Origin of the sequence: Paracoccus sanguinis, from assembly GCF_900106665.1 — a bacterium.
Lineage (GTDB): Bacteria > Pseudomonadota > Alphaproteobacteria > Rhodobacterales > Rhodobacteraceae > Paracoccus > Paracoccus panacisoli.
On record NZ_FNNA01000005.1, the window covers coordinates 1 to 54,485 of the forward strand.

A 54,485-nucleotide genomic window follows, 5' to 3' on the forward strand; every position below is an offset into this window, starting at 1 on the left:
GATTTCTTCCAGAACCCCGAAGAGCCGGTCCAGCCAGTCAACCCGGCCTTCCCTCCCGACCCAGCGTCTCGCCGTCTCGGTGAAGCGGTGTTTAGGGTCAGCGCTCGAAGGCCGCAAGCAGAATTTTCGACCTGCCGGAAAAATTCCTGCAAGCCACTGTTCTGTATGCTCTTTTTCCGGGCGCCTTTCGGGCCCGCCGCGAGAATCGCACGGCCAGGTGACAGGCCGGTGACAGAATCGCCGCGCCGATTCCCCGACTCGGCCCGACTCGCGGGCAAAGAAAAAGGGCGCGGCCAGCGGCCGCGCCCCCAATCGTCTCGCGGAAAGACCGCGACTCAGCGCTTCGAGAACTGGAAGGACCGGCGCGCCTTGGCCTTGCCGTACTTCTTCCGCTCGACCACGCGGCTGTCGCGGGTCAGGAAGCCCGCGGCCTTGAGCGGCGCGCGCAGCCCCGGCTCGTGCAGCTGCAGCGCCTTCGAGATGCCGTGCTTGACCGCACCGGCCTGGCCCGACAGCCCGCCGCCCGCAACGGTGGCATAGACGTCGTACTGGCCGGCGACGCCGGCGATGTCGAACGGCTGGCGCAGGATCATCTGCAGCACCGGACGGGCGAAGTACTCGCTCATGTCCTTGCCGTTCACGGTGACCTTGCCCGAACCCGGCTTGACCCAGACGCGGGCGACCGCGTCCTTGCGCTTGCCGGTGGCGTAGGCGCGGCCCTGCGCGTCGCGCTGCGGCTCACGCGGGGCGGCGGACAGGCTCTGCGCCTCGGCAGAGGACGACCCCAGTACGCCGCCGGCGTTCGCGGTCACGGCGTCCTTGAGCTGGTCGAGGGATTTGATGTCTTCGGCCATGATCAGGCGCTCCGGGTGTTCTTGGTGTTCATCGACTTGACGTCCAGCACTTCGGGCTGCTGGGCCTCGTGCGGGTGCTGGTCGCCGGCATAGACGCGCAGGTTGGTCATCTGCTGCTTGCCCAGCTTGTTGCGGCTGATCATGCGCTCGACGGCCTTGATCACCACGCGCTCGGGGTGGGCGCCGTCCAGAACCTGCCGCGCGGTGCGGAACTTGATCCCGCCCGGGTGGCCGGTGTGCCAGTAGTAGCGCTTGTCGTCGCGCTTGTTGCCGGTCATCTGCACCTTGTCGGCGTTGATGACGATGACGTTGTCGCCCACGTCCATGTGCGGGGTGAAGGTCGGCTTGTGCTTGCCGCGCAGGCGGCTCGCCACGATCGTCGCCAGGCGGCCTAGAACGACGCCCTCGGCGTCGATCAGGATCCACTTCTTCTCGATGTCCGCCGGTTTCGCGGTGTAGGTCTTCATCTCGGTCTTCCCTTTCGGGGCGGTGTGAAATCGGATGGGGGTGTATCGCGGAACCGTGCTCACGGGTCAAGCGCCGCGGCCGCCATTTTCCCTGGTCCTGCCAATGGCTTGCAAGATGGGTATCTTGATACCGCCGCGAAACCCGCCGTTCTGTCACGCTTTCGGCGGAATCGAGTAGGTCAGCGAGGCCCGCGCGACCGGCGCCTCGTCCCCATCGGACCGGATCAGCACGTCGCCCACCGCCAGCACCCGGCCCAGCTTCAGCATCCGGCACTCGGCGACCAGATCGCGCCCCGCCGCCGGCTTGCGCAGAAAGTCGATGCTGGCGCCGGTGGTGACCGCCAACGGCACCCGCCCGACCTGCGCCAGCACCGCGGCATACATCGCCAGGTCCGCCAGCTCGAACATCGTGGGCCCCGAGACGGTGCCGCCCGGCCGCAGATGCCGATCGGCCACCGCGAGGCGCACCCGCGCCCCGTCCGCCCTCGCCTGCTCGATCCGGTAACCCGCAACCTGCGGAAAGATCTCGGCGAGGTACGCCTCGACCTCGGTTGCGCTCAGTGCCGTCATGCTTGCCCCCCATCGTTGCCGGTCTAGACTGTGCCCGCCATCCACGGGAGGAAACAATGGCTGATCCGCACGCCCCCACGCCCATCCGCCGCGAGGATCACGGCGCGGTCGCCCGCCTCGTGCTGTCCAGCCCGCAGAACTACAACGCCCTCTCGCGCGAGATGATCGCGGCGCTGCGCGACGCGCTCGCCACCATTGCGGCGGACGAGGCGGTGCGGGTGGTGGTCATCGCCGCCGAGGGCAAGGCCTTCTCGGCCGGCCACGACCTGCGGCAGATGCAGGCCGCCCGCGGCGAGGCCGACGGCGGCCGCGGCGCCTACGAATCGCTCTTTGCCGACTGCGCGGCGCTGATGCAGGCGATCCCCGCCCTGCCGCAGCCGGTCATCGCCGAGGTGCAGGGCATCGCCACCGCCGCCGGCTGCCAGCTCGTCGCCTCGTGCGACATGGCGGTGGCGGCCGAGGGGACGCGCTTCGGCGTCAACGGCGTCAACATCGGGCTGTTCTGCTCGACCCCCATGGTCGCGGTCACCCGCGCCATCCCGGCCAAGGCGGCCTTCGAGCTGCTGACCACCGGCGCCTTCATCGACGCCGCCCGGGCCGCCGAGCTGGGGCTGGTCAACCGTGTCGTCCCCGCCGAACGCCTCACCGCCGAGACGATGGCCCTGGCCGGGACCGTCGCCGCCAAGCTGCCCGCAGCGATCCGCATGGGCAAGCGCGCCTTCCAGGCGCAGCGCGGCCTGTCGCTCGCCGACGCCTACACCCACGCCGGCGAGGTCATGTGCGAGAACATGATGCTGCCCGACACCGACGAGGGGCTGACCGCCTTCCTCGAGAAGCGCCCGCCCGCCTGGGCCGATCAGCCGATCAGCGCCAGCGCCGGGAAGGTCTCGAGCAGCCAGTAGCTGATCACGCCCAGCCAGCCGGTCAGCAGCAGCACGCCGACCGCGATCAGCAGCACGCCCGAGACGCGCTCGATCATCCCCATGTGCCGCTTGAGACGGTTCATGACCCCCATCGAGCGCTCGATGAACAACGCCGACAGCAGGAACGGGATGCCGAGCCCCAGCGCATAGACGCCCAGAAGCCCCGTCCCCCGCGGTGGATCGGTGGCGGCCAGCGTCAGGATCATGCTGAGCTGCGGCCCGATGCAGGGCGTCCAGCCGAAGGCGAAGGCGAGGCCCAGCAGATAGGCCCCCATCGCCGTGCCGCCCCGCTCTCCGGTATCCACCCGCGCCTCGCGGTCGAGGATCGGGATGCGGAAGACGTGCAGGAAATGCAGGCCCAGCAGTATGACGAAGGCACCCGAGGCCTTCACCAGCAGCGGCTGGTACTGCAGGAACGCCCGGCCGAAGGCCGAGGCGGCATAGCCCATCAGCAGGAACACCGTGCTGAGCCCAAGGACGAAGAACAGCGCCGGCAGCACGGCGCTGCGCTGGCGCTCGCGCAGGGCCGACACCTTCACCCCGGTCATGTAGGCGAGATACGGCGGCACGATCGGCAGCACGCAGGGCGACAGGAAGGACAGCACCCCGGCCGCCAGCGCCACGAGCGCGGCGGGCAGAAAGGCGGCGTCGACGACTTCGATCCCGAACATGGGCGGCACCTTGCAGAATGGGCAGGGGCCGGGAAAGACCCCGGCCCCCGTTCAGTCGGTCACGGCTGCGTCAGCCGAGCGACCACCAGCCGCGGCGCTTGGGCCGCTCGGCCTCGGGTTCGTCGTTGGCGGCGGCCGGCGCGGCCTCGGCCTGCGGTTCGTCGGCGGGTTGATTCTCCGCGGCGCCCGCATCGTCGGCAGCCTCGGCCTCAGCCGCGGCGTCGGTCACGACCGCATCGGCCGGTTCCGCGTCGGCGGCAGGTGCCGCTTCCGTGGCCTCGGTCTCGGTCACGACCGCCTCGCCCGCGTCCGATTCGGGCAGCACGGCCTCGGGCAGCGCCCCGGCAGAGCCCGCCGCCGCCTCGTCGGCGTCCAGCGCATCGCCCGCGGCGGCCTCGTCGGCACGCGGCGCGCTCGCCTCGGTCGCGGGCGCATCGTCGCCCAGCCCGTCGGCGTTGGCGGGAACACCCCCGGCCTCGTCCAGATCGGCGACGCCTGCGGGCACGTCGCGGCTCTCGTCCACGATCTCGCCCGCCTTGGTCGCCGCGGCGACCGGCGGCGCGACCGGCGCGGCGCTGTCGTCCTCGGCCTCCGACTTGCGGCGGCGCGAGCGGCTGCGGCGGCGCGGCTTGGCCCCGGCGTCACCCTCGGCAGCCTCGCCCTCGGGAGCGTCGCCCTCGACGGCCGCCACCGGGCGCGCCTCGGCGTCGACCGTCTCGGCCCCGGCGTCCGCCTGCGCGGCGTTGTCGTCGTCGCCTTCGCCCGAGCCATTGGCGTCGGCCCCGGTCTCGTCGTCCCCGCGCCCGCCGCGACGGCGGCGGCGGCGGCGGCGACGGCCGCGGCCCTCGCTCTCGTCCTCGGACGCCTCGGCCGGCGCCGGCCGGGCGGCCGCGGTCGATTCGGCCTCGTCGGCTTCGGCCTCGGCCACGTCCAGCACCGCCTCGGCGGCATCCTCGGCCTCGTCGATCCGTGCCATCAGGTTGGCATCGACCGACAGCGCCGAGGTCACCGGCTCGGGCACCGCCCGCGTCGCCGTCTTGAACTTCTCGAGCGTGAAGTCGGGCGAGATCAGCGCCGGGTCGGCCTCGACCCGCACCGACAGGCCGAAGCGCGACTCGATCATCGCGATGTGCTCGCGCTTCTGGTTCATCAGGAAGTTGGCGACCGCCACCGGCGCCTTGACCAGCACCTCGCGCGAGCGCTTGCGCGTGCCCTCTTCCTCGATCGCCCGCAGGATCGTCAGCGCCATCGAATCGTCCGAGCGGATCAGCCCGGTGCCGTGGCAATGCGCGCAGGGCTGGGTGGTGCTTTCCAGCATCCCCGGCCGCAGCCGCTGGCGGCTCATCTCCATCAGGCCGAAGCCCGAGATGCGGCCGACCTGGATCCGCGCCCGGTCGTTCTTCAGCGCATCCTTGAAGCGCTTCTCGACGGCGGCATTGTTCTTGCGCTCGTCCATGTCGATGAAGTCGATGACGATCAGACCGGCGAGGTCACGCAGCCGCAGCTGGCGGGCGATCTCGTCCGCCGCCTCGCAGTTGGTCTTGTAGGCGGTCTCCTCGATCGAGCCTTCCTTCGTGGCCCGGCCCGAGTTCACGTCGATGGCGACCAGCGCCTCGGTGATGCCGATGACGATATAGCCGCCCGACTTGAGCTGGACGACCGGGTTGAACATCCCCGACAGGTAGCCCTCGACCTGATAGCGCGCGAACAGCGGCATCGGGTCGGTGTAGTGCTTCACCGCCCGCACCTGGTCGGGCATGATCATCGCCATGAAGTCGCGGGCGGTGCGATAGCCGCGCTCGCCCTCGACCCAGACCTCGTCGATCTCCTTGCTGTAGAGATCGCGGATGGTGCGCTTGATCAGGTCACCCTCTTCGTAGATCGGCGCCGGGGCCATCGACTTGAAGGTGAGCTCGCGGATCTGCTCCCACAGCCGCATGAGGTATTCGTAGTCGCGCTTGATCTCGGTGCGGGTGCGCTGACTGCCCGCGGTGCGGATGATCAGCCCGGCGCCCTGCGGGACCTCGAGGTCGCCCGCGATTTCCTTGAGCTTCTTGCGGTCGGCGACGTTGGTGATCTTGCGGCTGATCCCGCCGCCGCGGGCGGTGTTGGGCATCAGGACGCAGTAGCGGCCGGCGAGCGACAGATAGGTGGTCAGCGCCGCGCCCTTGTTGCCGCGCTCTTCCTTGACGACCTGGACCAGCATGATCTGCCGGACCTTGATCACTTCCTGGATCTTGTAGCGCCGCGCGCGGGGCTTGCGGGTCGGGCGGATTTCCTCGGCCACGTCCTCTTCGGCGACCGATTCGATCTCGTCGTCGTGGTGGTCGTCGTCGCCCTCGCCCGAGTCGCGGGCCTCGGAGGCGCGGGCCTCGGGGGCGCCGGTTTCGGGGCTGGCCTCGACCGCATCGGCGTCGCCGCCCTGACCTTCGACGGTGGGGTCCACCACATCGCCGCCGGCAGCCGAGAAGCCCTGCTCGATGGCGGCGTCCTCGGCGTCGGTCTCGATGACCTCCATTCCGGCGATCTCGGCGGTGGTGACGGCGTCGCCCGCGGGGGCGCGCTCGGCGCGCTCTCCGCCGTTGTCGCGGCTGCGGCGCGAGCGGCCCGAGCCGCGGCGCTCGCGCGAGGATTCCTCGGCCTCGGCGGCCTCGGCGGCGGCGCGATCCTCTTCGATCAGGGCCCGGCGGTCGGCGGCGGGGATCTGGTAATAGTCCGGGTGAATCTCGGCGAAGGCGAGGAAACCGTGGCGGTTTCCGCCGTAATCCACGAACGCCGCCTGCAGCGAGGGTTCGACCCGCGTGACCTTTGCCAGGTAGATGTTGCCAGCCAGCTGGCGCTTGTTCAGGGTCTCGAAATCAAAGTCATCGACCCGCGTTCCATCGGCCACGACCACCCGAGTTTCCTCGGCGTGGGTGGCGTCGATCAGCATCTTCTTTGCCATGTATCTTGCTTTCGCGCAGCCCTCCGGGTCCTGCCGTGCAGGGGATGAGAGAGGGGGTGCGTGTTGATGCGGACGCGGGGCGCGCAAGCGGGGATGGGGACATGGCCGGTCCGGCCGACAGGGCCGCCGGGCCGTGATGGCCCCGCAACCCCTTGAAAACCCTGCCCGTCGCGCGATCCATCGCGTCTGTTACCTCTTGCCCGGAACGACCCCGAGGGGCCCGCGCCGGGCGGCGAATGTTCTGATCCGCGGACGGATGCCCGGCCGGATCGGCTTTCTCTGCGCGACCTGCCCCGAGCCCGAAGGCCCGGACGCGAGTGGCCGCGCTGCGAAACTGGCGGACGGCGGACCGCGGAATGGCAGTCGCGGATCGTCCTGCCTGCAACATAGGCGCGGGGCGACGGGATTGACAATGGATAACCGTCGGCATTCCCCGCCGCCGCCCCTCAAGCCCCTGCGATGCGGGCCGAAACCCGATGCACGACCCATGCAGCGTTCGCGCATCGTTCATGCAACGTTCGTGCACAGTTCATGCGAACGATCATGCGGCTGACAGACCCGCACGCCCCGCGGCGGCCTTACAGGTAGTCGCCGCGGCTCAGCCCGTATTTCGCCATCTTCTCGTTCAGCGTCCGGCGCGGCAGGCACAGCTCGTCCATCACCGCCGAGATGGCCCCCTTATGGCGGCGCATGGTGTTGTCGAGCAGCATCTTCTCGAAGCTCTCGACATATTCCTTGAGCGGCTTGCCCTCGGTCGTCGTCGCGTCGGCGGTCTGGCTGTCGTAGCCGTCGGCCATCAAGAGCGAGGCGATCGAGCCCGAGCCGCGGCGGTTCTGCAGCACCGCGCGCTCGGCCACGTTGATGAGCTGGCGGACGTTGCCCGGCCAGGGCGCCTGCAGAAGCTGGGCGGCCTCTTGCGCGGTCACCTGCGGCGGCTCGCAGCCGTATTCGTCGGCGAACTGCTCGGTCATGCGGGTGAAGAGCGACAGGATGTCCTCGCCGCGCTGGCGCAGCGGCGGCAGCGTGATCTTGAGCGCCGAGAGCCGGTAGAACAGGTCGGGGCGCAGGCTGTCCTCGGCCCGCCGCCCCTCGCCGCGGGCGTTCGAGATGGCGATGATCCGGGTCTCGGCCGGCTGGCCCTGGTCGGCGATGAAGGCGAGCAGCCGGGCCTGCAACGGTTCAGAGAGCGCGTCGATGTCCTCGAGGCACAGGGTCCCGCCGCGGGCTTCCTCGACCGCGGGCAGCCCGTCCTCGACCGGGCCGAAGAGCCGGGTGGCGAGCAGGTCGTCGCTGTAGGCCGCGCACGAGATCGGCACGAACTTCTTCGACGCCCGCGGCCCGACGGCGTGCAGCGCGTGGGCGACCAGCGTCTTGCCGGTGCCGGTCTCGCCGTCGATCAGCACGTGGCCGTCGGCCTGCCCGAGGTCGAGGATGTCCTCGCGCAGCCGCTCCATCGCCGGGCTGGCGCCGACGAGCTTCGACATGACCTGCTGGCCCTCGGACAGGTCGCGGCGCAGCGCCCGGTTGTCCAAGGTGATCCGCCGCGCCAGCGTGGCCTTTTTCGCCAGCTCGGTCATGCGGTCGGGGTTGAAGGGCTTTTCCATGAAGTCCATCGCCCCGAGGCGCATCGCCTCGACCGCCATCGGCACGTCGCCGTGGCCGGTGATCATGATGACCGGCAGGCCCGAATCCTGCCCCATCAGGCGCTTGAGGAAGGCCATCCCGTCCATCCCCGGCATGCGGATGTCCGAGATCACCACCCCCGGCCAGTCCGGGCCGATGGCCTTGAGCGCGTCCTCGGCGCTGGGGAAGGTCTCGGTGCGGAAGCCCGAGAGGCTCAGCCACTGGCTGATCGATTCGCGCATGTCGGGCTCGTCGTCGACGATCGCCACGGTCATGGTCTGGGCCATAGGTTGCGTCCCTTTCGTCATTCCGCCGCCAGCGGCCGGGCGCTGCGCGCGCCGGGTTCGTAGAGCGGGAGTTCCACATCGAACACCGCACCGCCGCTGTCGCGGTTGTGCGCGGTCATCCGACCGCCGAAGTCGGCCACGATGCCCGATGAAATCGCAAGACCAAGCCCCGTGCCCTCGCCCGGCTGCTTGGTCGTCCAGAAGGGTTCAAACAGCTTTTCGAGGTCCGCGACACCCGGCCCGTTGTCGCGCACCGACAAATGCGCGTGAGACAGCCGGTCCACCACCAGCTCGATCGAGGGGTCGCGGACCCGCTTGGTCGCGTCCATCGCGTTGCGGATCAGGTTGATGATGACCTGTTCCAGCCGGATGCGGTCGCAGAGCACCATCACCGGCTCGCGCGGCAGCGAGCGTTGCAGGCGGACCCGGCGGTGGCGCAGCTGCGGCTCCATCATCGTGAGCGCGCCGGAAAGCGCCACGCGCAGGTCCACGGGCTCGAACGCCTCGCCGCCCTTGCGGGCATAGGACTTGAGCTGCCGGGTGATGGTCCCCATCCGCTCGAGCAGGTCGTCGATGCGCTGGAACGAGGTCAGCGCCTCGTCGCCGCGGTCACGCTCGATCAGCAGGCGGGCGCCGGCGAGATAGGTCTTCATCGCCGCCAGCGGCTGGTTCAGCTCGTGGCTGACGCCGGCCGACATCTCGCCCAGCGCGGCCAGCTTGGAGGCCTGCTGCACGGTCTGCTCGGCCACCCGCAGCTCGTTCTGGACCCGCTCGCGCTCGGCGATCTCACGCGTGAGGCGGCTGTTCAGCGCCCTCAGTTCCGCCGATTCGCGACGGTAGCGGGCCGACTGCACCCGGGCCCGGCGCGAGAGCACGTAGAACCCGGCGGCGAGCAGGATGGCGAAGCCCATGATCTCGAGCGCGAGGAAGGCGTTCACCCGCTCGCGGATCGAATCGAAGGTGGTGAAGAGCGTCATCCGCCAGCCGCGGAAGGGTATCCGCGTCTCGGACTGCATCACCGCCTTGCCGCGGACATAGGCATCCGCCGGGCGGGTGGACCAGTCCGCGGTGACTTGGAAGGCGCGTTCGATGGCCGAGGGGGCCGAGCGGACGGCGAGCGCGTCCTTGAGCGTCAGCCCGCGCCAGCGCGGCTCGGTCGACAGGATGATCCGGCCCTCGCTGTCGGTGACGGCCACGGCGTCCGAGATCCCCGACCACGACCGCTCGAGCCGCGTGAGGTCGGCGCCGACGACGATCACCCCCAGCGTCTTGCCCTCGTGGACGATGGCGCGGGAATAGGTGAAGTCATAGCCGCCGGTCTCGGATTCGGACACGGTGAACACGGTGTCGTTGGTCCTGAGCGCATCGACGTAGAAGGGCGCGAGCACGTAGTTCGTGCCCAGCACCCGGCGGTCGGTGGCCCCCACCGTGCGGCCCGAGTTGTCGAGCAGCCGGATCGAGGCGGCGCCGATCTCTTTCTGCGCGCCGATCAGCCGGGCCGAGATGGTCGAATAGTCCTTGCCGTTGAGCGAGTTGATCAGCGCCGGGTCGCGGGCCAGCAGCAGCGGCACGACCGAGGTGCGCTGCAGTTCCGAGAGCAGGTTGCCGGTATAGAGCGCCGAGCGCAGTTCGGACCGGACGCGGGTGTTTTCCGAGAATCGGTCGGTGAGCCAGAGGTTCGTCCACCAGATCGCGCCGATGGCGGCGATCAGCAGGGTGACGATGCCGATCCGGTTGACGATGCGGAATCGCCCCGGCGTGCGCAACCGCATGGCGGCGCCGTCGGTGTCCTCGGTCAGGGGCGCCGCGTCGGTCATGGGCGGAAATCTAGGCGCAGGCGGGGCCTCGCTCAAGCGGGGTGCGTGCGAAGGGAGCCGGGGCGCCCCGCGCTCAGGCGGCGGCGGTCGCGTCCATCAGCCCGCGGAACAGCCGCGCGCCGTCGGCGCCGCCATGCGCGGCCTCGGCCGCGCGCTCGGGGTGGGGCATCATGCCGAGCACCCGGCGGTTCTCGGACAGCACGCCGGCGATGTCGGCGACCGAGCCGTTGATCGGCGTCGCATAGGTCAGCGCGATCCGCCCCTCGCCCTTGAGGCGGGCGAGGCCCTCGGGGTCGATCTGATAGTTGCCGTCGTGGTGGGCGACCGGCAGGCTCAGCCGCTCGCCGGCCGAGAAGGCGCCGAGGAACGGGTTGTCGCGGCTGGCGACCCGCAGCGTGGCGTCCTTGCAGACGAAGGTGAGGCCGGCGTTGCGCATCAGCGCGCCGGGCAGCAGGCCGAGCTCGGTCAGCACCTGGAAGCCGTTGCAGATCCCCAGCACCATGCCGCCGCGCCCGGCGTGGGCGCGGATCGCCGCCGCGATGGGCGAGCGCGCGGCGATCGCCCCGCAGCGCAGGTAGTCGCCGAACGAGAACCCGCCCGGCACCGCCACGAGGTCGGTGCCTGCCGGCAACGCGTCGTCCTTGTGCCAGACGCGGGCGACGTCGGCCCCGGCCGCGGCCAGGGCCACCGCAAGGTCGCGGTCGCAGTTCGACCCGGGAAAGGTGATGACGGCGGCTTTCATCGCGGCGGACTCCGAAACCATGCGGGTTGGGGTGGAGATAGCGCCGGGCGACCGGGTTGGGAAGGGCGGAACCGTGCCGCCGGGGGCGGGTTCGGCTTGAGGAGACATCTGACTGAAGGAGGAGCCGCCATGCACCTGAGCCGACGCCAGACCCTCGCCGCCTGCGCCGCGGCCGCCGCCCTGCCCGGGGCGCTGTGGTCCCGCCCCGCCCGCGCCGCCGCGGCGATGCCCGCCGCCGCAAACCTGACGCCACCGGCGTTCCTGACCCCGATCGAGCACGCGAGCCTGATCCTGACGCTCGGCGGGCGGCGCATCGCCGTCGATCCGGTGGGCGATGCGGCCCGCTATGGCGCGGTCGAGGCGATCCTCGTCACCCACGAGCACCCCGACCACCTCGACCCCGAGACGCTGACGGCGCTCGCCGGCGACAGCGTGCCGCTGATCGTCAACCCCGCCGTCCACGCCAAGCTGCCCGAGGCGCTCAAGGCCCGCGCCACGGCGATGGAGAACGGCGCCCAGGGCGACGTGCTGGGCCTGCCGCTGACCGCGGTGCCGGCCTACAACACCACCCCCGACCGGCTGCAGTATCACCCCAAGGGGCGCGACAACGGCTATGTGATCGACGCGCCCGAGGGGCGGATCTACGTCGCCGGCGACACCGAGGACACGCCCGAGTTCCGGGCCCAGACGGGCATCTCGCTGGCGCTGGTGCCGATGAACCTGCCCTACACCATGACGGCGGCGCAGGCGGCCTCGGGCGTGGCCGAGATGAACCCGCGCCGGGTCATCCCCTATCACCACCGCGGCACCAACCCGGCCGAGTTCGGGGCGCGGCTGGCGGCGATGGGCTCGCCCGTGCAGGTGCTGCTGCTCGACTGGTACCCGGAGGTCGCGGACCCCACCGGCAAGGCGCCCGGCTAGGCCCCGAACGGTCAGGGCCGAAAACGACAACGGCCGGGCGCAGGGCCCGGCCGTCTTTCGCCTCGGCGCGCTGGATCAGCCCGCCAGCGCCTTGTTCAGATACTCGTCCACCTTCTCGAGGTAGCCCATCGTGGTCAGCCATTTCTGGTCCGGCCCGACCAGCATGGCGAGGTCCTTGGTCATGTGGCCGTCCTCGACCGCCTGCACGGTGACGCGCTCGAGCGTCTCGGCAAAGCGCTTGAGCTGGTCGTTGCCGTCCAGCTTCGCGCGGTGCTTGAGGCCGCCGGTCCAGGCGAAGATCGACGCGATCGAGTTGGTCGAAGTCTCCTTGCCCGCCTGGTGCTGGCGGTAGTGGCGCGTCACGGTGCCGTGCGCGGCCTCGGATTCCACGGTCTTCCCGTCCGGCGTCATCAGCACCGAGGTCATCAGGCCGAGCGAGCCGAAGCCCTGCGCCACGGTGTCCGACTGCACGTCGCCGTCGTAGTTCTTGCACGCCCAGACATAGCCGCCCGACCACTTGAGCGCCGAGGCCACCATGTCGTCGATCAGCCGGTGCTCATAGGTGATGCCGGCGGCCTTAAACTTGTCGGCGAACTCGGCGTCGAACACCTCCTGGAACAGGTCCTTGAAGCGGCCGTCATAGGCCTTGAGGATGGTGTTCTTGGTCGAGAGATAGACCGGATAGCCGCGGTTCAGGCCGTAGTTCATCGACGCCCGCGCGAAGTCGCGGATCGAATCGTCGAGGTTGTACATCGCCATGGCGACGCCCGAGGACGGGGCCTGGAAGACCTCGTGCTCGATCGTCTCGCCGTCCTCGCCGACGAACCTGATCGTCAGCGTGCCCTTGCCGGGGAAGCGGAAGTCGGTGGCCTTGTACTGGTCGCCGAAGGCGTGGCGGCCGACGATGATCGGCTGGGTCCAGCCCGGCACCAGCCGCGGCACGTTCTTGCAGATGATCGGCTCGCGGAAGATCACGCCGCCGAGGATGTTGCGGATCGTGCCGTTCGGCGACTTCCACATCTTCTTGAGGCCGAACTCTTCGACGCGGGCCTCGTCGGGGGTGATGGTCGCGCATTTGACGCCGACGCCGTACTGCTTGATCGCGTTGGCCGCATCGACCGTGATCTGGTCCTCGGTCCGGTCGCGCTCTTCGATCCCGAGGTCGTAGTATTTCAGGTCGATGTCGAGATAGGGCAGGATCAGCTTCTGCTTGATGAAGTCCCAGATGATCCGGGTCATCTCGTCGCCGTCGAGTTCGACGACGGGGTTGTCTACCTTGATCTTGGTCATGGGGCGCCCCTCGGGTCTGCGGAATCGGATGGGTTCGTCGCGCGCGTCATAGCGCAGGACGCGGCCGAGGGAAAGGGTTGTATGCCGTGGTATACAACTCTCGCCGACGGGTTCGTGAGCGGCGCGCCGGTCCGGGGGTGCTAGGCTGGCGCGACTCGGCCCGAGGTGCCCCATGCAACGCCTGATCCTCGCCCTCTGCCTTGCCGCGACGCCTGCGGCGGCTGCGCCCTGCTGCGATCCGGCGAGTCCGTTCCGCGAAGGCGAGGCGATGCCCGCGACCAACGCCACCTGCACGACGCTGCCCGGCTGGGCGGCGCAAGCACCCCGGACCGAGGCGCGCATCTCGATGGCGATCGAGGGGCGGGTGACCTCGGCCGAGGCCGACGAGGTGCTCGCCTATGTGGCGATGTGCGAGGATGCGCCGATGACGGTCGTCTGCGTGACTTACCTGCCGCTCGCGCACGGCCCGGGCGACTGGCTGGTGCTGGCGGGCGGCTACAACCGGGCCGAACCGGGGCTGGTGGTGCTCGACCCCTGCCTGCCGTTCGCGCCCGACCCGGGCGGCTGATCCGCGAGGGCGGGTGGACCGCCCCCGCGCGGGGACGATCCGTAGTCCGATGCTCAGGGCTTGGCGGGCGCCGCGCCGTGGTCGTGGGCCGGGGCCGCGTGGTCGTGGGCCGCCGGGGCCGCCGGCGCCATCGCGGCGTGATCGTGCCCGGCCTCGGCCGGGGCCGCGGTGACGGTCAGCCGGGGGGCGGGGTAGCGCGGCTCGGGCTGGCCGGGGACGGCGACCTCGGTCCAGGCCACCTGCCCGTTGGCGCAGGTCTGCGTCACCGGCACCACCAGCTCGGTGCCCGGCGCCAGCTCGGGGCCGACCGCGGCGCGGAAGGCGAACTCGTCGTACCAGGCGTCGGGCAGCTCGCCCGTCCAGGTGATCTTGCGGACCCCCTCGGTCATCACCTTGCCGTGGTTGTCATAGGGCGTCGCATAGGCGCCGGTCTCGGTGGCCAGCGTCCAGTCGGCCTTGGGCATGGGCTTCGCGGCATAGAGCCCCTCGGGCAGCTCGATCGCCACGGTCAGCGTGGCCTGCCCGTCGCAGCCATGCGGTACGCGCAGCACGATCTTGGCGGTCTTGCCGGCGGCGACCTCGGGCGTCTCGAAGCTGGCGTGGGCCTGGGCGGAGAGCGGGGCGGCCAGGGCCGCGGCCACGGCGAGCGCCGCGGTCAGGAGTTGGGTTTTCATCTGGATGTGTCCTTGAAGATCGTGGGTCGGTGCGGCCCCTCGGGGGCCGCCGTGTCGATCATCAGGCGCGCGGCGGGCCGCAGGCGAAGGGACAGGGGCGGGGGCGCACCAGCGCGAGCCGGGGCGCGGCGCGCCGCCGCGACACCCGCCGCACCCGCGCCAGCGGCCGGGCCGGGACGGGGCCGGGCGCGCCGGGCAGCCCGGCGGCCAGCACGCAGGCCAGGCAATGGGGATAGTCGCCCGGGGCGTCGGGAGTGGCCGGCGCATGGCCGCAGATCTCGCCCATGACCGCGAGCGCGCCGGGCGGGTTCATCGCGGACACCGGCATCGCGCCGGGCCACGCCAGCGCCAGCAGCGCGAGCAGCGCCAGCAGGCGCGAGACGAAGGGGAACGGGGCGCGGGTCATCGCGCCATGCCGTGCCGCGCCGTGGCGGTGCGGGCCTTGCCCAAAGTCAACGTCTCGCCCCGGCTCAGAAAAATTGCGTCAGGAAAAATACCGCTCGGCCCGGGTCCAGAGCCAGCCCCAGAGCCGCGGCGCCCCGCGCTCGACCCGGGCGCCGACGAGCCTCAGGAACCCCTCGCGCTCGACCCCGTAGTCGCGCCAGCCGCGGCCGTCATTGGCGAGGATGTGGGCTACCGGCTGCGCCCGGTCGAGCGCCTTGGCGAAGATCGCGTCGGGGGTCTGAACGGCCTCGAACTCGGCCCAGAGCGCGCGGAACTCGGTCGCCTGGTCGGGCGGCAGCAGGCCGAAGATGCGGTCAGCGGCGGCCTCCTCGGCGGCGGCCTGGGCGAAGGGGTCGTAGTCGCCGTGGATCGGGGCGTCGCCGGCGTCGATCTCGACCAGGTCGTGCAGGATCAGCATCCGCATCACCCGGTCGATCCGCACCCCCTCGGGCGCCTGGTCGGCCAGCACCATCGCATAGAGCGCGAGGTGCCAGCTGTGCTCGCCCGAGTTCTCGGGGCGCGAGCCGTCGACCAGCGTCGTGGCCCGCAGCACGTGCTTGAGCCGGTCGGCCTCGAGCAGGAACGCCATCTGCCGGTCGAGCCGCGCGGCGGCGTCTGCCTCGTCCAGTTGCCCCGGACTCCGGGGCGGGGCCCCGGGGGCGCCGTCGCTCACCGCGTGGTCTCGGTCAGGCGGCGGCGGACGTAGGTCTGCACCGTCTCGATCATCGGCGCCATGTGCGCCTCGTCGTCGCGGAAGAAGTGGTCCGCGCCCTCGATCTCGGTGTGGGTGACGGTGATCCCCTTCTGCTCGCGCAGCTTGGCGACCAGCGCGTGGGTGTCCTTCGGCGGCGCCACCCGGTCGGCGGTGCCGTTGATGATGATCCCCGAGGACGGGCAGGGCGCGAGGAAGCTGAAGTCGTACATGTTCGCCGGCGGCGCGACCGAGACGAAGCCGGTGATCTCGGGCCGCCGCATCAGAAGCTGCATCCCGATCCACGCGCCGAAGCTGAAGCCCGCGACCCAGCAGTGCTTCGAGTTCGGGTTCAGCGCCTGCAGGTAGTCGAGCGCCGAGGCCGCGTCCGAGAGCTCGCCCACGCCCTGGTCGAACTCTCCCTGGCTGCGGCCCACGCCGCGGAAGTTGAAGCGCAGGACGGTGAAGCCCATGCGGTGGAAGGCATAGTGCAGGTTGTAGACGACGCGGTTGTTCATCGTCCCGCCGTACTGGGGGTGCGGGTGCAGGACGATGGCGATGGGGGCGTCGGGTTTGGCCTGCCGGTGGTAGCGGCCCTCGAGACGGCCTTCGGGTCCGGGAAAGATCAGTTCGGGCATGGTTCCTCAACTGGGATGGCCGCGGCAGATCGACGCTGGCTCGGGTGGCTCAAGGGCGGCTTTCTTGACGCTTGAGCCCGCGGACCTTAGACGGGACTTGGATGGCGCGGGCCGGTTTCGCAAGACCGGGTCGGCGCGGGCTTAGCGCAGGCCCCGCGCGCGCGTCAATCGCCGCGCACCCCGACCGCAGCCGCATCGGGCCCCACGACCGCGCCCCGTGGGCGATCCGGGTCAGAGGGCCGGTCACGCGGGTGCGCACGGAACGAACGAGCAGAGGCACCGGATGAAGCTGTCCACCAAGGGGCGTTACGCGATGGTCGCGCTGGTCGACCTGGCCAACAGCCCCGGCAACCTGACCACGCTGGCCGAGATCTCGCGCCGGCAGGACATCTCGCTGCCGTATCTCGAACAGCTGTTCGTGCGCCTGCGCCGCGCCGGGCTGGTGGACAGCGTGCGCGGCCCGGGCGGCGGCTACCGCCTCGCCCGCGCGGCCGAGGAGATCAGCGTGGCCGAGGTGCTGGGCGCGGTGGACGAGACGGTCAGCGCGCTGCACGTCGGCGCGGGTGCCTCGGGCGGGCAGAGCGGGACCGAGGTGCAATCGCGCACCAACCGGCTGTGGGAAGGGCTGTCGGCCCATGTCTACGTCTTCCTGCATAACACGAGCCTGGCCGCGGTGGCCCGCGACTCGCTGGCGCCCTGTCCAGCGGTCCCGGCGATCCTGTCGGTGGTGGACGACTGACGGGCGCCGCGGGGGCCAACGACGCGCCCACGCGTCACGTCCTCCGATCACCGAGATTTTCCTTTGAACGCCCCGCTTGCCTTGGGTAAGCGGGAAAAAAACATCGGGGCAGTCACCATGAACAGGATCACCCTTGCCGCCGCGGCTGCGCTGATGGCGCTGGCCGGGTGCAGCTTTGGCCCGCGGGCGCCGCAGCTTGGCCCGGACGGGCAGCCGCTGCCGGTCGCCTATCGCATCTCGGCCCGCGACAATGCCGAGATCCCCACGCGCATCCTCACGCAGGTCAACCTGCTCAGGGCGCAGTCGGGGATGCCGGCGCTGACGCTGAGCCCGCAGCTCTCCGCCGCGGCCATGGCCCACTCGCGCGACATGTCGGCGCAGAACCGGGCCTGGCACTTCGGCTCGGACGGGTCCTCGCCGCTCGACCGGGCGCAGCGGCAGGGCTACGCCGGGCATCTGCTGGGCGAGAACATCTCGGAGACCTACGAGAACGAGATCGCCGCGCTCTCGGGCTGGATGCAGACCCGCGACACCCGCGACGTGCTGATGGACCCGACCGCGAAGGAGCTCGGGATGGGGTGGTTCCAGGAGCCGGGGAACAAGATCTGGTGGACGGCGCTGGTCGGCGGGTGAGGCGGGGGCTCGGGGCGGGCGGCGCGAGTGCGTCGGTGGGCCGGGGCTTCGGCTGGACTTGAGGCGGTGGTAGGGGCAGGTGGGCTGGCGGCCGCGTGATCGCGGCACCCGCCCCGACCTGTAGCGTTGTCGCTTTTGCGGTGCTGCCGCGTGGGCCCGCGCTGCCGCTTCGTGCGCTTTGGCTAAAGCTTGGATTGTGCCGCTCAATCCTCCGGCTGGACTCATCCCGTCGCGCGACGATGAACACCTTGCAGCGGACCGCGCTGCTGCCGCGGTCGGAGCTGTGACAGGAGCGACCGTGGTGAGGTGGCGGGGCGCATGGGTTGCGGGTCGGGGCGGGTTGGGCTCCATACGGCGACAGCCTCCCACGCTCCCCGCCGTCCTGCTCCCCTATAGGTGACGCTTCCCGGCGCTCCGGCGCAGGTCGCAAGCCGCGGTCAGGATAGACGACCGAGACGACAATTTCTCTGTCAGACAAGGTGATGCGACCAACGGTCCATCCCCGCGGCTTTTGTGCGCCAAGCCATCGGCCCCGGGCCCCTGTGCCGTTGCGGGTGACCGCCGCCGCCCTGAGGGCTCGGTTACCGTCGCTGGCGGGTGAACCAACAAGAGAAGGGGCTTTGATCGTCTCTTCATTCACGGCGATGCAGCCAAGTGCCACTCCTGCGCCGTTTGCGTCGGGCCTCAGGTACCGCGGTCCCGAGCCTGCCTTGGGATGATCGACCCTGCCCTCAAGGGGGCACACGACCGGCGTGCCGGAGCAAACTATCGAGACGGCAGCTTCGAGCCGTCTGTCGGTCGCGGAGATTCAACCGACCAGCCTACCGCCGCGCCTCTGCCGCTGCGCCATAGGCGCTGCGATGCCGCGTCCGCTGCCGGTGACCACCCCGCCCTCAGAAGGAGATCACCGCTGGCGTGTGGAGTGGGAGAGCAAGGCGCCCTTTGCGGCGCTCGTCGGTCACGGTTTTGCAAGCCGACGACCCACTTCCGCACCGCGCCACAAGGGCACCCAGCCCCCACAGCGCCCCCTCAGGGGTAGATCACCACCGGCGTGCCGGGGCGGACCATCGAGAAGATGTCCTCGATCTCCTTGTCGGACACGGCGATGCAGCCGGCGGTCCAGTCCCGCGCCTTCTGCGCCGCGCCATAGGCGCCGCGGCCGTGGATCATGATGTCGCCGCCGGGCTGCTGGCCCAACATCATCGCCCGCGCCTTGTCCTCGGGGTCAGGGTACGAGATCCCCAGCGACAGATGGTACTGGCTGTTGGGGTTCTGGCGGTTGATGTAATAGATGCCCTCGGGCGTGCGGCCGTCGCCCTCGAACTGCTTGTGGCCGATCGGCTGGAAGCCCAGCCCGATGTCATAGGCCTTGAGCACCTTGCGGCCCGACAGCAGGAACATCTGCCGGTCGCCCTTCTCCACCACGATCTGGGTGACGGGCGGGCCGTTGTAGGTCTTGAACTTGCTGGTCGGCTTGGCGGCGCAGGCGGTCAGGACGACAAGCGCCACCAGCGCAAGAATATTGCGGATCAACGGAATCATCTCTGCCCCAAGAATCGTTTTTTGTGGTGGTCTTTTACCGGCCATACCATCATCGGCGGTTTCCCGCCAAACCGAAAATGCCTCGAATGTCAGGTTTTGCCTAAGCCTGTCGCCGGAAGGCCGCGGCGATCTCGACGTGCGGGGACCAGCGGAACTGGTCGATCACCCTCAGCGAGGTGAGCGCGTACCCCCCCTCGGTCATGATCCGGGCATCGCGGGCGAAGGTCACCGGGTCGCAGGCGACCCACGCCACCACGGGCACATCGGACGCGGCGAGCGCCCGCGCCTGCGCCTCGGCACCGGCGCGCGGCGGGTCGATCACCACCGCGTCGAACCGCGCCAGCTCGTCGGGCAAGAGCGGCCGGCGGGCGAGGTCGCGGGTCTCGGTCGTGACCTTGCGCAGCGCCCCCGCCGCCGCCCGCCAGCCCGCGTCGAGCGCGGTGAGTGGCGCGGCGAGGCCCTCGACCGCGTGAACCTCGGCGTGCTCGGCCAGCGGCAGGGTGAAGGTGCCGATGCCCGCGTAGAGATCGGCCATGCGAGCAGCGTCGCCCACCGTGGCGCGGATGGCGGCGAGCAGCGCGGCCTCGCCCTCGGCGGTCGCCTGCAGGAAGGCGCCGGGGGGCGGGACCACGCGGGCCCGGCCCAGCGGCAGCGCCGGGGGGCGGCGGGTCAGGGTTTCGGTTGCGCCGGCGGCGTCGGTCCAGTCGAGCCGCGCCCAGTCGGCCTCCCGCGCCTGCGCCGAGAGCGCGGCCAGCAGCTCGGGCGTCAGCGGCTTGCCGCCGCGCGCCGCGATGTCGAGCCCGGCCGGCGTCTCGGTCACGGCCAGCGTCACCTCGCCCGCCCGGCTGCCGCCCAGAGCGACCAGCCGGCGCAGGTCCGGCACCGCGGCGAGGATTGCGGGGCGGACGACGAGGCATTCGGCCAGGTCCACCACCACGTCCGAGGCGCGGGCGTGGAAGCCGACCAGCGCGCCCTTCTTCGTCCGCCGCCCGGAAAGCACCGCACGGCGGCGCGAGCGGGGCGGCGAGGTGGCGATGCCCTCGACCCGCGCCGTGATGCCTTGCGCGGCGAGCGCGCTCTCGACCACCCCGACCTTCCAGCCGGCCACGAACGCGTCGCTGCCGTGCATCAGCGGGCAGCCGCCGCAGGCGCGGTAGTGCGGGCACGGGGCGCGGACCCGGTCGGGCGAGGGGGTGAGGATGCGCGGGGCGGGGATGCGGCCGTCCTCGGCGGTGCCCTCGATCTGTTCCCCCGGCAGCACGAGCGGTGCCAGCGCGCGGGCCTCGCCCGCCACCGCCACCGCCACCCCGTCGCCGCGCCGGCCCAGCCGCTCGACCGTCCAGACGGTCATTGCGCGGCCTCGACCGCCGCCTCGTCGGTGCCGAGGAAGCCGCCCGACTGCCGGTTCCAGTAGCGGGCGTAAAGCCCGCCGCGGGCGAGCAGCGATTCGTGGCTGCCCTCCTCGACGATGCGGCCGGCGTCCAGCACCACGATCCGGTCCATCTCGGCGATGGTCGAGAGCCGGTGGGCGATCGCCAGCACCGTCTTGCCGGCCATCACGCGCGCAAGCTCGTCCTGCACCTGCGCCTCGACCTCGCTGTCGAGCGCACTCGTCGCCTCGTCCAGCACCAGGATCGGCGCGTCCTTGAGGAAGGCGCGGGCCAGCGCGATCCGCTGCCGCTGCCCGCCCGAGAGCTTCACCCCGCGTTCGCCCAGATGCGCGTCATAGCCGGTGCGCCCGGCGAAATCGGTCAGCCCGAGGATGAACTCATGCGCCTCGGCGGCGCGGGCGGCGGCGATCATCTCGGCCTCGGTCGCGTCGGGGCGACCGTAGAGAATGTTGTCGCGGGCCGAGCGGTTGAACATCGCGGTTTCCTGCGTGACCATGCCGATGTTTCGGCGCAGGCTTTCCTGGGTCACGTCGCGGACGTCGTGGCCGTCGACGCGCACCGCGCCCTCGTCCACGTCGTGCAGCCGCAACAGCAGCGCGACCAGCGTCGATTTCCCCGCCCCCGAGGCGCCGACGATGCCGATCCGCTCACCCGGCGCGATGCGCAGGTCGAGCGGCCCGACCGAGCCCGCGCCCTTGCCATAGGCGAAGCGCACCCCCTCGAACGCGACCGCGCCCTCGAGCCGCCCGAGCGGCAGCGCGCCGGGCTTGTCGGTCAGCGAGTGCGGCGGGGACAGCGTCTCCATCCCGTCCTCGACCTCGCCGATGCTGCCCCAGATCCCCATCAGCGCCATGCTGACCCAGCCGGTCATCTGCGCCAGCCGCATGGCGATGGCGCCCGAGGCGGCGACGTCGCCCGGCGTGGCCGCGCCGCGCGACCACATCCAGACCGCGCCGCCGACCAGCACCACCGGCAAGAGCCCCGCCACCACGGTCAGCGAGGTGCGGAACCAGGTGTTCAGCCGGCCGAAGACGATGGCGCGGTCGCGGAACGTCTCCATCGCGCCCAAGGCCGCCTGATCCTCGTGCCCGGCCTGGGCGAAGAGCTTGACCGTCTTGATGTTGGTGATGGTGTCGACGACCTGCCCGGTGATCATGGCGCGGGCCGAGGCGCGGCCGGCGGACTGCGCCCGGATGCGGGGCAGGAAATAGCGGATGAGGCCAAGGTAGAGCGCCAGCCACACGAGCAGCGCCACCGCCCCCCAGCCGTCCACCGAGGCGAGGTAGATCGCCGAGCCCAGTACCGCCGACAGCGCAAAGGCCGCGGTGTTGACCATTTCCGAGGCGACGTCGGTCACGGCGCGGGCGGTCTGCATCTGCTTCTGCGCGATGCGGCCGGCGAAGTCGTTGTCGAAGAAGGTGACGGACTGGCCCATCGTCCAGCGGTGCAGCCGCGATAGCACCAGCGGCAGGACGTTCGGCCCGATGATGACGTTCGAGGTGGCGCTGGAGAACCCGAGGATCGCCGGGCGGAGGATGAGGAAGAACCCCACGAAGGCTGCGATCAGCCCGCCGTGATCGGCCAGCGTGCGGGTGCCGGACTGGGCCACCGCATCGACCACCATCCCGAGCAGCGTGGCCGAGGCGACCTCGGCCGCGCCCGACAGCGCCGAGGCGAAGGCCGCGAGCGTGAGCCCCGGCCAGGCACCCGACAGCGCCCAGCGGAAGAACGCCCCGAGCGTCCGCGGCGGCGGGCCGTCGGCGGGGCGGAAGGCGTCGATCATGCGCTCGAACAGACGGTGCATCAGGGCGCCTCACCGGCAAGAAGGGCGATGTCGATGAGCGCGGGCGCGGGCAGGGCGAAGCCTGATTCGATCCACGCCGCCTCGGCCGCCTTGAGCCCGCGGCCCAGCGCAGCGCCGGTCAGCCGTCCGGCGAGGTCCGCCGCCGTCACCGGCAGGCGCTGCCCCTCGGCCGCGGCGATCCGGTCTCGCCACCCTGCGGGCAGGGCGCCGTCCGCCGCGCGCAGCAGCGCGAGTTCCCCCGCCCGCGCTTGGCCAAAGCGCCAGGCGGCCTCGCCCAGGCTGCCGGCGAAGCGCAGCTCCTCCTGCGCGCGGGACTCAAGGCGCGAGAGGCGCAGCCGCTCGGCGGCCTCCGCCCCGCCCAGCGCGGCGAGCCGCACGGGCCAGCGGGGGGAGGGCGGTGGAAAGTCCGGCTCGGCCGCCACCAGCCGCGCCAGCCGGGCGGGGTCGGCGCCGGGCAGGATCACCGCGAGCACCCCGGTTTCGTCCATCAGCCGCACCGCCTCGCGCGGGTCGGGCGCGTCGAGCAGCTTGCGCAGCTCGGCCCCGATCCGCTCGCGCGAGATCCGCGCCAGCCCCGCCGCGCCGCGGGCGCAGGCGTCCAGCGCCGTAGGGTCGGCGCCGCCCGGGCGGCCATAGCGGGCGTGAAAACGGAAGAAGCGCAGGATGCGCAGGTAATCCTCGGCGATGCGCCGGTCGGCGTCGCCGACGAAGCGCAGCCGGCGGGCGGCGAGGTCGGGCAGGCCGCCGACCGGGTCGATCACCGCCCCGTCGGCGCCCGCGTAAAGCGCGTTGATGGTGAAGTCGCGCCGCGCCGCGTCCTCCTCGAGCCGGTCGGAAAAGGCGACCACGGCCCGGCGGCCGTCGGTCTCGACATCGCGGCGGAAGGTCGTGACCTCGAAGCCGCGGCCATCCGCGACCAGCGTTACGGTCCCGTGGGCGATGCCGGTCGGCACGGCCTTGAGCCCGGCCGCCTCGGCCAGCGCGATCACCCGCTCGGGGCGCGCGTCGGTGGCGAGGTCGATGTCCTCGACCGGCTCGCTCAGCAGGGCGTTGCGCACCGCGCCGCCCACGACCAGCGCCCGCACCGGCGCCAGCGCGCCCAGCACGGCGCGCAGGCCGGGGTCGTCCATGAGCGCGGGCGGCAGGTTCATCCCGCCACCCGGCGCGCCAGCGATAGCAGCACCCGCGCCGTCGCCCCCCAGATGTAGTAGGGACCGAAGGGCGCGACGTGATAGGACCGCCAGCCGCCGCGCCACATCCGCCGCTCGATCCGGTAGCGGGCCGGGTCGGCGATATGGTCGAAGGGGACGGTGAAGACCTCGTCCACCTCGCCCGCCTCGGGGACCGGGATGAAGGGGCCGCGGATCATTGCCAGCACCGGGGTCATGGCGAAGCCGGTGACGGTGCGGTGCGGCGGCAGCAGCCCCAGCACCTCGACCGCGGCGGGGTCGAGCCCCACCTCCTCCTGCGCCTCGCGCAGGGCGGCGGCGGTGGCATCGGCGTCGCCGGGATCGACCTTGCCGCCCGGCAGCGCGATCTGCCCCGGGTGGTGGCGCAGGCCGCTCGCCCGCTTGGTCAGCACCAGCCGCCCGTCGGGATGGAACGCCGCGAGTACCCCGGCGGGCCGCGCCCCGAGCCCCTCGGGGACGGGCCCGTTGAGGTCGAAATCCGAACTCGGCGCGGCCGGCATCGCCAGCGCGCCGAGCAGCCTGTCGCGGATGTCCCCGCCCGACGTCATTCCCGGGCGGCGTCCAGCGCGTTGCCCTCGGCATCCACGGTCGCCTCAAACCCCAGGCTCGCGGGGTCGAAGTCGTAATGCGCGCCGCAGAACTGGCAGTCGGCGGTGACCCGGCCCTCGGGCGTGGTCATGTGGCCGATGTCCTTGGCCGAATAGATCGACAGCGTCCCGCGCACCCGGTCAGCCGAGCACGAGCAGCCGAACTCGACCCGCTGGGGATCGAACACCCGCGGGGTTTCCTCGTGGAACAGCCGCAGCAGCAGGTCGGTGGGCGCCACGCTCGGCCCGATCAGCTCGAGCGGCTCGACCGTCGAGAGCAGGTGGTTGGCGCGGGTCCAGTCCTCGGACTCGGCGCCCTGCAGGATGTCGGCGGCCTCGATCAGCCCACCCTCGCCCGAGCCGCCCTCGCCCGAACCACCCTCGCCGGCCCCCATCGGCTGCGCGGGCAGGGTCTGCAGCATCACCCCCCCGGCCCGCCAGCGCGGGTCCTCGTCGCCCGGCATCAGGCTTTCGCCGTAGCTGAGCGCAAAGCTGGTCGGCAGCTGCTCGGACTGGGCGAAGTACGTCCCCGCGCAGGCCGAGAGGGAGCCGCCGGCCAGCGGCGTGATCCCCTGATAGGGCAGGTTCCCCGCCCCCTGGTCGATGAGCAGCGCGAAGTAGCCCTCGCCGATCTGGTCGAAGGCCGGGCGCTCATCGAGCCGGTCGGCGTCGAAGCTGGCCCAGCCGCGGATGCGGGCCGGGCCGCCGTCCTCGGCGGGGGCATAGTAATCCGCCGCGAGCGTACGGATCGCGCCGTTGCCGCGGACCTGAATCGACAGCTTCCAGCGCAGCTTGACGGTCGGCCCGATCAGCGCGGCGAGCAGCGCCACCTCGGCCACCATGGCGGCGACCGGGGCGGGATAGTCGTGGCGGGTCAGGATATGGTCCAGCACCCCGTCGAGGCGCGCGACGCGGCCGCGCACCCCGGAACGGTCAAGCTGGAACGGCAGGACGGTGTCGTCCCAGGCGATCTGGTTGATCTTGGTCATCTCGGCCTTTCGGAAATCCATCGCGGCCGCTCGTGGGGCGCGGCGCGGTTCGCCCCAATATATAGGCGGCGATCCGGTGAACCCAAGCCGCCCCGCCAGCCCCCCTGACAGCCCGCCCGCCAGCCGCCTCGGGCTGGACCCAAATATCCCCGCCGGAGGCAACCCGCCCGCGACGTCAGAGCCAGCCGGCGAGGTTCTCCTCGACGATCCCGGCCAGCACCTGGATGTGGGCGTCGTCGTCGTTGAGGCAGGGGATATAGGTGAAGTCCTTGCCGCCGGCGTGCTCATAGGCCTCGCGGATCTCGCCGTTGATCTCCTCCAGCGTCTCGATGCAGTCGGCGCTGAACGCGGGCGAGATCACCGCGATGTCGGCGATCCCCCGGCGGGCGAGGTCGGCCACGTGCTCGACCGTATAGGGCTTGAGCCATTCCTCGCGCCCGAAGACCGACTGGAAGGTGGTGTCGATGGCATCCTCGGGCCAGCCCAGCCGCTCGCGCAGAAGCCGCGTCGTCTTCTGGCACTGGCAGTGGTAGGGGTCGCCTTCCAGCAGATAGCGGCGCGGCATCCCGTGATACGAGGCGACCAGCTTCTGCGGCCGCCGCCCGCCCAGCGTGCGTTCCACCGATTGGGCCAGCGCGTCGATATAGTCGGGGCGGTCGAAATAGGCCGGGCAGGTCCGCACCGCCGGCTGCCATTTCTGCGCCATCAGCGCCCGGAACAGCTGGTCGTTCGCGGTCGCCGTCGTGGCGCCGGCGTACTGCGGGTACATCGGCAGGAACACGATCCGCTCGCACCCCGCCTTGACCATCCGGTCGAGCACCGCGGGGGTCGAGGGGTTGCCGTAGCGCATGCAGAAGTCGACCATCACCGCGTCGCCCCAGCGCCGCTGCGCCTCGGCCCGCAGCTTGGCGACCTTGGCCTTGGTGATGGTCATCAGCGGGCTTTCGTCCGCCTCGTGGTTCCAGATCGAGCGGTAGTTGGCGCCCGAGGTGAACGGCCGCTTGGTCAGGATGATCCCCTGCAGCAGCGGCTGCCACTTCCAGCGCGGATAGTCGATCACCCGCTTGTCGCTTAGGAATTCGTTCAGGTAGCGGCGCATCGACCAGTAGTCGTGGCCGTCGGGGGTGCCGAGATTGGCGACCAGCACGCCGATGCGCGGCTGCGGCAGGCTCGGGTGGTCGGCGGGGGCGTGCGGCAGGGCGCGGGGTGCTGGGGCGCGGGGTGCTGGCGAGTTCGGGGCTGGGGAGGTCATGGCTTTCTCTGGCTCAGCGCATCGGCAAGGCTCATCTGGGCCGAGCCGGGGCGCAGGGGCTTGGGTTGGCTGTCCGCCGGCGCCCAGCCGGTCAGGAACACCAGGTCGAAACCGACGCGGATGCGCCCCGGTTCCTCGGGGTCGGGGGCAAGCCGCGCCAGCGCCTCGGCGGCCCGGACGAGGACCGCGCGCCGGGTCGGGCGGCGCAGGCGATGCGCGAGCGCGTTGCCCTCGCCCATCGCGCGCAGGTCGCGGGCGAGCGCCGGAAACCCGCGATAGCTGACCATCTGGGTGATCTGGTCGGCCACCGGCAGCGCCAGCCCGGCGCGGGCCAGCAGCCCGCCGAGGTCGCGGATCTCGCCCATCGGCGCCACCCGGGGCGAGAGCCCGCCGGTCTCGGCGATCTCGGCCTCGGCCAGCGCCTCGCGCAGCGGCGCGAGCGTCCGCCCGCCGGGCAGCACGGCAAGAAACAGCCCGTCCGGCCTGAGCGCCCGGGCGCATTGCACGATCTGCCCCACCGGGTCGTCGGCCCAGTGCAGCGCCAGCGCGTGGATCACGAGGTCATGCGCCCCGGGCTCGAGCGCCAGCACCGGGTCGTCGGCGACGATCCGCGCCCCCGGCATCGCCGCGGCCCAGAAGCCCGGCGCCCCGGTCACGACGGCGGGCGCCGTAAACGCTCTGTTAACCTCGGAGAGCCTATCCTCGATCTCGCCCTGCACCAGCGTGTCGAGCCAGTGTTCGCGTCCCAGACGCTCGGCCCGCGCCCGCTGGCGCAGCAGCGCGGTGCGGTCGGTCAGCCGGGGCGGGGCCGCGCCGGCGTCGGTAACGGGCACGGTTCCCGGCGCGGTGCCGGAAGGGGAAGAGGACGACACGGGCATGGGGATCGCTTCTACGGGGCTTCGCGCGGCAATGAAAGCCGCGCTCGGGGTGGTGGTGCCGCCCCGCTGCCCGGGCTGCGCGAGCGTCGCGGCCGAGGGCGGGCTCTGCCCGGACTGCTGGCGCGAGGCCGAGTTCATCGGCGCCTGCGCCTGCGCCACCTGCGGCGTGCCGCTGCCCGGCGACGGGACCGAGGCGGGGCTGCGCTGCGACGACTGCCTGACCCTGCCGCGGCCCTGGGAGCGGGCGCGGGCGGCGCTGGTCTATGCCGGAACCGGGCGGCGGCTGGCGCTGGCCTTGAAGCACGCCGACCGGGTCGATCTCGCGCCCGCGCTCGGCGGCTGGCTGGCCCAGGCGGCGACGCCGCTGGTCGCGCCGGGGATGCTGGTGGTGCCGGTGCCGATCCACCCGCGGCGGATGCTCGCGCGGCGCTACAACCAGGCGGCGCTGCTCGCCGCGCGGGTGGCGGCGGCGCATCGGCTGCCGCTCGGCCCCGGCGCGCTGGTCCGCACCCGCCACACCCCGATGCAGGACCACGGCGCGGTCAGCGACCGCTTCGCCAACGTCGCGGGCGCCTTTGCAGTGCCGCCGCGGCAGCGCGAACGGGTTGCCGGGCGGCCGGTGCTGCTGGTGGACGACGTGATGGCCTCGGGCGCGACGCTCGCCGCGGCGGCCGAGGCGCTGCTGGCGGCGCGCGCCGGCCCGGTGGCGGTGGCGGTGCTGGCCCGCGCGGTCAAGGCCGGACGGCCGGAGCATCGGCCCGAGTTGCCCGAGGGCGAGGATTGAGAGGGGGGTGGGACTGGCTGCCTCCCGACGGAAGGTGCGGAGCCACGGCGTCCGCGGGGTGGCCTCGACGGGCCCGGAGCCCATGACGGGTGCACCCGGCACGGCACACCCGCTGTGCGGCGCGTGTCCCGGCACGGCTGCGACACCGCGCCCCCGGCCTGCCCTGTGCCTACCCGTTGGGCAGTTCGCAGCGCGCCCTCGCCACCCGGCCCCGGCGCCGCCCGCAGGCCTCTAAAATTGCGTGAGATGGGGCACTCCGCCCTTTCATCTGCCCCGCGTCGCCCGCATCTTTGCGCCATGTTGCGGATCACCGACACCCTCACCCTCGCCGACTGGGAGCTGTCGGAGCAGTTCACCCGCGCGCAAGGGCCGGGCGGGCAGAACGTCAACAAGGTCTCGACCGCCGTCGAGCTGCGGTTCGAGGCGGCGCGCTCGCCGCACCTCAGCCCCGCGGTCAAGGCGCGGCTCAGGCGACTCGCCGGGCGGCGCTGGACGGCGGACGGAGCGGTGGTGATCCATGTCCAGGACACCCGCAGCCAGGCCCGCAACCGCGAGATCGCGCGCGAGCGGCTGGCCGCGCTCATCGCCCAGGCGCTGGTCGCACCGCGGCCGCGGATCGCCACGCGCCCGACGCTGGGCAGCGAGCGGCGGCGGCTGGCCGCCAAGACCCGACGCGGCGCGGTCAAGGCGCTGCGCGGCGCCGTCGGACCGGGGGACGAGACGTGAGCGCCCTGCGCCGCAGGCTCGGCCGGCTGTTCGGCGCGCGGCATCCGCGGATGCAGGTCGCGGCGCTCTGCCTCGACCCGGCGACGGGGCGGGTGCTGATGATCACCAGCCGCGGCACCGGGCGCTGGATCATCCCCAAGGGCTGGCCGATGTCCGGCCGCTCGATGGCCGAGGCCGCCCTGCAGGAGGCGTGGGAAGAAGCGGGCGTCCGCCCGCAGCCAGACGCCCCGATGCTCGAACTCGGGCGCTATCACTATGACAAGATGCAGGATTCGGGCTTCGGCATCCCGGTCGAGGTGCGGGTGTTCCTGATCCGCGTGGCCGCCCTCGCCGAAAGCTTCCCCGAGGCGGGCGGGCGCGAGCGGCGCTGGGTGGCCCCGGCCGAGGCCGCGACGATGGTGGCCGAGCCCGAGCTTGCCGCCCTGCTGCGCGGCCTCGCCGCCCGCGCGGCCTGAGCCCGGATCGCGCCCCCGATCATGGAACTCCGGTTTCTCGACAAGGACCTCGACCGGATCGCCAACGCCGAAAGCGCCGGGTTCTACTCCGGCCGGCCGGTGCGGCAGCTCGGCGTGGCGCTGGTCTTTGCGGCGCTGGCGACGATCGCGGGCGCCACGCTGACCGGCGCCGGCGGGTCGGCGATGCTGGCCGCGGGGGTGATGGTGGGGGCGTTCCTCGCGCTGTCGATCGGGGCCAATGACACGGCGAACGCGATGGGGCCTGCGGTCGGCGCGGGGGCGATCTCGATGCGCGCCGGGCTGGCGCTCGTCGCCGTGGCCGAGATCGCCGGCGCGCTGACCGCCGGCGCGCGGGTCAGCGCCACGCTGACCTCGGACATCCTGCCGGCGGCGGGGGCGGGCGGGGCGGACGCGGCGGCGGTGATGCTGGCCGCGATGATCGCGGCCGCCATCTGGATCACGCTGGCCACATGGGCCGGGGCGCCGGTCTCGACCACCCACGCGGTGGTGGGCGGGATCGCCGGGGCGGGGGCGGCGCAATTCGGGCTCGATGCGCCGCACTGGGGCGGAATCGCGCGGATCGCGGCGGGCTGGCTCGTCTCGCCGGTGATCGCCGGGGCGATCGGGGCGGCGCTGCTGGCGCTGCTGCGCGCCCGCATCCACCGGGCGCCGGACCGGATCTCGGCCGGGGTGCGCTGGCTGCCGGTGCTGGTCGGCGCGGTGGCCGCGGTGCTCGGCGGCTATGCGCTGACGCTGGGGCCGGTGCGCTGGTGGGCGGCGCTGCCGCTGTCGGCGCTGGCTGCGGTCGCGGGCTGGTGGCTCGCCCGCCGGCGGCTCAGGGCCGAGCGGCTGGCCGGCCGCCGCCCGCGCGAGGTGACCGAGCGGCTGTTCGGCCCGCCGCTGATCGCCGCCGCGGTGCTGATCGCCTTTGCCCACGGCGCCAACGACGTGGGCAACGTGGTCGGGCCGCTGTCGGTCATCGCCCGGCAGGGCGACGGCGGGGCAGAGGTGACGCCGACGTGGCTCGCCATGGGCGGGCTGGGCTTCGGCCTCGGGGCGATGCTCTTCGGGCGGCGGCTGGTGGCGATGGTCGGCAGCCGGATCACCCGGCTGAACCCGGCCCGCGCGCTCTGCGTCGCGCTCGCCACCGCGCTGGTGCTGCTGGGGGCGACGTGGCTGGGGCTGCCGGTGTCCTCGACCCACGTGGCGCTCGGCGGGGTGTTCGGGGTGGGGTTCTACCGCGAGTGGGACGAGCGCCGCATGGCCGCCGCCGCCGCGCCCGCCGCCCGTGCGCCCTTGCCGCCCGAGGAGGCGCACCGCCGCCGCCTCGTCCGCCGCTCGGCGGTGCTGCGGACACTCGCCGCCTGGGCGGTCACGGTGCCCAGCACCGCGCTGCTGGGCGCGGGCCTCACCTGGGCCATCGCCTAGCGGCGGGCCGCTAGTGCCGGGCGCCCGGGCGCGCGGCCGAGGTCAGAACGACCTGCCGCGCCTCTTCCTCTTGCGGGGTGTGCGAGATGTCGGGGCGGAAGCGCAGCGCCAGCCGGTAGGTGCCATCCTCGATGTCGATCTCGGCGTCGCTGTCGAGCTGCATGGCGAAGGCCTCGATGAGCTGGCTGCCGAGGCCCGTGCCGTCGTGGTCGGGCTGCACGGCGCCCAGCGAGTTCTCGATCTCGAGCACCGCCCAGCCTTCGGGGTCCATGCGCAGGCTGATGCGCACGAACGGCCGCGCCCCGTCCGAGGCGCCGGCGTATTTCAGCGCGTTGGTGAAGGCCTCGGTGGTCAGCAGGGTCAGCGGCACGGCCTGGTCGGGCTGCAGGACCAGCGGCTCGAGCTCGGTCTGCACGTCCATCGCCGCCCCGGTCATGATCGAGGCCGACGACATCTGGCCGATGATCTCGCCGATCAGCCGGTCGGCCGAGACCGAATCGAGGTGCTCGGCCTGGTAGAGGTTCTTGTAGATGGTGGCGAGCGACGCCACCCGGTCCTGCACCGAGCGCAGCACCCGCTTGGCGTCGGTGTCGTCGATCATCCGGCTCTGCATGTTGATGATCGAGGCGATGAGCTGGAGGTTGTTCTTGACCCGGTGGTGGACCTCTTTCAGCAGCACGGTCTTTTCCGCCACCGCCTCCTCCATCGCCGCCTCGTCGCGGATCAGGATGCGGGCCATGTTGTGGAAGGTCGCGCTCACGTCGCGGATCTCGGCCGGCGCGGCCTCGAGCACCGGCGGGGGTTTGCTGCGATCGCCGAGCGCAAAGCGGCGCATCTGCCCGCGCAATTCGCGGACGTGGCGCAGCACGAGGCGGTAGACGGCGAAATACGCCACCCCCAGCGACGCCGCCCACAGCGCCAGCGGGAACAGGATCGCGGCAAAGCGCGAGAGGTTCAGCCCGGCGATGCCGGTCTCGCGCGGGCTCCAGCTGCCCAGCGCATAGACGAGGTCGGGGACCACCGGCACGACGGCGAACACCCGCTGCTCGCCCGAGTTCGAGCGCGCCCGGAACGACGTGTCCGAATGGCTGACGAGCGAGGCAAGCGTTTCGCCCTGCGGCAGGATCGGGGTCGGGTCGCCGGTCGCGCCGAGATCGCCCGACAGCGCCTGCCCGGCCCGGTTGAAGGTGAGGATGCGCGCGCCCTCGGCCCAGTAGGACTGCGAATGAGTCGAGCGTAGCAGGTCCTGCGAGAGCGACAGCGCGACATAGCCCAGGAGCTCGGTGCCCCGGAACAGCGGCTGCGAGACGATGACCACGTCCTCACCCGAGGCCGTGCCGCGGGCCGCGGCCGAGATGAGAGTCCCCGGGTCGCGCATAAACGCCTGGTAATGCGGCGAGCCGGTCAGGTCGATGACCCGCCCGGTAGACGAGCAGACATTGCGGCCGGCCAGGTCGGTGAACCCGGCGTAGACATAGGTCGCGCTGCGCTGGACATACTGGTGCATCGCTTCCGAGCAGGCTGCGGGATCCTCGATCAGCGTCAGGATCGAGGCGCCGAGCGCGTCGGCGGTGCCGATGGTGCTTTGCAGCAGCGCCCGTTCACCCGCCGCGGCGGTCGCCGTGCGGCCCTGCAACGCCAGCTCGCTCGACCGTTCGGCCTCGCGCGACAGGTGCAGGGTCTGGATGATCGAGATCATCCCGATCGGCAGGATGGCGATGCTGAGCAGCGCCCCGAGGCGGAAGCCGAGCCTGCCCGCAATGCCGTCCCACCGCATGACGGCCTACCGCGAGACGGGCTGGTTCACCGCCATCACGGCCAGCGTCGAGGCGTCGGTCATGTCGAGTTCCTCGCCCTCGGCCATGTGCATCAGCTCGGCCAGCTTGCGGCGGCCGCGGTTGGCGCGCGACTTGACCGTGCCGACCGCGACCCCGGTCATCGCGGCCGCTTCCTCGTACGAGAAGCCCGAACCGCCGACAAGGATCAGCGCCTCGCGCTGCTCGTCCGGCAGTTGCTGGAACGCGGCCTTGAAGTCGTTCATGGCCAGCCGCCCGTCATGCTCGGGCCGCGTCGCCTGCCGCGCGGCGTGGATGCCGTCGCTGTCGTTGACCTCGCGCCGGGTCTTGCGGCGGGCGGAATAGAAGGTGTTGCGCAGGATAGTGAAGAGCCACGCCCGCAGGTTGGTGCCGGGCTGGAACTTGTCCATGTTGGTCCACGCCTTGACGATGGTGTCCTGTACCAGGTCGTCGGCCGACGCGCCCTCGCGGGTCAGCGACAGCGCAAAGGCCCGCAGCGCGGGCAGGTGATCCACCAGCTCGTCGCGCGGATTGCCGACGGCGGCGGGCCGGGGAGAGGCCGCAGATGTCATGGGACTCATTCCTGCTCGCGCAGGCGCTCGAGAAGCGAAAGGAACCTGTCAGGCACGTCCTGCAAGGCATCCTGTTCATAGACGCGCCGGAGATTCTCGTCGATCTGCTTCTCCAGGGCGGCGCGCTTCCGTTCTTCCCGCCTCGTGTTCATATATTTGTTTGTCCCGGAAATCTTGTGTGCACGTTGCCCAACCGTTACAGCAGCTCAAGGTTCCCCGACAGGGATCAAATTGAGGAAAGCCATGTCCGCAGCTGATCTTGCGCAATCCATCGGCCGCGAGCTGCCGTATCTGCGCCGCTATGCACGCGCCCTGACAGGCAGCCAGACCGCCGGCGACAACTACGCCGCCGCCACGCTCGAGGCGATCCTCAGCGACCGTTCCCTGATGGACGGCGAAGAGACCCGCATCGGGCTGTTCCGCACCTTCCACGCCATCTGGCAGAGCTCAGGCCAGCCGGTCGCCGCGGACGAACAGTCCTCGCGCGAGGCGGTGGTCCAGCAGCACCTTCGCGGCCTGACCGCCAACTCGCGCGAGGCGCTGCTGCTGCGCACGATCGAAGAGCTGCGCTACGACCAGATTGCGCGGATCATGCAGACCGATCAGGACGAGGCCGAAGAGCTGGTCCAGATCGCCCTGAACGAGATGGGCCGGGCAATCCGTGGCCGGGTGATGATCATCGAGGACGAGACGATCATCGCCATGGACCTCAAGGGCATCGTGCAGGCGATGGGGCACGAGGTGACCGGCATCGCCCGCACCCACACCGCCGCGATCGAGCTCGCCGGCGACCGCCGCCCGGACCTGATCCTCGCCGACATCCAGCTGGCCGACGGCTCGTCGGGCATCGACGCGGTGAACGAGCTGCTGGGCAGCATGGGCGACCTGCCGGTGATCTTCATCACCGCCTTCTCCGAGCGGCTTCTGACCGGCGACCGGCCGGAGCCTGCGTTCCTGATCTCGAAGCCCTATTCCGAGGAACAGGTGCGTTCGGCGGTGTCGCAGGCGATGTTCTTCGCCTCGACCGACGGGCTGGGCGTGGCCTGAGCCATCCCCCTCTGGAATGACCAACGGCGCCCCGCGGGGCGCCGTTTTCGTTTCCCGGCCGGGTGCGGGGCCCTCAGACCGGCACGTAGCGGTCGCGGTCGAGCATCGTCAGCTCGCCCTCGCGGATATCGTGCATCAGCCCGTGCAGCGTCAGCTGGCCGGATTCGACCGCCGCCACCACGAAGGGGAAGGTCAGCAGGTTCTCCAGCGAGACCTTGACCGCCACCCGCTCGAGCGCCGGCACCTGCTCTTCGAGCGGCAGGTCGCGCACCTGCTCGTAGCCCGGCCGCAGGATATCCATCCAGCGGCCGACGAAGCTCGTCGCCTCCTCAAGCTCGGGGGCGGCGCCCGAGCACATGGCGTGGCAGCCGGCGACGCCGCCGCACTGGCTGTGGCCCAGCACGATCAGATGCGCGACCTTGAGCGTGTTGACGGCATATTCCACCGCCGCCGAGGTGCCGTGCTGCAACCCGTCCGGCGCATAGGGCGGCACGAGGTTGGCGACGTTGCGGTGGATGAAGAACTCGCCCGTGTCGGCCCCGAAGATCGAAGTGACGTGGACCCGGGAATCGCAGCACGAGATCACCATCGCCCGCGGCCGCTGCCCCTCGTCGGCGAGGCGGCGGTACCAGGCGCGGTTTTCCGCGTACGAGGTCGCGCGCCAGCCGTGGTAGCGCTGGACCAGATAATGCGGCAAGGGACGGGCGTTGAGCATCGGAACTGCCTCTCTCGCGGGTGGCTGACGGCCGGACTGCCCGTCGAGATAGCCGCCGGACGCCTAAACTTCGAGAGGTTTCTCGCGGCCGCAGCAAGGATTTCTTAGCGGCTTGGCGCCATCCTGCCCGGACGTGTGGGGACACGTGGGAAAAGGGGTGACGTGATGGGGAACCTGACGGTTCTGGCCATGCAGGAGCCTGTGCAGGTCGATGTGCGACGGCTGGGCGAGATCGTGAACGAGCTGGGCGAAAGCGCGGCGCAGACGATCATCTGCGCGGCGATGGAGCAGCTTGCGGCGGCGCTGGCCGGCGCGCGCGAGGCGGCGATGGCGGGCGACATGGCGCGGCTGGCCGAACGGGCCGAGCTGCTGTCGCGGCTGGCCTGGCAGGTGGGCCTGCCGGGGCTGGCCGGGGTGGCGGTGGACGTGCTCGCCTGCGCCGAGCGCCGCGATGCGACCGGTTTGGCCGCGACGCTGGCGCGGATGATGCGGATCGGCAACCGCTCGCTGACCGAGATCTGGGACGGCACGCTGCCCTCGGGCTGACGCCGGCGCCGCGGCACCCGGTGGCGCTGCTGGCGGGGTATCTAGGCCAGAAAGAATGCCAGCGTGCGGGCGCGGTCGCGGCGCAGGCCCGAGAGGCCGCGCTCAGGCGATCCTGAGCCGCGCGTCCGCCTCGGCGCGGGCGGCAAACCACGCCGCCTCGGCCGCGAAGTCATGCGGCACGTCGGCCTTGCCGCGCGAGCCGCTGAGCGACAGCGAGGCGAAGAAGTCGAAGCCATAGAGCGTCAGCCCCGCCACCGGCGCCGCCAGCACCAGCGCCGCAGTCATGATCCCGGTCGAGGGCGGCGCGCCGAGCGTCTGCTCCAATTCGCGGACCGCGGGCAGCGGGTGCAGGTAGAAGCCGGGGCTGTGCGCCGTCTGCCAGTCCAGCCGCTTGCGCTTGGGCGACATCCACAGGATGCGCCGCGGCGCGAGGCGGGCGCGGTCCGCCGCGGGCAGGCGCATCGCCAGCGCCAGCCAGTCAGTGCGGCTGCCGTGGCTTTCCGGGTCGGGCATCGGCGCGCGGTTGATGCGGATCACCAGATCGGCCGTGTCGATCGCCGCGCCGTGCCGCGCCTCGGCCAGCGCCCGCGCGTTGCCGACCAGCGCCACCCGCTGCCCGGCCAGCGCCTGCGCCAGCGCCGCGGGGGCGACCGACAGGGTCTTGAGCAGGCCCTCGTTGCGAAGCGTCCGGGCGGCGTAGAAGCGAAGCGGGGTCATCGGGGCACCTTTCGCGCCATCATGACCCGCCCGCCGCGGCGGCGCCAGAGGCTCGGCCCGACGCGCGCCCCCTCGGGCTGGACCCAAATATCCCCGCCGGAGGCATCCGGCGGCCCGACCCGCGCCCCGCTTGGTCAGCGCGCCCCCGCCTCACCCAGCAGGCGCCGATAGACCCCGACGATGGCGCGTGCCTCGGCCTCGATCCCGTGGTGCGCGGCGACATGGGCGCGCGCCGCCTCGCCCGCCGCCACCCGCCCCGCTGGATCGCCGAGCCAGCGGTCGAGCGCCGCCGCCAGCGCCGCCCCGTCGCCGGCGTCGATCAGCGTGCCGGTCTCGCCGTCGCGGATCAGCGCCTCATAGGCCCCGACCCGCGCCGCCACCACCGGCACTCCGCAGGCCATCGCCTCGAGCGGGGTGAGGCCGAACCCCTCCCACCGCGCCGGGGCGACAAAGAGGTCGAGGGCCTGGTAATGGCGCACCACCGCCTCCCACGGCAGTTCGCCGAGGAAGCGGATGCGGTCCGACAGGCCCGCCGCGGCGATCCGGGCGATCAGCGCATCGGCGAAGCCGCGGTTGTCGGCGGTGATCCGGCCGGTGAAGACGAGCTGCGCGTCCGGGTGGCGCGGAAAGACCTCCAACGCGGCCTCGACCAGCAGATCGACGCCCTTCTGCGCCCGCACCCGGCCGAAGCAGCCGATCAGCACCGCGTCGGGGTCGAGCCCCAGCGCCCGGCGCAGCGCCGCGCGGTCGGGGGCGGGGTGGAACACCCCGGTATCGACCCCGTGCAGGATGACCGTCGCGGGCCGCTCGAGGTAACTCGCCGCCTGCGGCGAGGTGGCGATCAGCGCGTCCTGGCGGCGGATCAGCCAGCGGGTGAAACCGGTGTGGCGGCGCTGCGCCGCGCTGGTGAAGAGCAGCCGGTAGCGCCGCCCGAGCAGGTGGCGCACGATCAGGCCCAGCGCCATCTCGGTATTCCGCCGCGCGTGCCAGACCCGCCAGCGGTCGCGCGGCAGGGTGGCGGCGCGGGTCAGCGGAATGTGTGGCAGCTCGGGCGGCAGCCCCGGCCCGGTCGCCACGATGCCGATCATCCGTGCCTGCACCGGGATCAGCCGCACCACCGTGGCGGTCACCCCCGACAGGCGGCGCTTGAGGTTCGGGGCGACGACCTCGATCCGGTCGGGCGAGCGGGGGGTCTCAGGCATCGGCAGGCTCGGCAGGGGCGAGAAGGAAGATCGCGAAGCCGATCACCAGCGGCACGAGGAAGAACAGGAACAGCATCGCGTAGGCCTCGGGCGGGGCATAGCGCGCCTCGGCCGCCGCCGACAGCGGGCGCGAGGCGAACTGCATCATCCCGACCCCGCCGATCGAGGCCATGTTGAGCAGCGTCATCCCCCGCCCGACCAGCGCGGGCGACAGGAACCGCCGGGCATGGGCCATGAGCAGCGTGTAGTTGGTCCCCGTCAGCCCCACCGCGCCCAGAAGGACGATGGCCGGCGCCAGCCCCCAGTCGGGCGCGAGCCACAGGACCGACAGCGCCGCGACCGACAGCACATGGCCGATCAGCACGGCCCGCCGTACCCCGCCCACGGCAGCGACGAACGCCCCCGCGCCGAGGTTCCCCACCACCATGGCGATCCCCATGACCAACGTGGCCCGGCCCACGGTCACGTCGTCGGCCCCGAACACGTCGCGCAGATAGGGCGAGGCCCACAGCCCGCGCAGCGCCGCGGAACTGGCGTAGCTCACGAGGATCAGCGGCAGCATCAGCCGCAGCGTCGGCAGGGCGAACAGCGCCGATAGCCGCCCCCGCGGCGCGCCCCCATGGTGGACCGGGTCGCGCACCGTCAGCGCCAGCGCCGCCGCCACGGCGAGCGTCACCGCCGCCATGAGCCAGAGCGATTCCCGCCACCCGATCGCGTGGATGAGCGAGACGAGCGGCGCGGCGCCGAGGATGTTGCCCGCCGAGCCCAGCCCCACCATCGCCCCGGTCAGCGCCCCGAACCGCGCCGGCGGGTAGTCATGGGCGAAGATGTAATAGGCCGCCATCAGCGCCGGCGCGCAGCCGATCCCGATCAGCCCCATGGCGACGTGCAGGTGCCACGGCGCCTGCGCCAGCGCAAAGATCGCCGCCCCGCCGGCGCCGCCCACCGCCAGCACCACCGCGGCGGTCCGGCGCGGCCCGATCCGGTCCAGCGCCCAGCCCACCGGCAGTTGCATCAGCGCGAAGGTCAGGAACCACATCCCCGACGACAGCGCGAGATCGCCGGGCGTCGCCCCCAGCTCGGTCTGCAGCGTCTGGCTGAGGACGGCGAGGAAGGCGCGGTAGAACTGGCTCAGCGTATAGCCGAGCGTCAGCGCGATGATCCCGGCGTTGAGAAAGCTCGACATGGTGCCCTGCCTGATGGTCGCGCCGACGCTGGGCCAAGCGCCGCCCGGTTGCAACCCGAGGCGGCCCACCACGCTAGCAGACGCGTCACGCCCTCACAGTCGCCCCAGCGCCGCGGCAAGCCACAGCGCCGCCTGCGACACCGGCCCCTGCCGGCGGAACCCGCCGCGCGCCATCGCCACCAGCCGGTCGGCCATCTCGCCATGATGCAGCGCCGTGAAGGCGTCGAGCACCCGGCGGTTCTCGTCGGTCAGAAGGTGCCGCACCGGCGTCAGCGCGGCGAGCGTCTGCGCCCCCCATGCGCGGTGCCCGCCGCCGAGCATCCGCGTGAAGCTCTCGAGCCGCGCCCGCGGCCCGGCGTTGCCGCCGACCACGTTGCCCTCGTGCTGGCGGTAGAGCACCGTCTCGGCCGGATCGAGGATCACCGTGCCCCCCGCACCGGTCACGAGCTGGTAGAGCCACCAGTCATGCATCACCACCGGCGGGGTCAGCGGCTCGGCGGCGCGGACCAGCGCCAGCGCCGCCGGGTTCAGCACCGCGGTGTTGCCCTGCACGAGGTTCTGCACCAGCGCGTGGCGGAAGGACGGCGGATAGGGCGGCCGCGACGCGCCGATGGGCCGCAGCGCCGGATCGCAGAGCGTGACCCGGCTGCAATAGAGCGCCGGCCGCCCGGCCGGGACCGCCGCCAGCGCCGCCAGCGCCCGGGTGAGCTTGCCCGGCCGCCACACGTCGTCCTGATCGGCCAGCGCCGCCCAGCCGGCCCCTTCGGGCACGCCGGCCAGCAGGGCGCGGAAGTTGGCCGCCGCCCCCTGCCCGGGGCCGCGGGTCAGCGTGACCCGCCCCGGATGGGCATCGGCGAAGCCGCGCACCATCCCCGGCCCCGCATCGGTCGAGCCGTCGTCCGAGACGACCAGCCGCCACGGCACCTCCTGCGCGGCGATGCTGTCGAGCTGCGCGCCGAGGAACCGCTCGCCCTGATAGAGCGCGAGCAGCACCACCCCCGGCGGGGGCGATCGGGTCTCTGGCATCCCGGTTCCGGTCATTGCGCCCTCGGCTCTGGCAGATGAGCGCCCAACCGTCTAGCCTGAGCGGCACGGCGGCCCGCCAGAGGCCGCGCCACAGACCTCGCCGAGCAGGACAGGGACAGACCATGCAGATCATCGGACCGGACATCGAACCCCAGCTCGACTGGATCGCCCTGACCGACGCGCTCGCCCAGGGTCACGAGTTGCCCCGCGCCGAGGTGGCCGACAGCTTCCTCTACCGCGGCGACGACACGCTGCTGACCCGCAGCGCCTGGATCGACGGACTCGGGCTGGCGATCAAGCCGGCAGCGATCTTTCCCGGCAACCCGCGCCGCGGCCTCGCCATGATCAACGGCGTGGTCAACCTGCTGGACGATGTGACCGGAGAGCTGCGGGCGCTGGTCGATTTTCACCTCGTCACCAAGTGGAAGACGGCGGGCGACAGCCTGCTGTCGGCGCGCCGGCTGGCGCGGCCGGATGCGCGGCGGGTGCTGCTGATCGGGGCGGGCCACGTCGCCGAAAGCATGATCGACGCCTACCGCGCCATGATCCCCGATGCCGAGATCAGCATCTGGAACCGCTCGCCCGAGGCCGCCCGCGCGCTGGCCGACCGGCGCGAGGCGCGGGCCGTGGCCGACCTCGAGCCCGCGGTCCGCGATGCCGAGATCATCGCCACCGCGACCATGGCCACCAGCCCGGTGCTGCACGGCGAGTGGATCTCGCCCGGCACCCACGTCGACCTGATCGGCGCCTACCGCCCCGACATGCGCGAGGGTGACGACGAGCTGCTGCGCCGGGCGCGGCTGTTCGTGGACAGCCGGGCCACTACCATCGGCCACATCGGCGAGATCCAGATCCCGCTCGACGCAGGCACCATCCGGGAAAGCGACATCCTCGCCGATTTCTACGACCTGCCGGCCGGGGCCTATGGCCGGCGGTCGGATGACGAGATCACCGTCGCCAAGAACGGCGGCGGCGCGCATCTGGACCTGATGACGGCGCGCTACATCCTCTCGGCGGCCGAAGGCTGAGCGCCGCCCCTCAGGCCGCCGCCGCCGTGCCGCGCGGCAGGGCGGCCGAGGGCGCCTCGCGCACCGGCAGGTGGATCAGCGCCGAGAAGGCGCCGACGCCCACGCCGACCCACCAGACCAGCGTGTAGTCGCCGTAGAGGTCATAGAGCTTGCCGCCCAGCCAGACGCCGAGGAACGACCCGAGCTGGTGGGACAGGAAGACGAAGCCGTAGAGCGTCCCCATGTAGCGCAGCCCGTAGATATAGGCGACGAGCCCCGAGGTCAGCGGCACCGTGGCGAGCCACAGCGACCCCATCGCCAGCGAGAAGATCAGCACCGTCGCGGGGGTGATCGGGGTCAGGATGAACCACGCCGCGACCAGCGTCCGCAGCGCATAGATCCCGGCCAGCAGGTACTTGCGCGGATAGCGCTTCCCCAGCCACCCGGCGAGGATCGAGCCGCCGATGTTGGCCAGCCCGATCACCGAGATCGCCACCGCGCCCAGCGCCGAGGTGGTGGTGATCCCCAGTGCGGCCAGGCTGCCGTCCGGGGCGATCGGCCCGCACATCTCGGTCACCATCGCCGGGAAATGCGCGGTGATGAAGGCGAGCTGGTAGCCACACGAAAAGAACCCGGCGAAGATCATCAGATAGCTCGGGTCGGTGAAGGCGCGGCGCAGGACGGCGCCCATGCTCTCCTCGAGCTCGGACCGGCTGGCGGGCCGGGCGTTGCCGAGCATCGGCAGGAACAGCAGCACCGTCAGCACCAGCGCGGCAAAGACCATGAACACCTGCTGCCACGGCAGGAACGCGAGCAACCCCTGCGCCAGCGGTGCGCCAATCACCTGTCCGGCCGACCCGGCCGCGGTGGCGATCCCCAGCGCGAGGCTGCGGTTCTCGTCGCTCGCCGCGCGGCCGACGATGGCGAGGATCACGCCGAACCCCGTCCCGGCGATGCCGAAGCCGACCGCGACCTCCCACAGCTGCATCGCCTCGGGGGTGGTGGCGACCGCGGTCATGACCAGCCCCAGCGCATAGAGCGCCGCGCCCAGCACGATGGCGACCTTGTCGCCCCAGCGCTCGGCCAGCGCCCCGAACAGCGGCTGGCCGATGCCCCAGGCGAGGTTCTGGATGGCGATGGCCAGCGAGAACTCGGCCCGCGGCCAGCCGAAGGTCTCGGCGATGGGGATCTGGAAGACGCCGAAGCTTGCCCGCATGGCGAAGTTGATGAGCAGGATGATCGACCCGCCGATCAGCACGGGGGTGAAGAGCCGCGCGGACGAGGCGCTGAGGGTCTGCGGATGCGGCATGATGGGCGCTTTCGCGGCAGGTTGATGACGCCACGTGACAGCTTGTCGCAGGGCCGGTCAATGGGACCGCCCCCGCGCCCGCTGCAGGGCGGCCATGCGTTCCGGCGAAGGCTGCCCAGCGGGGCGGTTCAGCCGGACAGACGCTGCGCCGCGGCGAGCCCCGCATGGCGGCCGGTGGCGAGGCAGGCGGTCAGCAGATAGCCGCCGGTCGGCGCCTCCCAGTCCAGCATCTCGCCGGCGGCGAAGACCCCCGGCCGGGCGGCGAGTTCAAGCGTCGGGCGCAGGCTGCCCAGCTTGATCCCGCCCGCCGACGAGATCGCCCGCTCCAGCCCCTGCACCCCGTCGTGCCGGATCGGCAGCGCCTTGATCCGGGCGGCGAGCGCGGCGGGATCGTCGGGCAGGGGCCGCCCCCACTCGAACAGCAGCGCCACCCGGACCGGATCGCCCAGCACCCGCCGCAGCCAGTTGCCGACCGACAGCTTGCCCCGCGGCCGGGCGAGCCGCGCCGCCAGCGTCGGCGCGTCGAGGTCGGGTGCGAGGTCCACGACCGCTGCCGCCCCGTCGCGCAGCGCGGCCGAGACCTCGTAGATCCCGCCGCCCTCGGCGCCGTGGCGGGTCACAACCCACTCGCCGCGGCTGGAGAGCCCGCCCGCCGCCAGCCGCGTCCCCTTGATCGCGGTGCCAAAATGCCGGTCCATGGCGGGCGACCAGGCGACCCGCAGCCCCATGTTGGCCGGGCGGAACGGCGCCACCGCGACCCCCTCGGCGCTCAGCCACGGCACCCATGCCGCGTCCGAGCCGAGCCGCGGCCAGCTCGCCCCGCCCAGCGCCAGGACCGTGACGGCGGGGCGCAGCGCGCGCTCCCCCTCGGGCGACGCAAAGCGCAGCGCATCCCCGGCGAATCCCTGCCAGCGCCAGCGGCTCCGCAACTCGACCCTCGCCGCCCCCAGCCGCGCCAGCCAGGCGCGCAGCAGCGGCGAGGCCTTCATGCCGACCGGAAATACCCGGCCGGTCGAGCCGGCAAACAGCGCGATCCCCAGCCCTTCGGCCCAGGCCCGCACCTCGGCAGGGCCGAAGCCCGCGACGATCGCCTGCAGGTCTTTCTGGCTCAAATACCCCTCGGCGTGGGCCCCGCCCCCGGCGATGCGGGCGGCGAACGCCGCCGCGGGCTCGTCGCGGGTCAGGTTCAGCCCGGACTTGCCGGCCATGAGGAACTTGCGCGCCGGGGTCGGCATCGCCTCGGTCACGACCACCGGCACGCCCGTCGCGGCCAGCGTCTCGGCCGCCATCAGCCCGGCCGGTCCGGCGCCGATCACCAGCGCCCGCACCGCCTCGCTCACCGCTGGCCCCGCGGCATCATCGCCAGCCGGATCAGCGCCCGCTCCATCACCGCCATCGCCGGCGCCCGCGACGAGGAGCGGAGCGTGAGGTCCGTCCCGACCAGCTCGTGCATCGCGTCCTCGAGCGCGCGCATCCCCCAGCTCTGCGCCTGCCGCGCCATCCGGTCGCGGCGCGGGCCGAAGAGCGGCGGGCGCAGCTTGCCCAGCCCCGCCTGCACGCCGCCCGGATCGGCGGCGATGCGGTGCAGGGTGCGGAAATGGCGCAGAGCGGCGATGCAGATGGCGACCGGGGCGATGCCCTGCGTCTCGATCCGGCGCATCAGCGGGCCGAGCGCGTCGGCGCGGCCCTCGGCAGCGGCGTCGATCAGCTCGTCCACCCCCGCCTCGATGGTGGCAGGCGCCAGCGCGGCGATCTCGTCGGCGGTCAGCGGGCTGTCGTCGCCGCGCTTGTAAAGCCCGATCTTGGTCAGCGTCTGGCGGAAATCGCCGGGGTCGATGGCCCGCGACAACGCCGAGAGGTCGCGCATGGCCGCCGGCGGGACGGCGCGCAGCCCCGCCTCGGCCAGCCAGCGGGCGATCTCCTCCTCGCCCGGCGGCTCGTCATAGACCGGGGCGCAGACCGCCGTCTTGTGCGGCTCGAAGAGCTTGCGCAGCGCCGAGCCCTTGCCGAGCCCCGCGGCGGTCACGACGATCACCGCATCGCCATGCGCCCAGCCGTCCAGCGCCGCGGCGATGGCCGGGGCGGCGGCGTCCGTCGCCTCGTCCACCAGCACCACGCGGGGGCCGGGAAAGAACCCCACCGCCTTGATCTCGTCCATCAGCCGCGCCCCGTCACGGCGCAGCTCGGCCCCGGCGATGCGGGTCAGGCGCATCTCGGCCTCGGCATCCGGGCCAGTCAGCGCCCCCACCGCGTCGGCGCGCTTGAGCGCCACGCGCATCGCGTCCTGCCCGTGGATCAGCAGCGCCGGTCGGGTCGGGTCCGGCTTCGCCAGATAGCGCGCGATCTCGGCGCCCTTCAGCAGCACCTCAGGGCACCGTCGCCAGAAGCCGCGTCACCACCTGATCGGCCAGCATCACCGCCAGCCGCCCGCGCGCGTCCGCCTCGGCCGCCGTGGTGGCGATGACGGTGCCCACGGTCGAGTGGCTGGTGAAGTTGCTGACCTCACCCTGCGCCACCACCGCGCCCGAGGCCGCATCGATCAGCCGATAGGCCGCGGTGCCGTTGAGCGAGAAGCGCGTGGTCACCTCGTCCGGGGTGATCGCCTGCGGCAGCACCGCGATCCGCAGCGTATAGGCGAGGTCATAGCGCCCCGCCTCGGCCGGCCCCAGCCGCTCGGTCATGCGGCGCAGGAAGGCGTAGTCGTCGGCGGTCACCGGGTCCGCGACCCGCACCTGCCCGTGCAGCCGCGTGCCCGCGCCCCCCGGTCCGAAGACCGGGGTGAAGCCGCAGCCCGCCAGCCCGAACCCGGCCAGCAGCGCCGCGGCGAGGGCCGCCCTACGCGACCACATTGACGATCCGCCCCGGCACGACGATCAGCTTCTTCGGCGCCGCGCCGTTCAGGAACTTCTGCACCGCCGGATCGGCGAGGACGAGCGCCTCGACCTCGGCCGCGGCCATGTCGCGCGGCACGGCGATCTCGCCCCGCCGCTTGCCGTTGATCTGGATCGGCAGCGTCACGCTGTCCTCGACCAGCATCGCCGGGTCGGCCTTGGGCCAGGGCGCGTCCACGGCGAGGCCCGCACCGCCGGCCATCGCCCAGACATCCTCGGCCAGGTGCGGCACCATCGGCGCCATCAGCTGCGCCATCACCCGCAGCACCGCGCGCCGCGGCTCGCCCCGCGCCGGCGACTTGCCCAGCGTGTTGGCAAGTTCATAGAGCTTGGCTACCGCCTTGTTGAAGGCAAAGCCCTCGATCGCGCGGGTGATCTCGTCGATCGCCCGGTGGGTGGCGCGGTCGAGTTCGGGGTCGGCCACGTCCTCGGCCCCCGCCCGCCCCTCGTCCGCAAGCCGCCAGAGCCGCGACAGGAACCGCGCCGAGGCCTCGGCCCCTGCGGCGGTCCATTCGACGTCGCGCTCGGGCGGGCTGTCCGACAGCATGAACCAGCGCGCCGTGTCGGCGCCCAGCCGGGTCACGATGTCCACCGGGTCCACGACGTTCTTCTTGGATTTCGACATCTTGGCCGAGGGGATGATCTCGACCGCGGTGCCGTCCGCGAGCTTTCCGTCGCGCACCTCTTCGGGCAGGTGATAGACCGGCCGGCCGCGGTCGTCGCGGGTCAGATAGATCTCGTGCGTGACCATCCCTTGGGTGAAGAGCGCGTCGAACGGCTCCTTCGCGGTCTCGGGCAGGTGGCCGGTGCGGACCATCGCCCGGGCGAAGAAGCGGGAATAGAGCAGGTGCAGGATCGCGTGCTCGATGCCGCCGATATACTGGTCGACGTTCATCCAGTAATCCGCATCCTCCCGCACGGTCGGGGTCAGCGCGTGCGGGGCGGTGAAGCGGGCGTAGTACCAGGACGAATCGACGAAGGTGTCCATCGTGTCGGTCTCGCGCCGCGCCGCGCCGCCGCACCTGGGGCAGGTCGTCTCGCGCCAGGTCGGGTGGCGGTCGAGCGGATTGCCCGGCTGGTCGAAGCTCACGTCGCGGGGCAGCAGCACCGGCAGGTTCTCGGGCGCCTCGGGCACGGTGCCGCAGGCGGGGCAATGCACCACCGGGATCGGGCAGCCCCAGTAGCGCTGCCGCGAGATGCCCCAGTCGCGCAGGCGGAACCGGGTCACGCCCTCGCCCCAGCCGGCGGCCTCGGCCGCCTCGATCGCCGCGGCGACGCCGGCGTCGCCGCTCTGCTCGGGCGGGCCGGCAAAGCCGCGGACGTAGCACACCGGCTCGGACTTGGGCGGGAGGAAGGGCGCCGCGGCCACGAACGCATCCGCCTCGGCCTCGGTCATCCCCGAGGGGGCGAAGGTGGCGCGGATCGGCAGGCCGTATTTCACCGCGAAGTCATGGTCGCGCTGGTCATGCGCGGGCGAGCCGAAGATCGCCCCGGTGCCGTAGTCCATCAGCACGAAATTGGCGATCCAGACCGGCAGCTCCCACGCGGGGTCGAGCGGGTGGCGCACCTTGATCCCGGTGTCGAGGCCCAGCTTCTCGCCCGTCTCGATCGCCTCTTCGGTCGTGCCGCCCTTGCGGCACTCGGCCACGAAGGCCGCGATGGCCGGGTCATGCTCGAGGGCCTTGGCCAGCGGGTGATCGGGCGAGATCGCCACGAACGAGGCGCCGCGCAGCGTGTCGGGGCGGGTGGTATAGACCTCGATCTTGTCGAACCCCGCGGGCGCGTCCACCGTCTCGAACCAAAACTGCAGCCCGCGCGAGCGGCCGATCCAGTTGGCCTGCATGGTGCGGACCTTCTCGGGCCAGCCGTTGAGCCCGTCGAGCGCCGCCAGCAGCTCCTCGGAATAATCCGAGATGCGGAAGAACCACTGGGTCAGCTCGCGCCGCTCGACCGGGGCGTTGGAGCGCCAGCCCTTGCCGTCAATGACCTGCTCGTTGGCGAGAACGGTCATGTCCACCGGGTCCCAGTTCACCACCGCCGCCTTGCGGTAGATCAGCCCGGCGTCGAGGAAGTCGAGGAACATCCGCTGCTGCTGGGCCACGTAGTCGTCGTCGCAGGTGGCGAACTCGCGGCTCCAGTCGATCGAGAGGCCCAGCGGCTTCAGCTGCCCGCGCATGGTGGCGATGTTGGCATAGGTCCAGTCGCGGGGGTGGCCGCCCTGCTCCATCGCGGCGTTCTCGGCCGGCATCCCGAAGGCGTCCCAGCCCATCGGGTGCAGGACGCTGAATCCCTGGGCGCGCTTGAACCGCGCCACCACGTCGCCCATCGTGTAGTTGCGCACGTGCCCCATGTGGATGCGCCCCGAGGGATAGGGGAACATCTCGAGCACGTAGTATTTCGGCCGGTCGTCGCGCACGGCGCGGAAGCTGCCGGCATCGTCCCAGGCCTGCTGCCAGCGCGGCTCGCTGTGGGCGGGATCATAGGACATGGCGGACCTCGGCAACTTCTCTGGGGAGGGTGGAACGCACGCCACGCGCGCGCCCGGCGGGTTTAGCCGCCTGCCCTCCGAAGGTCCAGTTGCCCGGCCGGGGCTGAGAGCGCCGGCTTACAGTTGCCCGTCGCGGACCCTGAGCTGGCGGGCGCGGGTCAGGATCGCATCCTCGACCGCGCGCACGGTGTCGGGCGCCACCGCCGCGCCGCCCGCTCCCTGCAGCGACAGCTTGAGGCTGCGCGCGTCGAGCGCCGGGTCGCTGATCTTGACCGTGGCGCGATAGGCGCGCCCGCCGCCGGGGGGCGTGCCGTAGCCGGTCACGATCACCCCGGTGAACGGGTCGATGGATTGGATCGGCAGGAAGTTGAGGATGTCGAGGCTGGCGTTCCACAGGTAGCGGTTCACCGCGACCTGCTGGTTGCTGGAGTCGCGGCCCGAGAACAGGTCCCAGATGGTCGATTCGCGCTGCTCGGCGACCGGGCGCTTGTTGTGTTCGGACGGGCCGAGGCCGAAGAGCCCGCCTTTCCCGCCGCTGCCCCCGCAGGCGGCCAGCGACAGGACGAGTCCGAGGACGGCAACCGGGCGTGCGGCGCGGAACGGAACGGCGCAAAGGATCATGTCGAGGCTTTCCCCAGAAACGGCGCGGTCGCCCGCGTACGGCGTCGGGCGAGGCATAGCGCGGATTCCCCGCGCGCGACAAGCGCCCCGGCGGGTAACGGGGGTGCGCCGGCCTCGGCGCCTGGCCCCTCGGTTGCGGCGCCGGATCGCCGCGAAATCCTGCGTGGCGCTTGGCTGGAGCGGTGGTACCGGGGGCCGATCCGCCTGCAATTGCAGCCCGCGCAACGGACTGTGGCGCTTGTGCACCACAAAAAAGGCAACCGCCCGGGCGGGGGGGCGCAATCGTTGCAATGCCATGCGGAAAGCGCGACTTATTCCCCATACCCACGCTGGACCAACCGGCAGGGGTGACAGAGAGACATGAGGGAAGCCATGAAAAAGGTTCTTTTCGCCACCAGCGCGCTGGTCGCCTTCGCCGGCGCCGCGTCGGCTGAAGTCGCCGTGTCGGGCGACGCGCGCATCGGTATGCGCTACGACAGCGATCTGTGCGCCAACGCCGCCTGCACCACCACCGACTCGGCCTGGAACGTCGTGAACCGCGCCCGCGTCAAGTTCACCATGACCGGCACCAGCGACTCGGGCCTGGAATTCGGCGCCGAAGTCCGCGCTGAAGAAGCCCAGCGCGCCCGCTACGGCAGCCAGTTCTCGATCGACGAGACCGATGGCACCGTCGTCAACACCTATGCGATCCGCAACGGCCTGTCGGCCGACAAGGGTATCGTCTGGGTGTCGGGTACCTACGGAAAGCTGACCGCCGGCGATATCGACTCGGGCATGGAAAACGCCCTGGGCGACCTGCCGGAAATCGGGATGTCGGGCCTCGATTACCTGAACGAGTTCGGCTATTCGTCGTCGGACTTCGATGACAGCCTCTACAGCGAAGCCGGCCTGCTGTACGAATACAGCATCAATGGTGTGAAGCTGTTCGCGTCGTTCATGGACCAGAACATCGGATATTCGGCCATCGATCGCGACAACAACGCCTACTCGCTGGGCGCCAAGTACGAGATGGCTGGGTACGAGTTCGGCATCGGTTACGAAAAGTCGGACTTCTATATCGACCCGGTGAACTTCGCCGGCATCCCGTATGAAAACACCAGCTGGGGTATCTCGGCCGCGACGGTCTTTAACGAAGTCAAGGTCAAAGGGATCTACGTGACCACCACGGTCAAGGACATCCCGACCCTGACCGGCGACCTCGACGTCGACCAGTTCGGCGTCGGCGCCGAGTACAAGATGGCGAACGGTGTCGGCTTGGCTGGCTACTGGCGTCGGGTGGCGTACGACACCCCGGCCGACGAGTTCACGGCTGATATCGTTGGTGTTGGCGCTTCCTACGATCTGGGTGGCGGCGCGACCGTGAAAGGTGGCGTGGTCAACGTCTCGGGCGACGACACTCTCGGCTCCAGCCTGAGCGACCGCACCATGGCCGACTTCGGTCTGGTCTTCAAATTCTGATCCATCCGGATCGGGACTACGGAACGAGCGGGCCTTGCGCCCGCTCTTTTCTTTTGCGACGCCCGTGACGTGCGCGGCGGTCAGACGCAGAAACGCACGCGGGAGATCCTGACGTTTCCGTCTGACGACGACGCTGCCTGAAGTTCCGACGACAGGCGCCGGCCGCTCGGGTGCACGAATACAAGGAGGATCGCATGGGACTGGACGACATCCGCCACCGCATCGCCGCGGCCGAGGCCGCCGCCGGGCGTCCTGCGGGCAGCGTCACCCTCATCGCGGTCAGCAAGCTGCAACCACCCGAGCGGGTCGAGTCCGTCCTCGAGGCCGGAGCCAAGGTGTTCGGCGAGAACTACGTGCAGGAGGCGCAGGGCAAGTGGCCCGCCTGGCGCGAGCGCTGGCCCGATGTGGCGCTGCACCTGATCGGCCCGCTGCAATCCAACAAGGCCCGCGCGGCGATTGAGCTGTTCGACGCGATCCACAGCCTCGACCGGCTCTCGCTCGCCGAGCGGCTGGCCCGGATCTCGGACGACACCGGCCGCCGCCCCGAGGTCTTCGTGCAGGTCAACACCGGCGCCGAGCCGCAGAAAGCGGGTGTCCTTCCCGACGAGGCCGACGCGCTGATCGCGGTCGCCCGGCGGCTGGGACTGAACCTCGTCGGCTGCATGGCGATCCCGCCCGACGACGCCGACCCGCTGCCGCATTTCCGCGCCCTCGCCGCCATCGCCAAGCGCAACGACCTGCCCGGCCTGTCGATGGGCATGAGCGCCGATTTCGAGACCGCCATCGCCGAGGGCGCCACCCACGTCCGCGTCGGCAGCGCCATCTTCGGCGCCCGGACGACGCGGTAGCCGCGCGCGGCTGGCGAGAGGGCCAACCGCCAATGGCGGCGTGCCGTGACCGCACCGTATTGTGGCGCGTTGGCAAAATTCACCTGAAGTTTGGAGCTGCGGTGCGCGCAGCGGCCGAGGCGCTCGGCAGACGCCTTATCTCCTAGTTACCGCGCACCAACCGTGTGTCGCGCCGACTGTCGCGAGACAGGGGGGCAGCGGTGAGAGCTCTACCGATTCGATAGAGGCGGCGCCTTTGGAACTGCATCCGAGGGACACCACCCGCCCCTCAGCCGCTCCCAGCGGCCACCCGCTCCGCGCCTTCCATCAGCGCCAGCGCGGCCCCCGAACGCACCGTCCAGCCCGACTGCAGTGCCGGCACCCTTGCCCAGGCATTCGCAAATTCAGCCCGACGTCCGCATACACCGCCCGCCCCTCAGCCGACGCCGCCCGCCACGCGCTCCCCGCCTTCCGTCAGAGCCAGCGCGGCCCCCGAGCGCACCGGCCAGCCCTGCTGCGGCTCGCGCGACGGTGTTGCACCGGGATCCGGCTGGGCACCGGCCGCCTCCGGGATGGCCGCCGCGGGCACGGCAAAGGCCATCGCCGCCTCACTCGCCTCGCCAAGAACCCCCGCCGCCCCAGCCACGCTGTCCGCAGAGGACGCGAGTGTCGCGCCCGCCGGAACCGTCGGCGCAAACATCACCATCCGGCGTCCCGCCGACAGCGGGCACACCTGCCACGAGAGCAGCTCGCGCGCCGGGCCGGCCATCGCGCCGCTGCGGCTGCCCTCGGGGCGCGCGGCGGTGAGCGCGGCGCGCAGGGCGTGATAGCCGGGGCTGTCCCCGGCGGTCAGCCGCCAGCGCTCGTCGTAGCCGCGCAGCGTCGGGGTGCCCTCGGCGGCCCACAGCGCCTCGAAGCGGCGGTTCGTGCTGAGCAGGCGCCCGTCGGCGTCGAAGATCGCCACCGCCGAGCCCATCGCATCCATGACCTCGGCGCTGAGGGACAGCTCGGCCCGGAACCGCCGGGTCATGGCGATCTCGGCGCTGATGTCGTCGATGAGCAGCGCAATCGCCCCGTCCGGGTGCGGCCGCCCGGTGACGCGGTAGGTCTGTCCGCCCGGCAGGCTCCACGTCTCGACATGGTGGCCCGACGCGGCGCCGGCCTCGAGCGTGGCGATGGTGCGCCGCCAACTCGCGTAGTCCTTGGGCTCGGGGACCATCCGGCGCTCGCGCAGCGCGTCGAGCACCGCGTGCAGGGTCGGGCGCGCGGTCAGGAAGCCGCCGGGCAGGCCGGTCAGGTCGATCAGGGCCGGGTTGAAGAGTTGCAACCGCCGCTCGCGGTCGAAGATGGCAAGGCCGATGTGCAGGTCGGCGAAGGTCTTGGTCAGCGTGCGGACGAACTCGCGCAGGCTGCCCTCGGCCCGCACCGCATCGTCGGCGGGGACGGCAAAGATCGTGCGGTGCCCGTCCGCGGCCTGGACATGACAGTCGAACCAGCGCGACTGGTCGTCCAGCTCGATCCGCGCGCGGCGGACCGAATCGGCGTCGCCGGGCAGGTCGATCAGCCGCGGCAACGGCCAGACCACGTCGTCGGGGTTCAGCGCCTCGATCTCGCGCAGATAGGCGGCGTTGGCCCAGGTCACGGTCCCTTCCGCGTCCTCACGCCAGATCAGCACCGGCGCGTGGTCCACCGATTCGCGCAGCACCCCGAGCTCATCCTCCATCGCGGCCAGCGCGTGGGCGTTGACCGTGATCCCGCCTTGCTCGAGCGTCGGATCGACCAGCTCGAGCCGCAGCAGCCCGCCGCCCAGATCCTCGGCCCGCAGCCGCAAGGCGGCGCTGCGCCCGCTCGCCACGGCCCCGGCGGGCGGGGTGCCCGCGAGAACCGCGGTACCGTCCGCCGCCGCCATCTCGAGGATGCGCTGCGGCGCCTCGAACCGTTGCCCGAGCCAAGTCCAGAGCCGCGCCCAGTCACCCTCGCCCGGCAGCGCGTCGAGTAGCGCCCGCGCCGGGCCGGTCGCATCCACCAGACGGCGGTCGCGGAACAGCAGGATCAGCGGTTCAACCGAGGGTCGTGCGGCCTTGCGCGCGGCCCCCTCACCGCCAAGCCCGCTACCGGGCGCTCCGGTCAGCCGCAGGATCAGCAGGGCGGCCAAGAGCGACCCCGTTCCGGCCAGAAATGCCCAGGCAATGATCGTCCAGTCCACCATGCAACCGCCCGCGATCGTTCAGGCGTTGCGTAACACCCGTTCGCTTAAGGAAAGGTTAAGGCGCGTCCGGATTCAATCGGAGATTGCGGGATTCGGCCGCAGCACCGCGCGATCGTCGGCCAGCAGCGCGGCCTCGGGCCAGCTCACCCGCGCCACCGCCCCGCCGTCGTTGGCAAAGCTCACCCGTCCCCCGCTGCGCTCGAGCAGCGTGCGGCCGATGAACAGCCCCAGCCCCATCCCCTCATAGCCGTCCGGACCCTCGGTCCCCTGCCGGCGGGTGGTCAGGTAGGGCTCGCCCAGACGACCCAGCAGATGCGGCGGATAGCCGGGGCCGTCGTCACGGATCGTCACCGTGATCCGCCCGGCCTCGCGCGCGGCGGTGACGTTGACCCGCGTGGCGGCGAAATCGACGGCGTTCTGGACGAGGTTGCGCAGCGCGTGGATCACCGCGGGATCGCGCCGGACGATCGCACCGGTGGTGTCGTCGATGCAGATCTCGGCGCCGCGGTTGAGGTGGGGGCGGGCGGCTTCCTCGAGCAGGTCCGACAGCGGCGCGCTGTGCAGGTGCAGGTCGTCTTTTCCGGCGCTCCCCATGCTGCGCAGGATGTCGCGGCAGCGGTCGGCCGAGCTTTGCAGCAGCGCGAGATCCGCACCGACGTCGGGACCGATCCCCTCGCGCCCCGACAGATCGTCGGCGAGCTCGCCCGCGACGAGCTTGATGGTCGCCAGCGGCGTGCCCATCTCGTGCGCCGCCGCCGCGACCACCCCGCCCAGGTGCTGCAAGCGCTGTTCCCGCGCGAGGCCCATGCGGGTCGCCTGCAGGGCGTTCTCGGTCGCCGACAGCTCCGACGAGACGCGGTGCGTCGAGAGCGCGAGGAACAGCCCGCCGATCGCCAGCGCCAGCACCGCCGCGACATCCATCGCGGTGTCGGCGGTCCGGGCGCTCGCCGCGGCGAACACCAGCGGCACGGGCAGCAGCGTCATCGTCAGCACCGTCAGCGCCGTGGCCGTGCCCAGCACGTAGAGCTGCCGGCGCGGCAGGACGCTCGCCCCGATGGTCAGCGGCGCGAGCACGAACAGCGCGAACGGATTGCCGGTCCCGCCGGTCAGCGTCAGAAGCGTCCCGGTCTGCACGGTGTCGAGCACCAGCTGCGCCAGCGCCTCGCGCGGTGAGACGCGACCCTGCCGGCCCCCGAGCGCCAGATTGGCCGCCGCCGCCGCGAGGATCACCGCCAGCACCGGCAGGAATGGCAGTTGCGCGCCCAGCAGCCACGCCGCCAGCACGGCCGAGGCCTGTCCCGCGAGCGCCACCCAGCGCAGCGCGACGAGGGTGCGGCGACGGACCGGCTCGGCCCGGCCGAGCGGGCCGCCGGCCCCGAGGCGGGGGTCCGGCCCGCCGGCGACGGTGCTGGGGAAATGGCTCCGCGTCATCCTGCCGACTTGAAGACCTGCGCCCGGACTTGATACCCACGGCCGGGCGTCGGCGCAACGCCGCGCCCCCGCGTGCGCTGCCTGCGCGCCCGTCCCTGCGCCCCTCTCTGCGCCGCAACCGGCGCCCGAACCCGAAGGCCCGCCCGATGACCGAACGCCGCATCATGATCCTCGCCGTCGTCGCCTCGGCGCTGCTGTTGCTGACCGGCTGGCTGTGGCTGCGCCCGGCGGGGGGCGACGTCTTCGCCGACTGCCGCCGCTCGGCCGTGGCCGGGGGCACCGAGGCGCTCGGCGGGCGCTTCACGCTGACCGACGAGACCGGCGCCCGCGTGACCGACGCGCAGGTCTTCGACCGGCCGTCGATCTTCTACATGGGCTACACCTATTGCCCGGACGTCTGCCCGATGGACAACGCCCGCAATGCCGCCGCCGTCGACCTGCTCAAGGCGCGCGGCTATGACGTGCGACCGGTCTTCATGTCCGTCGATCCGGCCCGCGACACGCCCGAGCGGATGCGCGACTTCACCGACGCGATGCACCCCGACATGCTGGGCCTGACCGGCAGCGTGGACGAGGTCACCGCCGTCAGCAAAGCCTGGCGCGGCTATTTCAAGGTGAACGACGCCGAGGACAAGGAGAGCTATCTCGTCGATCACACGACCCAGAGTTATCTGGTGCTGCCGGGTCGCGGCACGGTCGAGTTCTTTACCCGCGATACCACCCCCGAGCAGATGGCCGACACCGTCGCCTGTTTCGTGGATCACGCAAAATCCTGATGCGGATTTGACCCCGGGCGGTTTTCCCGAATATCTGGTCGCGGAACGTCGTTGATCCGCGAGAAAGCCATGACCGAAGACAACAGCGCCGCAATCGGCAGCGACCCGAGCCTGCTGCTGGTGGACGACGACGAGGTCT

Annotated in this window: 53 protein-coding genes (1 of these 53 running past the window's edge); 16 read left to right on the forward strand and 37 right to left on the reverse strand. The window is 71.8% G+C overall.

Going from position 1 to position 54,485, the window contains the following annotated elements; all coding sequences use genetic code 11:
- Positions 1–335: 335 nt before the first annotated feature.
- The 3 genes from rpsI to BLW17_RS13765 form a co-directional block, all read right to left on the reverse strand.
- Positions 336–854, reverse strand: coding sequence for a 30S ribosomal protein S9 (rpsI, locus tag BLW17_RS13755; RefSeq protein ID WP_036701998.1), 519 nt, complete (start codon positions 852–854; stop codon positions 336–338).
- 2 nt (positions 855–856) lie between these two features.
- Positions 857–1,321 carry a 50S ribosomal protein L13 gene (rplM, locus tag BLW17_RS13760; RefSeq protein WP_036734488.1) on the reverse strand — a complete coding sequence of 155 codons (465 nt, stop codon included), beginning with the start codon at positions 1,319–1,321 and terminating at the stop codon, positions 857–859.
- 153 nt (positions 1,322–1,474) lie between these two features.
- Positions 1,475–1,891 carry a PaaI family thioesterase gene (locus tag BLW17_RS13765; RefSeq protein WP_036734486.1) on the reverse strand — a complete coding sequence of 139 codons (417 nt, stop codon included), beginning with the start codon at positions 1,889–1,891 and terminating at the stop codon, positions 1,475–1,477.
- Positions 1,892–1,947: 56 nt separating this feature from the next.
- On the opposite strand from BLW17_RS13765, the gene BLW17_RS13770 reads away from it, so the two are divergent.
- On the forward strand, positions 1,948–2,793 hold the full coding sequence (locus tag BLW17_RS13770) for an enoyl-CoA hydratase (protein WP_052176471.1): 846 nt from the start codon (positions 1,948–1,950) through the stop codon (positions 2,791–2,793).
- On the opposite strand, the gene BLW17_RS13775 is transcribed toward BLW17_RS13770, so the two are convergent.
- From BLW17_RS13775 to purQ, 5 genes are all read right to left on the reverse strand, one after another.
- Positions 2,748–3,485, reverse strand: a complete 738-nt coding sequence (locus BLW17_RS13775; protein ID WP_036702004.1) for a cytochrome c biogenesis CcdA family protein — start codon at positions 3,483–3,485, stop codon at positions 2,748–2,750. The two genes, BLW17_RS13770 and BLW17_RS13775, sit on opposite strands and share 46 nt — an antisense overlap.
- Before the next feature lie 70 nt (positions 3,486–3,555).
- Positions 3,556–6,429, reverse strand: coding sequence for an Rne/Rng family ribonuclease (locus tag BLW17_RS13780; RefSeq protein ID WP_036734483.1), 2,874 nt, complete (start codon positions 6,427–6,429; stop codon positions 3,556–3,558).
- 578 nt (positions 6,430–7,007) lie between these two features.
- Positions 7,008–8,339: a sigma-54-dependent transcriptional regulator gene (locus BLW17_RS13785; RefSeq protein ID WP_036702008.1), complete on the reverse strand. Its 1,332-nt coding sequence runs from the start codon at positions 8,337–8,339 to the stop codon at positions 7,008–7,010.
- A gap of 17 nt (positions 8,340–8,356) precedes the next feature.
- Positions 8,357–10,156, reverse strand: a complete 1,800-nt coding sequence (locus BLW17_RS13790) for a sensor histidine kinase (RefSeq protein ID WP_081969167.1) — start codon at positions 10,154–10,156, stop codon at positions 8,357–8,359.
- Between the two features lie 73 nt (positions 10,157–10,229).
- Positions 10,230–10,898 (reverse strand): phosphoribosylformylglycinamidine synthase subunit PurQ, encoded by a 669-nt coding sequence (gene purQ, locus BLW17_RS13795; protein WP_036709534.1) that lies wholly within the window; start codon positions 10,896–10,898, stop codon positions 10,230–10,232.
- Positions 10,899–11,027: 129 nt separating this feature from the next.
- Between purQ and BLW17_RS13800 the strand changes: the two genes are divergently transcribed.
- Positions 11,028–11,819 (forward strand): MBL fold metallo-hydrolase, encoded by a 792-nt coding sequence (locus BLW17_RS13800; RefSeq protein ID WP_052176470.1) that lies wholly within the window; start codon positions 11,028–11,030, stop codon positions 11,817–11,819.
- Positions 11,820–11,894: 75 nt separating this feature from the next.
- Here BLW17_RS13800 and BLW17_RS13805 read toward each other — a convergent pair whose 3' ends face one another.
- Complete coding sequence (locus BLW17_RS13805) at positions 11,895–13,109, reverse strand: NADP-dependent isocitrate dehydrogenase (protein ID WP_036709531.1); 1,215 nt, start codon at positions 13,107–13,109, stop codon at positions 11,895–11,897.
- A 172-nt stretch (positions 13,110–13,281) separates the two neighbouring features.
- Between BLW17_RS13805 and BLW17_RS13810 the strand changes: the two genes are divergently transcribed.
- Positions 13,282–13,677, forward strand: coding sequence for a hypothetical protein (locus BLW17_RS13810; RefSeq protein WP_036734480.1), 396 nt, complete (start codon positions 13,282–13,284; stop codon positions 13,675–13,677).
- A gap of 53 nt (positions 13,678–13,730) precedes the next feature.
- Here the strand turns inward: BLW17_RS13810 and BLW17_RS13815 are convergent, their stop codons facing one another.
- From BLW17_RS13815 to BLW17_RS13830, 4 genes are all read right to left on the reverse strand, one after another.
- Positions 13,731–14,351, reverse strand: coding sequence for a YcnI family protein (locus tag BLW17_RS13815; protein WP_052176469.1), 621 nt, complete (start codon positions 14,349–14,351; stop codon positions 13,731–13,733).
- A 61-nt stretch (positions 14,352–14,412) separates the two neighbouring features.
- Positions 14,413–14,757 (reverse strand): hypothetical protein, encoded by a 345-nt coding sequence (locus tag BLW17_RS13820; protein ID WP_036734477.1) that lies wholly within the window; start codon positions 14,755–14,757, stop codon positions 14,413–14,415.
- A 78-nt stretch (positions 14,758–14,835) separates the two neighbouring features.
- A complete protein-coding gene (locus BLW17_RS13825) occupies positions 14,836–15,384 on the reverse strand; it encodes an HD domain-containing protein (RefSeq protein ID WP_036734490.1) in 549 nt (182 codons plus the stop codon).
- An 80-nt stretch (positions 15,385–15,464) separates the two neighbouring features.
- Entirely contained in the window at positions 15,465–16,124 is a 660-nt protein-coding gene (locus tag BLW17_RS13830; RefSeq protein ID WP_036734474.1) for an alpha/beta hydrolase, read from the reverse strand.
- A gap of 283 nt (positions 16,125–16,407) precedes the next feature.
- Between BLW17_RS13830 and iscR the strand changes: the two genes are divergently transcribed.
- Both iscR and dalA read left to right on the forward strand, forming a co-directional pair.
- Entirely contained in the window at positions 16,408–16,863 is a 456-nt protein-coding gene (gene iscR, locus BLW17_RS13835; RefSeq protein ID WP_036702025.1) for a Fe-S cluster assembly transcriptional regulator IscR, read from the forward strand.
- A gap of 117 nt (positions 16,864–16,980) precedes the next feature.
- Positions 16,981–17,496 (forward strand): divisome-associated lipoprotein DalA, encoded by a 516-nt coding sequence (gene dalA, locus BLW17_RS13840; protein WP_036709518.1) that lies wholly within the window; start codon positions 16,981–16,983, stop codon positions 17,494–17,496.
- A 1,029-nt stretch (positions 17,497–18,525) separates the two neighbouring features.
- Here the strand turns inward: dalA and BLW17_RS13845 are convergent.
- From BLW17_RS13845 to BLW17_RS13880, 8 genes are all read right to left on the reverse strand, one after another.
- Positions 18,526–19,038: a L,D-transpeptidase family protein gene (locus BLW17_RS13845; protein ID WP_081969239.1), complete on the reverse strand. Its 513-nt coding sequence runs from the start codon at positions 19,036–19,038 to the stop codon at positions 18,526–18,528.
- Positions 19,039–19,138: 100 nt separating this feature from the next.
- Positions 19,139–20,389: a class I SAM-dependent RNA methyltransferase gene (locus tag BLW17_RS13850; protein WP_036736003.1), complete on the reverse strand. Its 1,251-nt coding sequence runs from the start codon at positions 20,387–20,389 to the stop codon at positions 19,139–19,141.
- The gene (locus BLW17_RS13855) at positions 20,386–22,233 is read right to left on the reverse strand and encodes an ABC transporter ATP-binding protein (RefSeq protein ID WP_036736005.1); all 1,848 of its coding nucleotides are present in this window, start codon (positions 22,231–22,233) and stop codon (positions 20,386–20,388) included. The genes BLW17_RS13850 and BLW17_RS13855 overlap by 4 nt, the downstream gene beginning before the upstream one ends.
- Entirely contained in the window at positions 22,233–23,384 is a 1,152-nt protein-coding gene (locus BLW17_RS13860) for a CCA tRNA nucleotidyltransferase (protein WP_036736008.1), read from the reverse strand. Before BLW17_RS13860 ends, BLW17_RS13855 begins: the two co-directional genes overlap by 1 nt.
- A complete protein-coding gene (locus BLW17_RS13865; protein WP_036736012.1) occupies positions 23,381–23,971 on the reverse strand; it encodes an NUDIX hydrolase in 591 nt (196 codons plus the stop codon). The genes BLW17_RS13860 and BLW17_RS13865 overlap by 4 nt, the downstream gene beginning before the upstream one ends.
- Complete coding sequence (hslO, locus tag BLW17_RS13870; protein WP_036736016.1) at positions 23,968–24,999, reverse strand: Hsp33 family molecular chaperone HslO; 1,032 nt, start codon at positions 24,997–24,999, stop codon at positions 23,968–23,970. The genes BLW17_RS13865 and hslO overlap by 4 nt, the downstream gene beginning before the upstream one ends.
- Positions 25,000–25,174: 175 nt before the next feature.
- A complete protein-coding gene (hemH, locus tag BLW17_RS13875; RefSeq protein ID WP_074826916.1) occupies positions 25,175–26,251 on the reverse strand; it encodes a ferrochelatase in 1,077 nt (358 codons plus the stop codon).
- Entirely contained in the window at positions 26,248–27,084 is an 837-nt protein-coding gene (locus BLW17_RS13880) for a methyltransferase domain-containing protein (RefSeq protein WP_036736827.1), read from the reverse strand. The genes hemH and BLW17_RS13880 overlap by 4 nt, the downstream gene beginning before the upstream one ends.
- A gap of 43 nt (positions 27,085–27,127) precedes the next feature.
- Between BLW17_RS13880 and BLW17_RS13885 the strand changes: the two genes are divergently transcribed.
- From BLW17_RS13885 to BLW17_RS13900, 4 genes are all read left to right on the forward strand, one after another.
- Positions 27,128–27,913 carry a double zinc ribbon domain-containing protein gene (locus tag BLW17_RS13885; RefSeq protein WP_231572856.1) on the forward strand — a complete coding sequence of 262 codons (786 nt, stop codon included), beginning with the start codon at positions 27,128–27,130 and terminating at the stop codon, positions 27,911–27,913.
- 297 nt (positions 27,914–28,210) lie between these two features.
- Positions 28,211–28,639: an alternative ribosome rescue aminoacyl-tRNA hydrolase ArfB gene (gene arfB, locus BLW17_RS13890; protein WP_036736829.1), complete on the forward strand. Its 429-nt coding sequence runs from the start codon at positions 28,211–28,213 to the stop codon at positions 28,637–28,639.
- A complete protein-coding gene (locus BLW17_RS13895; protein ID WP_231572857.1) occupies positions 28,636–29,094 on the forward strand; it encodes an NUDIX hydrolase in 459 nt (152 codons plus the stop codon). Before arfB ends, BLW17_RS13895 begins: the two co-directional genes overlap by 4 nt.
- A 21-nt stretch (positions 29,095–29,115) precedes the next feature.
- Positions 29,116–30,522 (forward strand): inorganic phosphate transporter, encoded by a 1,407-nt coding sequence (locus tag BLW17_RS13900; protein ID WP_074826918.1) that lies wholly within the window; start codon positions 29,116–29,118, stop codon positions 30,520–30,522.
- 10 nt (positions 30,523–30,532) lie between these two features.
- Here BLW17_RS13900 and BLW17_RS13905 read toward each other — a convergent pair whose 3' ends face one another.
- Genes BLW17_RS13905 through BLW17_RS17895 form a run of 3 tightly spaced genes read right to left on the reverse strand, consistent with a single transcriptional unit; the run spans position 30,533 to position 33,042 of the window.
- Positions 30,533–32,299, reverse strand: coding sequence for a sensor histidine kinase (locus BLW17_RS13905; RefSeq protein WP_052176298.1), 1,767 nt, complete (start codon positions 32,297–32,299; stop codon positions 30,533–30,535).
- Between the two features lie 6 nt (positions 32,300–32,305).
- Positions 32,306–32,890, reverse strand: coding sequence for an RNA polymerase sigma factor (locus BLW17_RS13910; protein WP_231555308.1), 585 nt, complete (start codon positions 32,888–32,890; stop codon positions 32,306–32,308).
- A 5-nt stretch (positions 32,891–32,895) separates the two neighbouring features.
- Positions 32,896–33,042 carry a NepR family anti-sigma factor gene (locus BLW17_RS17895; RefSeq protein ID WP_036702173.1) on the reverse strand — a complete coding sequence of 49 codons (147 nt, stop codon included), beginning with the start codon at positions 33,040–33,042 and terminating at the stop codon, positions 32,896–32,898.
- Between the two features lie 91 nt (positions 33,043–33,133).
- Here BLW17_RS17895 and BLW17_RS13920 point away from each other — a divergent pair, with 91 nt between their 5' ends.
- Positions 33,134–33,937, forward strand: a complete 804-nt coding sequence (locus tag BLW17_RS13920) for a response regulator (RefSeq protein WP_036732297.1) — start codon at positions 33,134–33,136, stop codon at positions 33,935–33,937.
- Positions 33,938–34,010: 73 nt separating this feature from the next.
- Here BLW17_RS13920 and BLW17_RS13925 read toward each other — a convergent pair whose 3' ends face one another.
- Positions 34,011–34,652 (reverse strand): carbonic anhydrase, encoded by a 642-nt coding sequence (locus BLW17_RS13925; protein WP_036702177.1) that lies wholly within the window; start codon positions 34,650–34,652, stop codon positions 34,011–34,013.
- Positions 34,653–34,817: 165 nt separating this feature from the next.
- Here BLW17_RS13925 and BLW17_RS13930 point away from each other — a divergent pair, with 165 nt between their 5' ends.
- Positions 34,818–35,198, forward strand: a complete 381-nt coding sequence (locus BLW17_RS13930; protein WP_036702179.1) for a hypothetical protein — start codon at positions 34,818–34,820, stop codon at positions 35,196–35,198.
- A 102-nt stretch (positions 35,199–35,300) separates the two neighbouring features.
- On the opposite strand, the gene BLW17_RS13935 is transcribed toward BLW17_RS13930, so the two are convergent.
- The 4 genes from BLW17_RS13935 to BLW17_RS13950 form a co-directional block, all read right to left on the reverse strand.
- On the reverse strand, positions 35,301–35,915 hold the full coding sequence (locus BLW17_RS13935; RefSeq protein ID WP_036732299.1) for a glycosyltransferase family 29 protein: 615 nt from the start codon (positions 35,913–35,915) through the stop codon (positions 35,301–35,303).
- A 134-nt stretch (positions 35,916–36,049) separates the two neighbouring features.
- Positions 36,050–37,117, reverse strand: coding sequence for a glycosyltransferase family 4 protein (locus tag BLW17_RS13940; protein WP_036732301.1), 1,068 nt, complete (start codon positions 37,115–37,117; stop codon positions 36,050–36,052).
- Positions 37,110–38,303 (reverse strand): MFS transporter, encoded by a 1,194-nt coding sequence (locus BLW17_RS13945; RefSeq protein WP_036732303.1) that lies wholly within the window; start codon positions 38,301–38,303, stop codon positions 37,110–37,112. The genes BLW17_RS13940 and BLW17_RS13945 overlap by 8 nt, the downstream gene beginning before the upstream one ends.
- A 93-nt stretch (positions 38,304–38,396) precedes the next feature.
- Positions 38,397–39,329, reverse strand: a complete 933-nt coding sequence (locus tag BLW17_RS13950; RefSeq protein ID WP_036732305.1) for a glycosyltransferase — start codon at positions 39,327–39,329, stop codon at positions 38,397–38,399.
- Positions 39,330–39,451: 122 nt separating this feature from the next.
- On the opposite strand from BLW17_RS13950, the gene BLW17_RS13955 reads away from it, so the two are divergent.
- Positions 39,452–40,357: an ornithine cyclodeaminase family protein gene (locus tag BLW17_RS13955; RefSeq protein ID WP_036702190.1), complete on the forward strand. Its 906-nt coding sequence runs from the start codon at positions 39,452–39,454 to the stop codon at positions 40,355–40,357.
- A 10-nt stretch (positions 40,358–40,367) separates the two neighbouring features.
- On the opposite strand, the gene BLW17_RS13960 is transcribed toward BLW17_RS13955, so the two are convergent.
- The 6 genes from BLW17_RS13960 to BLW17_RS13985 all read right to left on the reverse strand — a co-directional run bounded on the left by BLW17_RS13960 (position 40,368) and on the right by BLW17_RS13985 (position 47,645).
- Positions 40,368–41,645, reverse strand: coding sequence for an MFS transporter (locus tag BLW17_RS13960; protein ID WP_052174947.1), 1,278 nt, complete (start codon positions 41,643–41,645; stop codon positions 40,368–40,370).
- 128 nt (positions 41,646–41,773) lie between these two features.
- Positions 41,774–42,973: a BaiN/RdsA family NAD(P)/FAD-dependent oxidoreductase gene (locus tag BLW17_RS13965; RefSeq protein WP_036732335.1), complete on the reverse strand. Its 1,200-nt coding sequence runs from the start codon at positions 42,971–42,973 to the stop codon at positions 41,774–41,776.
- Between the two features lie 8 nt (positions 42,974–42,981).
- Positions 42,982–44,010 carry a DNA polymerase III subunit delta gene (gene holA, locus BLW17_RS13970; RefSeq protein WP_036732307.1) on the reverse strand — a complete coding sequence of 343 codons (1,029 nt, stop codon included), beginning with the start codon at positions 44,008–44,010 and terminating at the stop codon, positions 42,982–42,984.
- A 1-nt stretch (position 44,011) separates the two neighbouring features.
- Positions 44,012–44,494, reverse strand: coding sequence for an LPS assembly lipoprotein LptE (lptE, locus tag BLW17_RS13975; RefSeq protein ID WP_036732310.1), 483 nt, complete (start codon positions 44,492–44,494; stop codon positions 44,012–44,014).
- Positions 44,481–47,024, reverse strand: coding sequence for a leucine--tRNA ligase (leuS, locus tag BLW17_RS13980; protein WP_036732312.1), 2,544 nt, complete (start codon positions 47,022–47,024; stop codon positions 44,481–44,483). Before leuS ends, lptE begins: the two co-directional genes overlap by 14 nt.
- 117 nt (positions 47,025–47,141) lie before the next feature.
- On the reverse strand, positions 47,142–47,645 hold the full coding sequence (locus BLW17_RS13985; RefSeq protein ID WP_036702198.1) for a DUF3576 domain-containing protein: 504 nt from the start codon (positions 47,643–47,645) through the stop codon (positions 47,142–47,144).
- 372 nt (positions 47,646–48,017) lie between these two features.
- Here BLW17_RS13985 and BLW17_RS13990 point away from each other — a divergent pair, with 372 nt between their 5' ends.
- Both BLW17_RS13990 and BLW17_RS13995 read left to right on the forward strand, forming a co-directional pair.
- Complete coding sequence (locus tag BLW17_RS13990) at positions 48,018–49,103, forward strand: porin (RefSeq protein ID WP_036732314.1); 1,086 nt, start codon at positions 48,018–48,020, stop codon at positions 49,101–49,103.
- A gap of 194 nt (positions 49,104–49,297) precedes the next feature.
- Positions 49,298–49,951 (forward strand): YggS family pyridoxal phosphate-dependent enzyme, encoded by a 654-nt coding sequence (locus tag BLW17_RS13995; protein ID WP_036732316.1) that lies wholly within the window; start codon positions 49,298–49,300, stop codon positions 49,949–49,951.
- Between the two features lie 415 nt (positions 49,952–50,366).
- On the opposite strand, the gene BLW17_RS14000 is transcribed toward BLW17_RS13995, so the two are convergent.
- Both BLW17_RS14000 and BLW17_RS14005 read right to left on the reverse strand, forming a co-directional pair.
- The gene (locus BLW17_RS14000; RefSeq protein WP_074826921.1) at positions 50,367–52,139 is read right to left on the reverse strand and encodes a PAS-domain containing protein; all 1,773 of its coding nucleotides are present in this window, start codon (positions 52,137–52,139) and stop codon (positions 50,367–50,369) included.
- Positions 52,140–52,211: 72 nt separating this feature from the next.
- Positions 52,212–53,570 carry an ActS/PrrB/RegB family redox-sensitive histidine kinase gene (locus BLW17_RS14005; RefSeq protein ID WP_081969092.1) on the reverse strand — a complete coding sequence of 453 codons (1,359 nt, stop codon included), beginning with the start codon at positions 53,568–53,570 and terminating at the stop codon, positions 52,212–52,214.
- 146 nt (positions 53,571–53,716) lie between these two features.
- On the opposite strand from BLW17_RS14005, the gene BLW17_RS14010 reads away from it, so the two are divergent.
- Together BLW17_RS14010 and BLW17_RS14015 are read left to right on the forward strand one after the other, a co-directional pair.
- Complete coding sequence (locus BLW17_RS14010) at positions 53,717–54,346, forward strand: SCO family protein (RefSeq protein ID WP_036732318.1); 630 nt, start codon at positions 53,717–53,719, stop codon at positions 54,344–54,346.
- 69 nt (positions 54,347–54,415) lie between these two features.
- Positions 54,416–54,485: the 5' portion of an ActR/PrrA/RegA family redox response regulator transcription factor gene (locus BLW17_RS14015; protein ID WP_036732341.1), read on the forward strand. 485 nt of this gene lie beyond the right edge of the window; 70 of the gene's 555 nt are visible here — the first part of the coding sequence; the start codon lies at positions 54,416–54,418; its stop codon lies off the right edge, out of view.

Bases quoted from the DNA above. Each gene is read 5' to 3' on its own strand.
- rpsI (WP_036701998.1), bottom strand. From the start codon at position 854: ATGGCCGAAGACATCAAATCCCTCGACCAGCTCAAGGACGCCGTGACC.
- rplM (WP_036734488.1), bottom strand. From the start codon at position 1,321: ATGAAGACCTACACCGCGAAACCGGCGGACATCGAGAAGAAGTGGATC.
- BLW17_RS13765 (WP_036734486.1), bottom strand. From the start codon at position 1,891: ATGACGGCACTGAGCGCAACCGAGGTCGAGGCGTACCTCGCCGAGATC.
- BLW17_RS13770 (WP_052176471.1), top strand. From the start codon at position 1,948: ATGGCTGATCCGCACGCCCCCACGCCCATCCGCCGCGAGGATCACGGC.
- BLW17_RS13775 (WP_036702004.1), bottom strand. From the start codon at position 3,485: ATGTTCGGGATCGAAGTCGTCGACGCCGCCTTTCTGCCCGCCGCGCTC.
- BLW17_RS13780 (WP_036734483.1), bottom strand. From the start codon at position 6,429: ATGGCAAAGAAGATGCTGATCGACGCCACCCACGCCGAGGAAACTCGG.
- BLW17_RS13785 (WP_036702008.1), bottom strand. From the start codon at position 8,339: ATGGCCCAGACCATGACCGTGGCGATCGTCGACGACGAGCCCGACATG.
- BLW17_RS13790 (WP_081969167.1), bottom strand. From the start codon at position 10,156: ATGACCGACGCGGCGCCCCTGACCGAGGACACCGACGGCGCCGCCATG.
- purQ (WP_036709534.1), bottom strand. From the start codon at position 10,898: ATGAAAGCCGCCGTCATCACCTTTCCCGGGTCGAACTGCGACCGCGAC.
- BLW17_RS13800 (WP_052176470.1), top strand. From the start codon at position 11,028: ATGCACCTGAGCCGACGCCAGACCCTCGCCGCCTGCGCCGCGGCCGCC.
- BLW17_RS13805 (WP_036709531.1), bottom strand. From the start codon at position 13,109: ATGACCAAGATCAAGGTAGACAACCCCGTCGTCGAACTCGACGGCGAC.
- BLW17_RS13810 (WP_036734480.1), top strand. From the start codon at position 13,282: ATGCAACGCCTGATCCTCGCCCTCTGCCTTGCCGCGACGCCTGCGGCG.
- BLW17_RS13815 (WP_052176469.1), bottom strand. From the start codon at position 14,351: ATGAAAACCCAACTCCTGACCGCGGCGCTCGCCGTGGCCGCGGCCCTG.
- BLW17_RS13820 (WP_036734477.1), bottom strand. From the start codon at position 14,757: ATGACCCGCGCCCCGTTCCCCTTCGTCTCGCGCCTGCTGGCGCTGCTC.
- BLW17_RS13825 (WP_036734490.1), bottom strand. From the start codon at position 15,384: ATGGCGTTCCTGCTCGAGGCCGACCGGCTCAAGCACGTGCTGCGGGCC.
- BLW17_RS13830 (WP_036734474.1), bottom strand. From the start codon at position 16,124: ATGCCCGAACTGATCTTTCCCGGACCCGAAGGCCGTCTCGAGGGCCGC.
- iscR (WP_036702025.1), top strand. From the start codon at position 16,408: ATGAAGCTGTCCACCAAGGGGCGTTACGCGATGGTCGCGCTGGTCGAC.
- dalA (WP_036709518.1), top strand. From the start codon at position 16,981: ATGAACAGGATCACCCTTGCCGCCGCGGCTGCGCTGATGGCGCTGGCC.
- BLW17_RS13845 (WP_081969239.1), bottom strand. From the start codon at position 19,038: ATGATTCCGTTGATCCGCAATATTCTTGCGCTGGTGGCGCTTGTCGTC.
- BLW17_RS13850 (WP_036736003.1), bottom strand. From the start codon at position 20,389: ATGACCGTCTGGACGGTCGAGCGGCTGGGCCGGCGCGGCGACGGGGTG.
- BLW17_RS13855 (WP_036736005.1), bottom strand. From the start codon at position 22,233: ATGCACCGTCTGTTCGAGCGCATGATCGACGCCTTCCGCCCCGCCGAC.
- BLW17_RS13860 (WP_036736008.1), bottom strand. From the start codon at position 23,384: ATGAACCTGCCGCCCGCGCTCATGGACGACCCCGGCCTGCGCGCCGTG.
- BLW17_RS13865 (WP_036736012.1), bottom strand. From the start codon at position 23,971: ATGACGTCGGGCGGGGACATCCGCGACAGGCTGCTCGGCGCGCTGGCG.
- hslO (WP_036736016.1), bottom strand. From the start codon at position 24,999: ATGACCAAGATCAACCAGATCGCCTGGGACGACACCGTCCTGCCGTTC.
- hemH (WP_074826916.1), bottom strand. From the start codon at position 26,251: ATGACCTCCCCAGCCCCGAACTCGCCAGCACCCCGCGCCCCAGCACCC.
- BLW17_RS13885 (WP_231572856.1), top strand. From the start codon at position 27,128: ATGGGGATCGCTTCTACGGGGCTTCGCGCGGCAATGAAAGCCGCGCTC.
- arfB (WP_036736829.1), top strand. From the start codon at position 28,211: ATGTTGCGGATCACCGACACCCTCACCCTCGCCGACTGGGAGCTGTCG.
- BLW17_RS13900 (WP_074826918.1), top strand. From the start codon at position 29,116: ATGGAACTCCGGTTTCTCGACAAGGACCTCGACCGGATCGCCAACGCC.
- BLW17_RS13905 (WP_052176298.1), bottom strand. From the start codon at position 32,299: ATGCGGTGGGACGGCATTGCGGGCAGGCTCGGCTTCCGCCTCGGGGCG.
- BLW17_RS13910 (WP_231555308.1), bottom strand. From the start codon at position 32,890: ATGACATCTGCGGCCTCTCCCCGGCCCGCCGCCGTCGGCAATCCGCGC.
- BLW17_RS17895 (WP_036702173.1), bottom strand. From the start codon at position 33,042: ATGAACACGAGGCGGGAAGAACGGAAGCGCGCCGCCCTGGAGAAGCAG.
- BLW17_RS13920 (WP_036732297.1), top strand. From the start codon at position 33,134: ATGTCCGCAGCTGATCTTGCGCAATCCATCGGCCGCGAGCTGCCGTAT.
- BLW17_RS13925 (WP_036702177.1), bottom strand. From the start codon at position 34,652: ATGCTCAACGCCCGTCCCTTGCCGCATTATCTGGTCCAGCGCTACCAC.
- BLW17_RS13930 (WP_036702179.1), top strand. From the start codon at position 34,818: ATGGGGAACCTGACGGTTCTGGCCATGCAGGAGCCTGTGCAGGTCGAT.
- BLW17_RS13935 (WP_036732299.1), bottom strand. From the start codon at position 35,915: ATGACCCCGCTTCGCTTCTACGCCGCCCGGACGCTTCGCAACGAGGGC.
- BLW17_RS13940 (WP_036732301.1), bottom strand. From the start codon at position 37,117: ATGCCTGAGACCCCCCGCTCGCCCGACCGGATCGAGGTCGTCGCCCCG.
- BLW17_RS13945 (WP_036732303.1), bottom strand. From the start codon at position 38,303: ATGTCGAGCTTTCTCAACGCCGGGATCATCGCGCTGACGCTCGGCTAT.
- BLW17_RS13950 (WP_036732305.1), bottom strand. From the start codon at position 39,329: ATGCCAGAGACCCGATCGCCCCCGCCGGGGGTGGTGCTGCTCGCGCTC.
- BLW17_RS13955 (WP_036702190.1), top strand. From the start codon at position 39,452: ATGCAGATCATCGGACCGGACATCGAACCCCAGCTCGACTGGATCGCC.
- BLW17_RS13960 (WP_052174947.1), bottom strand. From the start codon at position 41,645: ATGCCGCATCCGCAGACCCTCAGCGCCTCGTCCGCGCGGCTCTTCACC.
- lptE (WP_036732310.1), bottom strand. From the start codon at position 44,494: ATGTGGTCGCGTAGGGCGGCCCTCGCCGCGGCGCTGCTGGCCGGGTTC.
- leuS (WP_036732312.1), bottom strand. From the start codon at position 47,024: ATGTCCTATGATCCCGCCCACAGCGAGCCGCGCTGGCAGCAGGCCTGG.
- BLW17_RS13985 (WP_036702198.1), bottom strand. From the start codon at position 47,645: ATGATCCTTTGCGCCGTTCCGTTCCGCGCCGCACGCCCGGTTGCCGTC.
- BLW17_RS13990 (WP_036732314.1), top strand. From the start codon at position 48,018: ATGAAAAAGGTTCTTTTCGCCACCAGCGCGCTGGTCGCCTTCGCCGGC.
- BLW17_RS13995 (WP_036732316.1), top strand. From the start codon at position 49,298: ATGGGACTGGACGACATCCGCCACCGCATCGCCGCGGCCGAGGCCGCC.
- BLW17_RS14000 (WP_074826921.1), bottom strand. From the start codon at position 52,139: ATGGTGGACTGGACGATCATTGCCTGGGCATTTCTGGCCGGAACGGGG.
- BLW17_RS14005 (WP_081969092.1), bottom strand. From the start codon at position 53,570: ATGACGCGGAGCCATTTCCCCAGCACCGTCGCCGGCGGGCCGGACCCC.
- BLW17_RS14010 (WP_036732318.1), top strand. From the start codon at position 53,717: ATGACCGAACGCCGCATCATGATCCTCGCCGTCGTCGCCTCGGCGCTG.